51 protein-coding genes and 1 tRNA gene are annotated in these 46,102 nt (G+C 63.4%); 48 read left to right on the forward strand and 4 right to left on the reverse strand.

What is annotated here, in order from left to right; all coding sequences use genetic code 11:
• Positions 1-694, reverse strand: a 694-nt coding sequence (locus tag Q2941_RS33965) for an SDR family NAD(P)-dependent oxidoreductase (RefSeq protein WP_458195167.1), incomplete at its 3' end; no start/stop codon positions are given.
• A gap of 137 nt (positions 695-831) precedes the next feature.
• Here Q2941_RS33965 and Q2941_RS33970 point away from each other — a divergent pair.
• Together Q2941_RS33970 and Q2941_RS33975 are read left to right on the forward strand one after the other, a co-directional pair.
• On the forward strand, positions 832-1,530 hold the full coding sequence (locus tag Q2941_RS33970) for a histidine phosphatase family protein (protein WP_027520982.1): 699 nt from the start codon (positions 832-834) through the stop codon (positions 1,528-1,530).
• Positions 1,531-1,602: 72 nt separating this feature from the next.
• A complete protein-coding gene (locus Q2941_RS33975) occupies positions 1,603-2,370 on the forward strand; it encodes an SDR family NAD(P)-dependent oxidoreductase (protein WP_027520981.1) in 768 nt (255 codons plus the stop codon).
• Positions 2,371-2,545: 175 nt separating this feature from the next.
• On the opposite strand, the gene Q2941_RS33980 is transcribed toward Q2941_RS33975, so the two are convergent.
• Positions 2,546-3,769: a serine hydrolase domain-containing protein gene (locus Q2941_RS33980; RefSeq protein WP_458195168.1), complete on the reverse strand. Its 1,224-nt coding sequence runs from the start codon at positions 3,767-3,769 to the stop codon at positions 2,546-2,548.
• Positions 3,770-3,917: 148 nt separating this feature from the next.
• On the opposite strand from Q2941_RS33980, the gene Q2941_RS33985 reads away from it, so the two are divergent.
• Positions 3,918-3,993: transfer RNA gene (locus tag Q2941_RS33985), tRNA-Trp, on the forward strand.
• Positions 3,994-4,048: 55 nt separating this feature from the next.
• Here the strand turns inward: Q2941_RS33985 and Q2941_RS33990 are convergent.
• A complete protein-coding gene (locus tag Q2941_RS33990; RefSeq protein WP_458195169.1) occupies positions 4,049-4,435 on the reverse strand; it encodes a hypothetical protein in 387 nt (128 codons plus the stop codon).
• A gap of 345 nt (positions 4,436-4,780) precedes the next feature.
• Here Q2941_RS33990 and secE point away from each other — a divergent pair, with 345 nt between their 5' ends.
• The 11 genes from secE to Q2941_RS34045 all read left to right on the forward strand — a co-directional run bounded on the left by secE (position 4,781) and on the right by Q2941_RS34045 (position 22,883).
• Positions 4,781-4,972 carry a preprotein translocase subunit SecE gene (gene secE / locus Q2941_RS33995; RefSeq protein WP_027520978.1) on the forward strand — a complete coding sequence of 64 codons (192 nt, stop codon included), beginning with the start codon at positions 4,781-4,783 and terminating at the stop codon, positions 4,970-4,972.
• On the forward strand, positions 4,972-5,529 hold the full coding sequence (gene nusG, locus Q2941_RS34000) for a transcription termination/antitermination protein NusG (protein WP_027520977.1): 558 nt from the start codon (positions 4,972-4,974) through the stop codon (positions 5,527-5,529). Before secE ends, nusG begins: the two co-directional genes overlap by 1 nt.
• A 133-nt stretch (positions 5,530-5,662) precedes the next feature.
• Positions 5,663-6,091: a 50S ribosomal protein L11 gene (gene rplK / locus Q2941_RS34005; protein ID WP_011088164.1), complete on the forward strand. Its 429-nt coding sequence runs from the start codon at positions 5,663-5,665 to the stop codon at positions 6,089-6,091.
• 6 nt (positions 6,092-6,097) lie between these two features.
• Complete coding sequence (rplA, locus tag Q2941_RS34010) at positions 6,098-6,790, forward strand: 50S ribosomal protein L1 (protein ID WP_027520976.1); 693 nt, start codon at positions 6,098-6,100, stop codon at positions 6,788-6,790.
• Positions 6,791-6,881: 91 nt separating this feature from the next.
• Entirely contained in the window at positions 6,882-7,835 is a 954-nt protein-coding gene (locus Q2941_RS34015; protein ID WP_458195170.1) for a 2-hydroxyacid dehydrogenase, read from the forward strand.
• Positions 7,836-8,417: 582 nt separating this feature from the next.
• Entirely contained in the window at positions 8,418-8,936 is a 519-nt protein-coding gene (gene rplJ / locus Q2941_RS34020) for a 50S ribosomal protein L10 (RefSeq protein ID WP_027520974.1), read from the forward strand.
• Between the two features lie 54 nt (positions 8,937-8,990).
• Positions 8,991-9,368: a 50S ribosomal protein L7/L12 gene (gene rplL, locus Q2941_RS34025; RefSeq protein WP_027520973.1), complete on the forward strand. Its 378-nt coding sequence runs from the start codon at positions 8,991-8,993 to the stop codon at positions 9,366-9,368.
• Between the two features lie 492 nt (positions 9,369-9,860).
• On the forward strand, positions 9,861-13,979 hold the full coding sequence (rpoB, locus tag Q2941_RS34030) for a DNA-directed RNA polymerase subunit beta (RefSeq protein WP_027520972.1): 4,119 nt from the start codon (positions 9,861-9,863) through the stop codon (positions 13,977-13,979).
• 130 nt (positions 13,980-14,109) lie between these two features.
• On the forward strand, positions 14,110-18,306 hold the full coding sequence (rpoC, locus tag Q2941_RS34035) for a DNA-directed RNA polymerase subunit beta' (protein WP_027520971.1): 4,197 nt from the start codon (positions 14,110-14,112) through the stop codon (positions 18,304-18,306).
• 191 nt (positions 18,307-18,497) lie between these two features.
• On the forward strand, positions 18,498-20,552 hold the full coding sequence (locus Q2941_RS34040) for an FAD-dependent oxidoreductase (RefSeq protein WP_458195171.1): 2,055 nt from the start codon (positions 18,498-18,500) through the stop codon (positions 20,550-20,552).
• A 306-nt stretch (positions 20,553-20,858) separates the two neighbouring features.
• Entirely contained in the window at positions 20,859-22,883 is a 2,025-nt protein-coding gene (locus tag Q2941_RS34045) for an ABC transporter ATP-binding protein (protein ID WP_254113122.1), read from the forward strand.
• On the opposite strand, the gene Q2941_RS34050 is transcribed toward Q2941_RS34045, so the two are convergent.
• Positions 22,811-24,049, reverse strand: a complete 1,239-nt coding sequence (locus Q2941_RS34050; RefSeq protein ID WP_458195172.1) for an FAD-dependent monooxygenase — start codon at positions 24,047-24,049, stop codon at positions 22,811-22,813. The genes Q2941_RS34045 and Q2941_RS34050 overlap by 73 nt on opposite strands.
• A gap of 642 nt (positions 24,050-24,691) precedes the next feature.
• Here Q2941_RS34050 and rpsL point away from each other — a divergent pair.
• The 34 genes from rpsL (at position 24,692) to Q2941_RS34220 (ending at position 46,021) form a co-directional block, all read left to right on the forward strand.
• Positions 24,692-25,063 (forward strand): 30S ribosomal protein S12, encoded by a 372-nt coding sequence (gene rpsL / locus Q2941_RS34055; RefSeq protein ID WP_007603006.1) that lies wholly within the window; start codon positions 24,692-24,694, stop codon positions 25,061-25,063.
• Between the two features lie 15 nt (positions 25,064-25,078).
• Positions 25,079-25,549: a 30S ribosomal protein S7 gene (gene rpsG, locus Q2941_RS34060; RefSeq protein WP_035709569.1), complete on the forward strand. Its 471-nt coding sequence runs from the start codon at positions 25,079-25,081 to the stop codon at positions 25,547-25,549.
• 34 nt (positions 25,550-25,583) lie between these two features.
• Positions 25,584-27,656, forward strand: a complete 2,073-nt coding sequence (fusA, locus tag Q2941_RS34065) for an elongation factor G (RefSeq protein ID WP_027520966.1) — start codon at positions 25,584-25,586, stop codon at positions 27,654-27,656.
• Positions 27,657-27,696: 40 nt separating this feature from the next.
• A complete protein-coding gene (gene tuf, locus Q2941_RS34070) occupies positions 27,697-28,887 on the forward strand; it encodes an elongation factor Tu (protein WP_027520965.1) in 1,191 nt (396 codons plus the stop codon).
• 84 nt (positions 28,888-28,971) lie between these two features.
• Positions 28,972-29,280 (forward strand): 30S ribosomal protein S10, encoded by a 309-nt coding sequence (gene rpsJ / locus Q2941_RS34075; protein WP_002712302.1) that lies wholly within the window; start codon positions 28,972-28,974, stop codon positions 29,278-29,280.
• A gap of 52 nt (positions 29,281-29,332) precedes the next feature.
• A complete protein-coding gene (gene rplC, locus Q2941_RS34080; RefSeq protein ID WP_027520964.1) occupies positions 29,333-30,049 on the forward strand; it encodes a 50S ribosomal protein L3 in 717 nt (238 codons plus the stop codon).
• Between the two features lies 1 nt (position 30,050).
• Positions 30,051-30,671 carry a 50S ribosomal protein L4 gene (gene rplD / locus Q2941_RS34085; protein WP_027520963.1) on the forward strand — a complete coding sequence of 207 codons (621 nt, stop codon included), beginning with the start codon at positions 30,051-30,053 and terminating at the stop codon, positions 30,669-30,671.
• Complete coding sequence (locus Q2941_RS34090; RefSeq protein ID WP_027520962.1) at positions 30,668-30,970, forward strand: 50S ribosomal protein L23; 303 nt, start codon at positions 30,668-30,670, stop codon at positions 30,968-30,970. Before rplD ends, Q2941_RS34090 begins: the two co-directional genes overlap by 4 nt.
• Positions 30,971-30,982: 12 nt before the next feature.
• Positions 30,983-31,816 carry a 50S ribosomal protein L2 gene (gene rplB / locus Q2941_RS34095; RefSeq protein WP_027520961.1) on the forward strand — a complete coding sequence of 278 codons (834 nt, stop codon included), beginning with the start codon at positions 30,983-30,985 and terminating at the stop codon, positions 31,814-31,816.
• A 12-nt stretch (positions 31,817-31,828) separates the two neighbouring features.
• Positions 31,829-32,107: a 30S ribosomal protein S19 gene (rpsS, locus tag Q2941_RS34100; protein WP_008963465.1), complete on the forward strand. Its 279-nt coding sequence runs from the start codon at positions 31,829-31,831 to the stop codon at positions 32,105-32,107.
• Between the two features lie 10 nt (positions 32,108-32,117).
• Positions 32,118-32,504: a 50S ribosomal protein L22 gene (gene rplV / locus Q2941_RS34105; RefSeq protein WP_008549264.1), complete on the forward strand. Its 387-nt coding sequence runs from the start codon at positions 32,118-32,120 to the stop codon at positions 32,502-32,504.
• An 18-nt stretch (positions 32,505-32,522) separates the two neighbouring features.
• Positions 32,523-33,239, forward strand: a complete 717-nt coding sequence (rpsC, locus tag Q2941_RS34110; RefSeq protein WP_027520959.1) for a 30S ribosomal protein S3 — start codon at positions 32,523-32,525, stop codon at positions 33,237-33,239.
• 30 nt (positions 33,240-33,269) lie between these two features.
• The gene (rplP, locus tag Q2941_RS34115) at positions 33,270-33,683 is read left to right on the forward strand and encodes a 50S ribosomal protein L16 (RefSeq protein ID WP_027520958.1); all 414 of its coding nucleotides are present in this window, start codon (positions 33,270-33,272) and stop codon (positions 33,681-33,683) included.
• Positions 33,684-33,688: 5 nt separating this feature from the next.
• A complete protein-coding gene (gene rpmC, locus Q2941_RS34120; RefSeq protein ID WP_027520957.1) occupies positions 33,689-33,895 on the forward strand; it encodes a 50S ribosomal protein L29 in 207 nt (68 codons plus the stop codon).
• A 13-nt stretch (positions 33,896-33,908) separates the two neighbouring features.
• Positions 33,909-34,157, forward strand: a complete 249-nt coding sequence (gene rpsQ / locus Q2941_RS34125) for a 30S ribosomal protein S17 (protein ID WP_027520956.1) — start codon at positions 33,909-33,911, stop codon at positions 34,155-34,157.
• An 86-nt stretch (positions 34,158-34,243) separates the two neighbouring features.
• Entirely contained in the window at positions 34,244-34,612 is a 369-nt protein-coding gene (gene rplN / locus Q2941_RS34130; protein WP_027520955.1) for a 50S ribosomal protein L14, read from the forward strand.
• The gene (gene rplX, locus Q2941_RS34135; RefSeq protein WP_027520954.1) at positions 34,612-34,926 is read left to right on the forward strand and encodes a 50S ribosomal protein L24; all 315 of its coding nucleotides are present in this window, start codon (positions 34,612-34,614) and stop codon (positions 34,924-34,926) included. Before rplN ends, rplX begins: the two co-directional genes overlap by 1 nt.
• The gene (gene rplE, locus Q2941_RS34140) at positions 34,919-35,476 is read left to right on the forward strand and encodes a 50S ribosomal protein L5 (protein ID WP_035661041.1); all 558 of its coding nucleotides are present in this window, start codon (positions 34,919-34,921) and stop codon (positions 35,474-35,476) included. The genes rplX and rplE overlap by 8 nt, the downstream gene beginning before the upstream one ends.
• A gap of 46 nt (positions 35,477-35,522) precedes the next feature.
• Positions 35,523-35,828 carry a 30S ribosomal protein S14 gene (rpsN, locus tag Q2941_RS34145; RefSeq protein ID WP_027520952.1) on the forward strand — a complete coding sequence of 102 codons (306 nt, stop codon included), beginning with the start codon at positions 35,523-35,525 and terminating at the stop codon, positions 35,826-35,828.
• Between the two features lie 14 nt (positions 35,829-35,842).
• Complete coding sequence (gene rpsH, locus Q2941_RS34150; protein WP_027520951.1) at positions 35,843-36,241, forward strand: 30S ribosomal protein S8; 399 nt, start codon at positions 35,843-35,845, stop codon at positions 36,239-36,241.
• Positions 36,242-36,257: 16 nt separating this feature from the next.
• Complete coding sequence (gene rplF / locus Q2941_RS34155; RefSeq protein ID WP_027520950.1) at positions 36,258-36,791, forward strand: 50S ribosomal protein L6; 534 nt, start codon at positions 36,258-36,260, stop codon at positions 36,789-36,791.
• Positions 36,792-36,802: 11 nt separating this feature from the next.
• Positions 36,803-37,165, forward strand: a complete 363-nt coding sequence (rplR, locus tag Q2941_RS34160) for a 50S ribosomal protein L18 (RefSeq protein WP_027520949.1) — start codon at positions 36,803-36,805, stop codon at positions 37,163-37,165.
• A gap of 47 nt (positions 37,166-37,212) precedes the next feature.
• On the forward strand, positions 37,213-37,788 hold the full coding sequence (gene rpsE, locus Q2941_RS34165; RefSeq protein WP_027520948.1) for a 30S ribosomal protein S5: 576 nt from the start codon (positions 37,213-37,215) through the stop codon (positions 37,786-37,788).
• A 25-nt stretch (positions 37,789-37,813) separates the two neighbouring features.
• Positions 37,814-38,008: a 50S ribosomal protein L30 gene (gene rpmD, locus Q2941_RS34170; RefSeq protein ID WP_027520947.1), complete on the forward strand. Its 195-nt coding sequence runs from the start codon at positions 37,814-37,816 to the stop codon at positions 38,006-38,008.
• A 75-nt stretch (positions 38,009-38,083) separates the two neighbouring features.
• The gene (gene rplO, locus Q2941_RS34175; RefSeq protein WP_458195173.1) at positions 38,084-38,569 is read left to right on the forward strand and encodes a 50S ribosomal protein L15; all 486 of its coding nucleotides are present in this window, start codon (positions 38,084-38,086) and stop codon (positions 38,567-38,569) included.
• A 148-nt stretch (positions 38,570-38,717) separates the two neighbouring features.
• Positions 38,718-40,049: a preprotein translocase subunit SecY gene (gene secY / locus Q2941_RS34180; RefSeq protein ID WP_027520945.1), complete on the forward strand. Its 1,332-nt coding sequence runs from the start codon at positions 38,718-38,720 to the stop codon at positions 40,047-40,049.
• Positions 40,046-41,269, forward strand: coding sequence for a preprotein translocase subunit SecY (locus tag Q2941_RS34185; RefSeq protein WP_458195174.1), 1,224 nt, complete (start codon positions 40,046-40,048; stop codon positions 41,267-41,269). Before secY ends, Q2941_RS34185 begins: the two co-directional genes overlap by 4 nt.
• Positions 41,266-42,141 (forward strand): adenylate kinase, encoded by an 876-nt coding sequence (locus Q2941_RS34190; protein ID WP_458195175.1) that lies wholly within the window; start codon positions 41,266-41,268, stop codon positions 42,139-42,141. Before Q2941_RS34185 ends, Q2941_RS34190 begins: the two co-directional genes overlap by 4 nt.
• A gap of 187 nt (positions 42,142-42,328) precedes the next feature.
• A complete protein-coding gene (rpsM, locus tag Q2941_RS34195) occupies positions 42,329-42,697 on the forward strand; it encodes a 30S ribosomal protein S13 (RefSeq protein WP_458195176.1) in 369 nt (122 codons plus the stop codon).
• A gap of 122 nt (positions 42,698-42,819) precedes the next feature.
• Complete coding sequence (gene rpsK / locus Q2941_RS34200; RefSeq protein WP_007603045.1) at positions 42,820-43,209, forward strand: 30S ribosomal protein S11; 390 nt, start codon at positions 42,820-42,822, stop codon at positions 43,207-43,209.
• Between the two features lie 115 nt (positions 43,210-43,324).
• The gene (locus Q2941_RS34205) at positions 43,325-44,356 is read left to right on the forward strand and encodes a DNA-directed RNA polymerase subunit alpha (RefSeq protein ID WP_035661033.1); all 1,032 of its coding nucleotides are present in this window, start codon (positions 43,325-43,327) and stop codon (positions 44,354-44,356) included.
• Positions 44,357-44,480: 124 nt separating this feature from the next.
• On the forward strand, positions 44,481-44,897 hold the full coding sequence (gene rplQ / locus Q2941_RS34210) for a 50S ribosomal protein L17 (RefSeq protein WP_027520940.1): 417 nt from the start codon (positions 44,481-44,483) through the stop codon (positions 44,895-44,897).
• Positions 44,898-45,156: 259 nt separating this feature from the next.
• Positions 45,157-45,453: a DUF1330 domain-containing protein gene (locus Q2941_RS34215; RefSeq protein ID WP_027520939.1), complete on the forward strand. Its 297-nt coding sequence runs from the start codon at positions 45,157-45,159 to the stop codon at positions 45,451-45,453.
• A 61-nt stretch (positions 45,454-45,514) separates the two neighbouring features.
• Entirely contained in the window at positions 45,515-46,021 is a 507-nt protein-coding gene (locus Q2941_RS34220; RefSeq protein ID WP_254113116.1) for a hypothetical protein, read from the forward strand.
• The last annotated feature ends 81 nt before the right edge of the window (positions 46,022-46,102 follow it).

Below are 46,102 nucleotides of genomic sequence, written 5' to 3' on the forward strand. Positions count from 1 at the left end.
CCAGGAACAATCCCATTGCCGCGAGCTCGTGCGGCTGGCCGGGGCGCTTGAGCGGATTGAGCTGGCCGATCTTGTCGGCGGTGCCGCGCTCCTTGGCGCGATCGAAGATCGGCTTCGTCATGCCGGTTTCAATCAGCCCGGGGCACACCGCGTTGATGCGCACGCCGGTGCCGGAGAGCGAATAGGCTGTCGTCTGCACCAGGCTGATCACGCCAGCCTTGCTCGCGGCGTAGGGATGGCCGCTGGCACCAGCCTTGAGGCCCGCGACCGACGCCGTCAGCACGATCGCGCCGGATTGCTGCTGCACCATGTGCGGCATCGCGTACTTCACCGCGAGGAAGGGGCCGATCAGGTTGACGCGCAACACCTCCTGCCAATGCTCCACCGTCTGCTCGGCGAGCGGCACGAGCCCGCCGGAGACGCCGGCATTGGCCCAGATCACGTCGAGCCGGCCGTGCGTCTTCACCGCCTTGTCGATGACGGCCATGACGTCCTTCTCGGAACCCGCGTCAGCGATCATGGCCTCGGCGGTGCCGCCGGCGCGCTTGATCTCCTCGATTGTCTCCTTCACACCCTCGGTGCGATCGACCGCGATCAGTCTTGCGCCTTCTTTCGTGAACAGAAGCGATGCGGCGCGGCCGATGCCGCTGCCCGCGCCGGTGATGATGACGGATTTGCCTTGCAGGCGGCCCATGCGTTTCTCCCTGGTGGCTCTCGCGCGACGCTTGCCGCGCGACGGAATTTCAAACAGAATTTCAAACGGCAAAGTGTCTTGAGACACGTTCGCTACTCACGTACAGCGACATCAAACGGGATGGAAGGGTTTCGATGATGTCGAACCAGGACAAGCCAAAAGTCGTCACCACGCGGTGGTGGTGGGTCCGTCACGCGCCGGTGCGCAATGACGGCGGCAACATCTACGGTCAGAAGGATCTCGCCTGCGACACCAGCGACCTGGAGGTGTTCGAGGCGGTCGCAAAAATCCTGCCGCGAGATGCGGTCTGGTACTCGAGCAATCTGATGCGCACGCATCAGACGGCGGAGGCGATCTGGGCGGCCGGCTTTCCGAAGCCAGCCAGCATGACGTGGGAAGCGGATTTCGCCGAGCAGAATCTCGGCGAGTGGCAGGGCATGAATCGTGCTGCCTTCGTCGCGAGCCGCCCTGCGGGCAGTAGCTGGTTCGCCGACATCAACGAGCCCGCGCCAGGCGGCGAAAGTTTCATGGATCTTTACAACCGCACCTGCCGCACGATCGAACGGATCAATCGCGAGCAGGCGGGGCAGGACGTGATCGCGGTTACGCATGGCGGCACGATCAAGGCGGCGCTGGGGCTCGCGCTCGGCGGCGAGCCTGAGAAGGGACTCTCCTTCGACATCGATAATGTCTCGGTGACGCGGCTCGATCATTTCGCGACAGCAGAGCGCGTCGTCTGGCGCCTGCCGATGGTGAACCAGCAGCCGTGGATCGCGGACGACAGGCACAACGCGATGCATCAGCCCGCAGGGCCGGAAGTCAAGAAGCTCGCGTGAGCCGTCGCCGCTAGGCGCGGCCGCGGCTCGAGCTTGCGCTCAAATCAACGTCGTCAATTGTGGGAGAGAAACATGACCTTGTTCGACATGAAGGGAAAAGTCGCCGTCATCACGGGATCGACGCGCGGCATCGGGCTTGCGATCGCCGAGCGCATGGCCGAGCACGGGGCCAAGGTCGTGATCTCCTCGCGCAAGGCTGACGTCTGCGAGGAGGTGGCGAAGGGAATCAACGACAGGTTCAGCAAGGGCACCGCGGTCGCGATTGCCGCCAACATCTCCTCGAAGGAAAATCTGCAAAACCTCGTCGACGAGAGCAACCGCGCCTTCGGCAAGATCGACGTGCTGGTCTGCAACGCCGCTTCGAATCCGTATTACGGTCCGCTTGCCGGCATCTCCGATGATCAGTTCCGAAAAATCCTCGACAACAACATCGTCGCCAACAACTGGCTGATCTCGATGGTGGTGCCGCAGATGATCGAGCGCAAGGACGGCTCGGTCATCATCGTCTCCTCGATCGGCGGCCTCAAAGGCTCGACCATCCTCGGCGCCTACGCGATCTCCAAGGCCGCCGACATGCAGCTCGCGCGCAACCTCGCCTGCGAATACGGCAAGCACAACATCCGCGTGAACTGCATCGCGCCAGGCCTGATCAAGACCGATTTCGCGAAGGCGCTGTGGGACAATCCGGAGAACCTGAAGGCCTCGACCTCGCGCTCGCCGCTTTTGCGCATCGGCATCCCCGACGAGATCGCAGGCGCGGCGGTGTTCCTCGGCTCCAAGGCCGGCGACTTCATGACCGGCCAGACCATGGTCATCGACGGCGGCGCGACGATCAGTTGACGCGTTCGCGCGGGACAGGGCAAGCATACCGCCCCTACTCAGGCGTCATCGTCCGCGAAAGCGGACGATCCAGTACTCCGCGGCGGTGGTTGGGTAAACCAACTCCAGCCGCGGAGTACTGGATGCCCCGCCTTCGCGGGGCATGACAGCGGAGGGGCCGGATACAGCTCCCGCGTCACTCCACCGCCGCGTACACGAGATTCCGCACCAGCGTCCGCGTATAGTCGCGCTGTCCCGGGCCCTGGCTCATGAACACTGCGACCAAGTCCTCCTTCGGGTCGATCCAGAAGAAGGTGCCGGCGATGCCGCTCCAGAAGAACTGGCCGACGCTGCCGGGGAAGGGCGCGATGCCGGGCTCTCTGCGGACGGCGAAGCCGAGGCCGAAGCCGTGGCCAGGCGCGAGCAGCGTGCCGTTGATCTTCACGTTCGGGCCCAGGTGATCGGAGGCCATCAGCTCCAGCGTCTTGCGGCCGATGATGCGGGCACCATCGAGCGTGCCGCCATTGCGCAGCATCAGCGCCAAGCGGGCGTAGTCCATGGTGGTGGAGACCAGACCGCCGCCGCCGGACTCCATCACCGGAGCTTCCAGCATGTTGAAGAGGGCGATCTTGTCGCCGGTCCAGGGATCGGTGGGGAAGGGCTCGGCGAGGCGGGAGGCATTGGCCTCGCTGGTCGAGAAACCGGTCTCGGTCATCTGAAGGGGGGCGAGGACACGCTCGCTCAGGAAGGCGCCGAGTGACTTGCCGCTGACGACCTCGATGATGCGTCCAAGAAGGTCGGTCGAGCGGCTGTAATTGAATTCCGCGCCGGGCTGGCAGACCAGCGGGAAGCTCGCGACCAGGGCGGCGTGCTCGGCGTTGGTGATCTTGCGGCTGCGGACACGGGACTCCTGGTAGAGCTTGTGCACGGGGCCGTCGCCCTGGTGCTCGTAGGTGATGCCGGAGGTGTGGCGGAGCAGGTCCTGGACCGTGATCGGACGGTGGGCCGGAACCAGTTCGAGCTTGCCACCGCTGACGACGCCGACCTGTGGCTTGGCGAATTCGGGGATGTACTTGGCAATGGGATCGCTGAGCAGGACATGGCCGTCCTCGACCAGCGTCATGATGCCGACCGACACGATCGGCTTCGTCATCGAGAAGATGCGGAAGATCGAATCATGCGCCATCGGCACCGGAGCCGCCGGGCTCTGCCGGCCGAGCGCCTCGAACCAGCCGACCTGGCCGCGGCGGGCCACCAGCACGGTCACGCCGGGAACGGTTCCCTTGTCGATTTCGCGCTTGAAGGCATCCGACATCGCCTGGAGGCGGGAGCGCGACAGGCCCAGCGTTTCGGGTCTGGCCTCGGGCAAAGGCGGGGTCGGTGTCGCAATTTTCGGCTTCGAGGCGGTTTGAGCGCTCATTGTCACTCCCGGGTTGTTGTTCTGGTTCAGGATGAACTGTGGCCCGGAAGTCGCGGTGTGAACAAGCGCCTCGCCTGCGCTTCTCCCTTGCAAACCGGCCGCCCCCTGTGCTTGAAAGCGGCCCTGACCTGCGGCGACGCGGGTCTGTAGGAGTGTAGCTCAATTGGTAGAGCACCGGTCTCCAAAACCGGGGGTCGCAGGTTCGAGCCCTGCCACTCCTGCCAGCTAAGTCTGCCAGCCAAATCCAACAGAATCAGATGTGAAGCGGGGCAAGTCCAATCATTGCAAATTGGGCTTCTTGACCGTCGGCGTGCCCGAACCGCCGCCGCTGCCAGGATTGAGGTTGCCGGTGGAATCGTCGAACTGGCCGTTCGCGCTGAAGGTGACCGAGCCCCGTGAGGGACGCGGCGCGCCATGGGCGGGCGGGGCGGCGTAGGACGACGGGTAGCCATTGTATGTGCGGCCCGGCGCCAGTGTCGTGGTGTTCACACCGGTGGTGTGGATGCTGAGATTCGGCGACAGGCCGGCGGCATGGACAGCGGGCGCGGCCAGCGCGAGAAGGGCGGTCACGGCGGTAATCGCAGCGGCAATTGTCAGCGCGGTGGTGGCAATCAGGGTCGTCAACGCGGCAATGGGCTTCAGCAGGTCGCCTCCTAAAGGGTTCATGCCCACCCCTTGGTGTCGCCCTTGCGAGAGCCGGTTCGAAGCTCCGGCGGAGCTTCATCCCGGGCCGATAAGCCCTTGATCCTGATCGGCTCTCGTACGGCTGCCCGGGAATAGGGCCTGACGGGACGGGCTGCCCGCACCTTGACCTTTGGCCCCATCCGCAGTAGATACCCGCCACCTGCAGCCGGCCCGTTAGACGCGGATTTCCGGCGCGGCCTTGAAATCCCCGAACAATCGAGCCCGGTTTCCGGCTCATCCTTCAAGCGAAGAGGGTTGGGCAGACGGCGGCTGTTCGGATCCCTTTAAATCTTTTTCTCGTCTCACGTCGGACGTTGGACATCAACGATGGCAGTCAGCCCGTTCAAGTTCTTGCAGGAAGTGCGCTCGGAGACCGCGAAGGTCACCTGGCCGACCCGTCGCGAGACCACGATCACCACGATCATGGTGTTCGTCATGGTTGCCCTGGCGTCGATCTTCTTCTTCGCCGCCGACCAGATCATCCGTTACCTCGTCACCCTTCTTTTGGGCATTCACTGATGGCAACAGCCGCAGCAACTCAATCGTCCGACAAGCGCTGGTACATCGTCCACGCGTACTCGAACTTCGAGAAGAAAGTCGCCGAATCGATCCGCGAGCAGGCCAAACAGCGCAACCTCGAGGAACTCTTCGAGCAGGTGCTGGTGCCGACCGAGAAGGTCACGGAAGTGCGCCGCGGCCGCAAGATCGACGCCGAGCGCAAGTTCTTCCCGGGCTACGTGCTGGTGAAGATGAAGCTGACCGACGAGGCGTTTCATCTGATCAAGAACACCCCGAAGGTCACGGGCTTCCTGGGCGCGGAAAACAAGCCGATGCCGATCTCGGAAGCCGAGGCGATGCGCATCCTGCACCAGGTGCAGGAGGGCGTGGAGCGGCCGAAGGCGTCGGTGTCGTTTGAGATCGGCGAGAACGTGCGCGTGGCCGATGGCCCGTTCGCATCGTTCTCCGGTGTCGTCGAGGAAATCGACGAGGCGCGCTCGCGCGTGAAGGTCGCGGTGTCGATCTTCGGCCGCGCAACGCCGGTGGAACTGGAATTCGGTCAGGTCGAGAAGGTCTGACCGGGTACGCGTGAGGCCTTGGCCTCGCGCATTTGAGAGGCCGTGGGAGGAGAGTGGCGGTCGCCAGCCGCTAACGATCCCGACCACGAACCTGAAACCGCCAGCCTTCGGGCCGGCACAACAGGAGTGATACATGGCAAAGAAAGTGACCGGATACCTGAAGCTTCAGGTCCCGGCCGGTGCGGCGAATCCCTCGCCCCCGATCGGTCCCGCGCTTGGTCAGCGCGGTCTCAACATCATGGAGTTCTGCAAGGCGTTCAACGCCCAGACCCAGAAGGAAGAGAAGAACACCCCGATCCCGGTGATCATCACCATCTATGCGGACCGTTCCTTCACCTTCGAGATGAAGACGCCGCCGATGTCCTACTTCCTCAAGCAGGCTGCCAAGATCCAGTCTGGCTCGAAGGCGCCGGGCCGTGACAAGGCCGGCAAGGTGACCAAGGCGCAGGTGCGCGAGATCGCCGAGAAGAAGATGAAGGACCTGAATTGCGATACCATTGAATCGGCCATGAAGATGGTCGAGGGCTCCGCCCGTTCGATGGGTCTGGAAGTTGCGGGGTAACGGGCCATGGCAATCGGAAAGCGTTTGAGGAAGGCCCGCGAGGGCGTTGATCGCGAGAAGCTCTATCCGCTCGCGGACGCCATCAAGATGGTCAAGGAGCGCGCGAAGTCGAAGTTCGACGAGACGATCGAGATCGCGATCAATCTCGGCGTCGATCCCCGTCACGCCGACCAGATGGTCCGTGGCGTCGTGAACCTGCCGAACGGCACCGGCCGCACCCTGCGCGTCGGCGTGTTCGCGCGCGGCGCCAAGGCGGACGAAGCCAAGGCCGCGGGTGCCGACGTCGTCGGCGCCGAGGACCTGGTCGAGAAGGTGCAGAACGGCACCATCGACTTCGACCGTTGTATCGCGACCCCCGACATGATGCCGCTGGTCGGCCGTCTCGGTAAGGTGCTCGGCCCGCGCGGCCTGATGCCGAACCCGAAGATCGGCACCGTGACCATGGACGTCACCAGCGCCGTCAAGGGCGCCAAGGGCGGTTCGGTCGAGTTCCGCGTTGAGAAGGCCGGCATCGTGCAGGCCGGCGTCGGCAAGGCCTCGTTCTCCGAGGAGAAACTGGTCGAGAACGTCAAGGCGCTCGCGGATGCGGTCTCCAAGGCGAAGCCGGCAGGCTCCAAGGGCACCTACATCCAGCGCGTCGCGGTGTCCTCGACCATGGGCCCGGGCGTGAAGGTCGAGCCGGGCACGATCCTCGGCTAAGGCAATAGATCAACAGATGCGGACAGGGGCGGAATTGGGCAACCGATTCCGCCCCTTCCGTTTGTGAGGTCGTTCACGGGAAACAATAACAATGGCGGACAAGGTCCTGATCTACTCGCGCTTCCCGAAGACGATGATGGCGCGCTTCGCCGAGCGGTTTGAATTGCTCGACACCGCCGGCAAGCCGGCGCAGGAGGTGTTTTCAAGCGACAAGTTAGGTGACGTCCGCGCGCTGCTCACGGGCGGCGGCACACCACTCGGCGCAGGCGCAATGGATCTCTTCCCGAAGCTCGGGGCAATCGTCTGCTACGGCACCGGCTATGACGGCGTCGACCTGAAGACTGCCGCTGCGCGCAACATCGCGGTCGGCCATAGCCCGGGAGCCAATGCGGCCTCGGTCGCCGATATCGCGATGACCTTGATGCTCGCCGCCACCCGCCGGATCCTGGTTGCGGATCAATACGTCCGCAGCGGCGATTGGGCCGCGTCAAAACCTTCGCCGATGATGCGGCCGCAGGCGGGCATGCCCGGCCGCCGCATCGGCGTCTACGGCATGGGCGAGATCGGCCGCAAGATCGCCGCGCGCTGTGCGGCGTTCGAGAGCGAGGTCGGTTATTTCAGCCGCTCGCGCCACGACGTGCCCTATCAATATTTCCCCACGCTGGAGGCGCTCGCCGACTGGTGCAGCGTGCTCATGGTTGCGGTCCGCGCCGGCGCCGAGACCCATCACGCCGTCAACGCCGACATCCTCAAGCGGTTGGGCGAGGATGGATATGTCGTCAATATCTCGCGCGGCTCGGTGATCGACGAGAAGGCCCTCGTTGCAGCGCTGACCGACAAGGCGATCGCCGGCGCCGGCCTCGACGTCTATGCGACGGAGCCGCACGCGCCGGATGCGCTGACCGCGCTGCCCAACGTGGTCCTCGCCCCGCATATCGGCGGCCACACCCTGGAATCGCACGTCGCGATGCAGGACTGCGTGCTTGCGAACCTGACCGCGTTCTTTGCAGGGCGGCCGCTGCCTTATGCAGTCAAAACGTCCTGAGTCAGCCCTTTCGCCGTCGCGTCAAGGTTCCCGGGCAATCAATTGGAACTGGTGTGAATTTTGCTCTTGGCAAGGCCGTCAAGAGCGGTTAAAGAACCGCCTCCGGACGTGCTGGCCGTAGCGGGCGCGTCCGTGCACGCATTCCGAAAACCCGGCACGATAGGAGATCATTCCTTCTCAGGACGTCCGCGAGGATTTGCCCGAAAAGGAAAGAGACCTCATCACGTTGGTGGAATGCGGGCAGAGGTCAACCGGCATGCCGGCGGGCCTTGTCCTGTCCAAGACTGCAGGCGCCCGCGGGAAATCCCGATTTCCCAACGGCTTAATCGCATGGCCTGCATAGACGGGTGAAGACCGGATTTCACTTCGCAGCCACCCCTTGGGCGGCTCGGAATGGGTTTGGTTCGGACCTCGACACCCCGTGGGCCTCACAAGGGTTCCGGGAGGGCAGGCTTTGAATTGTCGTCTTGCCCGGCGTGTCCGAAGGGTTTTGACCCAGAGGTTCAGGTTTGGGTGGGACGATGGGTGCAACCCGGCGGTCCCGCCTTTCGCGCGACGACCGCCAACCGGAGAGAGCTTGCTGTGGAACGAGCGGCAAAAAAGGAAGCGGTCGAACAGCTCAATGAGGTCTTCAAGACCACGAGCGTCGCGGTCGTTGCTCAATATTCCGGCCTCACTGTCGCCCAGATGCAGAAGCTGCGCATGCAGATGAAGCAGGCTGGCGCCTCGGTGAAGGTCTCGAAGAACCGTCTCGCCAAAATTGCTCTTGAAGGCACTGACGTCGTTGCCATCGGCCCCATGCTGAAGGGGCCGACCGTGATCGCGACTTCGAACGATCCGGTAGCGGCGCCGAAGGTCGCCATCGACTTCGCCAAGGCGAACGAAAAGTTCGTCATCATCGGCGGCTCGATGGGCAAGACCGTCCTGAATGTCGACGGCGTGAAGGCGCTTGCCTCGCTGCCGTCGCTTGACGAACTGCGCGGCAAGATCGTCGGCCTCATCGTGGCTCCGGCGACCAAGCTCGCCCAGCTCGCGAATGCGCCGGCGGGCAAGCTCGCACGCGTCATTCAGGCTCATGCCTCAAAGGGCGAAGCGGCCTGACGCCCTTCGCAAAACTCAAACCCGAACCAGACTTACACTTAAGGAAACAGAACAATGGCTGACTTGCAGAAGATCGTTGACGACCTCTCGAGCCTCACCGTGCTCGAAGCCGCTGAGCTCGCCAAGCTCCTCGAAGAGAAGTGGGGCGTGTCCGCCGCTGCCGCCGTCGCGGTGGCCGGCCCGGCTGCCGGTGGCGCTGCCGCCGCTCCGGCCGAAGAGAAGACCGAGTTCACGGTCGTTCTCGCTGCTTCCGGCGACAAGAAGATCGAGGTCATCAAGGAAGTCCGCGCCATCACCGGCCTGGGCCTGAAGGAGGCGAAGGACCTCGTCGAGGGCGCGCCGAAGCCGGTCAAGGAAGGCGTGAACAAGGAAGAAGCCGACAAGATCAAGGCCCAGCTCGAAAAGGCGGGCGCGAAGGTCGAGCTCAAGTAAGCGCAGCTTGCTGGAGCGGGATCCCGGGCGAGCCCGGGATCTTGGCCCGCGAGGCCGATGGCCGGTTCCGGTCACGGCAGGCGGGTCGAATGCAAAAGGCGTGCGACGGGACATCCCGACGCAGGCCGAACACGAAAAAGTGTGGGGATTTGAGGGCTTACCCCTCGAATCTCCACTATTGTCGCCCCATATCGGGTCGACAGCACGAAAGCACGGTAGGCGTGGAAGGCGGAGTTTCCCGCAAGCCGTTGGGAGAGCAGGCTATTTCGGGCTTTTGCAGTCCGTGAAGACAATCGTTGTGACGGGCGGGTGCGCCTTTGCGCCCCGCGCGTCGTTTTGCGTTTTGAAGATCTGAAGAACAGTTCAGGACTTTGGCGGTCCGAGATTGGGTTTCCGATCCTCAAAACGGGTTCGAAAAATTCAACCCGGGGAGCGGTGGCAGCCGTGTCCCGGAAGGCGCGCCCAGAGCGGGCGCCGAAATGAGAGGCCACGATGGCGCAGCAGACATTCACCGGTCGCAAACGCGTTCGCAAGTTTTTCGGACACATCAAGGAAGTCGCCGAGATGCCGAACCTCATCGAGGTTCAGAAGGCGTCCTATGACCAGTTCCTGATGGTCGACGAACCCACGGGCGGGCGGCCGGATGAGGGCTTGCAGGCGGTGTTCCGCTCGGTGTTCCCGATCTCGGACTTCTCCGGCACCTCGATGCTCGAATTCGTTCGCTACGAGTTCGAGCCGCCGAAATACGACGTCGACGAGTGCCGCCAGCGCGGCATGACCTTCGCTGCGCCCCTCAAGGTGACGCTGCGCCTCATCGTGTTCGATATCGACGAGGAAACCGGTGCGAAGTCGGTCAAGGACATCAAGGAGCAGGACGTCTACATGGGCGACATCCCGCTCATGACGATGAACGGCACCTTCATCGTCAACGGCACTGAGCGCGTCATCGTCTCCCAGATGCACCGTTCGCCCGGCGTGTTCTTCGACCACGACAAGGGCAAGACCCACTCCTCGGGCAAGCTGCTGTTCGCCGCTCGCGTGATCCCGTATCGCGGCTCCTGGCTCGACATCGAGTTCGACGCCAAGGACATCGTCTATGCGCGTATCGATCGTCGCCGCAAGATTCCGGTGACGTCGCTGATGTTCGCGCTCGGACTCGACGGCGAGGAGATCCTCAACACCTTCTACAAGCGCATCCTCTACAAGCGGACCAAGGAAGGCTGGCGCGTTCCGTTCGACGCCAACCGTTTCCGCGGCTATTCCACGACCTCGGACCTGATCGACGCCGACACCGGCAAGGTCGTGCTCGAGGCGGGCAAGAAGCTCACCGTGCGCGCCGCCCGCCAGCTCCAGGAGAAGGGGCTGAAGGCGCTGCGCATGGCCGATGAGGAGCTGGTCGGCAACTACGTCGCCGAGGACCTCGTCAATCCGAAGACCGGCGAGATCCATGCGGAGGCCGGTGAGGAAATCACCGACAAGCTGATGAAGGCCCTCAACGAGCACGGCTACAAGGAGCTGCCGCTGCTCGACATCGACCACGTCAATGTCGGCGCCTACATCCGCAACACGCTCTCGGCCGACAAGAACATGACGCGCGAGGACGCGCTGTTCGACATCTACCGCGTGATGCGTCCGGGCGAGCCGCCGACGCTGGAATCGGCGCAGGCCATGTTCCAGTCGCTGTTCTTCGACGCCGAGCGTTACGACCTCTCGGCGGTCGGCCGCGTCAAGATGAACATGCGCCTCGACCTCGATGCGCCCGACACCCAGCGCACGCTGCGCAAGGAAGACATCCTCTCCGTCATCAAGACGCTGGTGGACCTGCGCGACGGCAAGGGCGAGATCGACGACATCGACCACCTCGGCAATCGCCGTGTGCGCTCGGTCGGCGAGCTCATGGAGAACCAGTACCGCATCGGTCTGCTCCGCATGGAGCGTGCGATCAAGGAGCGCATGTCCTCGGTCGACATCGACACGGTCATGCCGCAGGACCTGATTAACGCCAAGCCGGCGGCCGCCGCCGTGCGCGAGTTCTTCGGCTCCTCGCAGCTCTCGCAGTTCATGGACCAGACCAACCCGCTGTCGGAGATCACCCACAAGCGCCGTCTCTCGGCGCTTGGACCGGGCGGTCTGACCCGCGAGCGCGCCGGCTTCGAGGTGCGCGACGTGCATCCGACGCATTACGGCCGCATCTGCCCGATCGAGACGCCGGAAGGTCCGAACATCGGCCTGATCAACTCGCTCGCGACCTTCGCGCGCGTGAACAAGTACGGCTTCGTCGAGACGCCTTATCGCAAGGTGAAGGACGGCCGTGTCACCGACGAGGTGGTATACCTCTCGGCGATGGAGGAGGGTCGCTACACCGTCGCGCAGGCCAACGTGCCGCTCGACGCCAAGGGCCGCTTCACCGAGGACCTCGTGGTCTGCCGTCACGCCGGCGAAGTTCTGCCGGTGACGCCGGACAAGGTCGACTACATGGACGTGTCGCCGAAGCAGCTCGTTTCGGTCGCCGCTGCCCTGATCCCGTTCCTCGAGAACGACGACGCCAACCGCGCGCTGATGGGCTCGAACATGCAGCGCCAGGCGGTGCCGCTGGTTCGTGCCGAGGCGCCGTTCGTCGGCACCGGCATGGAAGGCGTGGTTGCGCGTGACTCGGGTGCTGCGATCGCGGCGCGCCGCTCGGGCGTGATTGACCAGATCGACGCGACCCGCGTCGTCATCCGCGCGACGGAAGATCTCGATCCGACCAAGTCGGGCGTCGATATCTACCGTCTGATGAAGTACCAGCGCTCCAACCAGTCGACCTGCATCAACCAGCGTCCGCTGGTGAAGGTCGGCGACATCGTCAAGAAGGGCGACATCATCGCCGACGGTCCGTCGACCGATCTCGGCGAGCTCGCGCTGGGCCGCAACGTGCTGGTCGCGTTCATGCCGTGGAACGGCTACAACTTCGAAGACTCGATCCTGCTCTCCGAGCGGATCGTGAAGGACGACGTCTTCACCTCGATCCACATCGAGGAGTTCGAGGTGATGGCCCGCGACACCAAGCTCGGACCTGAGGAAATCACCCGCGACATTCCGAACGTCTCGGAAGAAGCGCTGAAGAACCTCGACGAAGCCGGTATCGTCTACATCGGCGCGGAAGTGCGCGCCGGCGACATCCTGGTCGGCAAGATCACTCCGAAGGGCGAGAGCCCGATGACGCCGGAAGAAAAGCTTCTGCGCGCCATCTTCGGCGAGAAGGCCTCCGACGTTCGCGATACCTCGCTCCGCGTGCCCCCTGGCGTGCAGGGCACGATCGTGGAAGTGCGCGTGTTCAACCGCCACGGCGTCGACAAGGACGAGCGTGCGCTGGCGATCGAGCGGGAAGAGATCGAGCGTCTCGCCAAGGACCGTGACGACGAGCAGGCGATCCTCGACCGCAACGTCTACAGCCGTCTCGCCGACCTTCTCGAAGGACGGCAGGGCATCGCGGGCCCCAAGGGCTTCAAGAAGGACACCAAGATCACCCGTGCGGTGCTCGAGGAGTATCCGAAGTCGCAGTGGTGGCTGTTCGCCTCGCCCAACGACAAGCTGATGGCCGAGATCGAGGCCATGCGGAAGCAGTACGACGAGTCGAAGAAGGGGCTTGAACAGCGCTTCCTCGACAAGGTCGAGAAGCTGCAGCGCGGCGACGAGCTGCCGCCCGGCGTGATGAAGATGGTCAAGGTCTTCGTCGCGGTGAAGCGCAAGATCCAGCCCGGCGACAAGATGGCCGGCCGCCACGGCAACAAGGGCGTGGTGTCGAAGATCGTGCCGATCGAGGACATGCCGTTCCTCGAGGACGGCACCCATGCCGACATCGTGCTCAATCCGCTCGGCGTGCCCTCGCGCATGAACGTCGGGCAGATCCTCGAGACGCATCTCGGCTGGGCTTGCGCCGGCCTCGGCAAGCGCATTGGCCAGACGGTCGATGCCTATCTGTCGAAGCAGGACATGAAGCCGCTGAAGGAGACGCTGAAGAAGATCTACGGCGAGGACGAGACGATCAAGACGCTCAACGACAATGAGCTGATCGAACTCGGCCGCAACCTGAGCCACGGCGTGCCGATCGCGACGCCGGTGTTCGACGGTGCCAAGGAAGCCGACATCGAGGAGATGCTTAAGCTCGCCGGTCTGGACGCTTCGGGCCAGTCGACCGTCTATGACGGCCGTACCGGCGATCCCTTCGATCGCAAGGTGACGGTGGGCTACATTTACATGCTCAAGCTGCACCACCTCGTCGACGACAAGATCCACGCGCGTTCGATCGGTCCGTACTCGCTCGTCACCCAGCAGCCGCTGGGCGGCAAGGCGCAGTTCGGCGGCCAGCGTTTCGGCGAAATGGAGGTTTGGGCGCTCGAAGCTTACGGCGCGGCCTACACGCTCCAGGAAATGCTGACCGTGAAATCGGACGACGTCGCCGGCCGCACCAAGGTGTACGAGGCGATCGTGCGCGGCGACGACACGTTCGAGGCCGGTATTCCGGAGTCCTTCAACGTCCTGGTCAAGGAAATGCGCTCGCTCGGCCTCAACGTCGACCTGCACAATTCCAAGATGGGACCGGCGCCGACCTCCGAGGCGGCCGAGTAACGCGACTCTTCATGCCCGGCCGAAAAGGCCGGGCATCGGCGTCTTGTCCCGCGCGGTGAGGGCAGGGCGCTCCGCGAATTGAGATTTTCGAATTTGCTGCCGGCCTCGACCGGCACGCGAGGAGAAGACGATGAACCAAGAGATTATGAATCTTTTTAACCCGACGACGCCGGCTCAGGTCTTCGACCAGATCCGGATCTCGATCGCGTCTCCAGAGAAGATTCTGTCCTGGTCCTACGGCGAGATCAAGAAGCCGGAGACCATCAACTACCGGACCTTCAAGCCCGAGCGCGACGGCCTGTTCTGCGCGCGCATCTTCGGGCCGATCAAGGATTACGAGTGCTTGTGCGGCAAGTACAAGCGCATGAAGTACAAGGGCATCATCTGCGAGAAGTGCTCGGTCGAGGTCACGCTGTCGCGCGTCCGGCGCGAGCGCATGGGCCACATCGAGCTCGCCGCGCCCGTCGCCCACATCTGGTTCCTGAAGTCGCTGCCCTCGCGCATCGGCCTCCTGCTCGACATGACGCTGAAGGATCTCGAGCGGATCCTCTACTTCGAATATTACGTCGTGCTGGAACCCGGCCTCACCGCCCTGAAGGACCGTCAGCTGCTGTCGGAAGACGAGTATCTGAAGGCGCAGGACGAGTACGGCCAGGACTCCTTCACCGCCATGATCGGCGCCGAGGCGATCCGCGAGCTGCTCAAGGGGATGGAGCTCGAGAAGCTCGAGGTCAGCTTGCGTGCCGAGATGGCCGAGACCGACTCCGACATCAAGCACAAGAAGCTCGCCAAGCGCCTGAAGATCGTCGAAGCGTTCCGTCACTCCGGCAACAAGCCGGAATGGATGATCCTCACGGTCGTTCCGGTGATCCCACCGGACCTGCGCCCGCTGGTGCCGCTCGACGGCGGCCGCTTCGCGACCTCGGACCTCAACGACCTCTACCGCCGCGTCATCAACCGCAACAACCGCCTGAAGCGGCTGATGGAGCTGCGCGCGCCTGACATCATCATCCGCAACGAAAAGCGCATGCTTCAGGAGGCCGTCGACGCGCTGTTCGACAACGGCCGCCGCGGCCGCGTCATCACCGGCGCCAACAAGCGTCCGCTGAAGTCGCTCGCCGACATGCTCAAGGGCAAGCAGGGCCGCTTCCGCCAGAACCTGCTCGGCAAGCGCGTCGACTATTCGGGCCGTTCGGTGATCGTGGTCGGTCCCGAGCTGCGCCTGCATCAGTGCGGTCTGCCGAAGAAGATGGCGCTCGAGCTGTTCAAGCCGTTCATCTATTCGCGGCTTGACGCCAAGGGCCTGTCCACCACCGTCAAGCAGGCGAAGAAGCTGGTCGAGAAGGAGCGGCCCGAGGTCTGGGACATCCTGGACGAGGTGATCCGCGAGCATCCGGTGCTGCTCAACCGCGCGCCGACGCTGCACCGCCTCGGCATTCAGGCGTTCGAGCCCGTGCTGATCGAGGGTAAGGCGATCCAGCTCCACCCGCTGGTCTGCGCCGCGTTCAACGCCGACTTCGACGGCGACCAGATGGCCGTGCACGTTCCGCTGTCGCTGGAAGCGCAGCTCGAAGCGCGCGTCCTGATGATGTCGACCAACAACATCCTGCATCCGGCGAACGGCCAGCCGATCATCGTGCCGTCGCAGGATATCGTGCTCGGTCTCTATTACCTCTCGATCCTGCGCGAAGGCATGCCCGGCGAGGGCAAGGTGTTCGGCGAGATGGCCGAGCTCGAGCACGCGCTGCATTCGAAGGTCATCCACCTCCACACCAAGATCAAGTACCGGTGGGAAGGCATCGGCGAGGACGGCAAGCCGGCCCGCCGCTGGATCGAGACCACGCCCGGCCGCATCATGCTCGGCAACGTGCTGCCGAAGAGCTCGAAGATCTCGTACGACATCATCAACAAGCTGATGACCAAGCGCGAGATCTCCGGCGTCATCGACCAGGTCTATCGCCACTGCGGCCAGAAGGAGACGGTGATCTTCTGCGACCGCATCATGGCGCTCGGCTTCTACAACGCGTTCAAGGCCGGCATCTCGTTCGGCAAGGACGACATGGTCGTGCCGCACGGCAAGTGGAAGATCGTCGACACCACCCGTACGCTGGCGAAGGATTTCGAGCAGCAGTACAATGACGGTCTGATCACCCATGGCGAGAAGTATAACAAGGTCGTCGATGCCTGGTCGAAGGCGACCGAAGAAATCGCCAAGGCGATGATGAAGGAGATCTCCGCGACCAAGAAGACGGCCAGCGGAGCGGATGCCGACATCAACTCGATCTACATGATGGCCCACTCCGGCGCGCGTGGTTCGCCGGCCCAGATGCGCCAGCTCGCCGGCATGCGCGGCCTGATGGCCAAGCCGTCGGGCGAGATCATCGAGACGCCGATCATCTCGAACTTCAAGGAAGGCCTCTCGGTGCTCGAGTACTTCAACTCGACCCACGGCGCCCGCAAGGGCCTCGCGGACACCGCGTTGAAGACCGCGAACTCCGGCTACCTGACCCGCCGTCTGGTCGACGTCGCGCAGGACTGCATCATCACGCAGGACGACTGCGGCACCAAGCTCGGCATCAAGATGCGCGCCATCGTCGACGCCGGCACGGTGGTGGCTTCGCTCGGCTCGCGCATCCTGGGCCGCGTGGCCTGCGAAGACGTGCGTGACGGCTCGGGCAAGGTGATCATCAAGCGCGGTACGCTGATGGAAGAGAGCCATCTGGATGCCATCCAGCAGGGTGGTGTGCAGGAGGTGAAGATCCGCTCGGCATTGACCTGCGAACTCGTCAACGGCATCTGCGGCAAGTGCTACGGCCGCGACCTCGCCCGCGGCACGCCGGTCAACCACGGTGAAGCGGTCGGCGTCATCGCGGCGCAGTCGATCGGTGAGCCGGGCACCCAGCTTACCATGCGCACCTTCCACATCGGTGGTGCGGCGCAGCTCAACGAGCAGTCGTTCGTCGAATCCAACTTCGACGGCAAGATCGTGATCAGGAACAAGGCCATCGCCCGCAACAGCGAAGGTCACCTGATCGCAATGGTCCGCAACATGGTGGTGGCGATCGTCGATGCCGACGGCACCGAGCGTGCGACGCACCGTATTCAGTACGGCTCGCGTCTGCACGTCGACGAGGGCGACAACGTCAAGCGCGGCCAGCGCATCGTCGAGTGGGATCCCTACACCCGTCCGCTCCTCACCGAGGTGGAAGGCACCATCGGCTTCGAGGATCTGGTCGAGGGTCAGTCGATCTCGGAAACGCTGGACGAGGCCACCGGTATCGCCAAGCGTGTGGTCATCGACTGGCGCTCGACGCGCGGCGGTTCGGACCTGCGTCCGGCCATCGTGATCAAGGGCAAGGACGGCAAGGTGCTCAAGCTCGCCCGTGGCGGCGATGCCCGCTACATGCTGTCGGTCGACGCCATTCTCTCGGTCGATATCGGAGCCAAGGTTGCGCCGGGCGACATCCTCGCCCGTGTCTCGACCGAAAGTGCCAAGACGCGTGACATCACCGGCGGTCTGCCGCGGGTGGCGGAACTGTTCGAGGCACGGCGTCCGAAGGATGCGGCGATCATCGCCGAAATCGCGGGCACCATTCGGTTCGGTCGCGACTACAAAAACAAGCGTCGCATCTCGATCGAGCCGATGGACAAGACCGACGAGCCGCGCGAGTACCTGATCCCGAAGGGCAAGCACATCCACCTTCAGGACGGTGACGTCGTCGAAAAGGGCGACTTCATCGTGGAAGGCAACCCGGCGCCGCACGACATCCTGGCGGTCAAGGGCATCGAGGAGCTCGCGGCCTATCTGGTCAACGAGATCCAGGAGGTCTACCGGCTCCAGGGCGTGCTCATCAACGACAAGCACATCGAGGTGATTGTCCGTCAGATGCTCCAGAAGGTGGAAGTCACCGATCAGGGCGAGACCGACATGATCTCCGGCGAGCAGGTCGACAAGATCGAGTTCGACGCGCTCAACGAGAAGGCCAAGGAAGAGGGCAAGAAGCCCGCCACGGGAACGCCTGTTCTGCTCGGCATCACCAAGGCGAGCCTCCAGACCCGCTCGTTCTTCTCGGCGGCCTCGTTCCAGGAGACCACCCGCGTCCTCACGGAGGCGGCGGTCAACGGCAAGGTCGACCCGCTCGAGGGTCTCAAGGAGAACGTCATCGTCGGCCGGCTGATCCCGGCGGGCACCGGCGCCTCCATGGCCAAGATCCGCGAAGTCGCCATGAAGCGCGACAAGCTGATCCTCGACGAGCGCGAGAAGCAGACCTCGGTCGTCTCGCCGGCGCCGGAAGCGGAGCCGGTGGCGCTGCCCCCTGCGGAATGATGGTTCATCCGTACGATTACTGGTGACAATGAAAAGGCCGGCTTTTGCCGGCCTTTTTGCTGCTTTGTTTCCTTGCTGCGGTGCAGGGACGACGTTTGTTCATCTTTCCTTCAGCCAAAAAAGCGCTTCTGTTAAGAGAGCTTAGACCGGTGGTCCCGACACGGGGGGCGGCCGGAGACCACGGAACTGACATGCTTGACCTCGCAATCGTAGGCGGCGGCCCCGGCGGGCTGATGAGCGCCTGGTATCTGAAGCGCAAACTCGGCGATCTCTGCCGCATCACCATCTATGAGGCCTCCGATCGGCTCGGCGGCAAGATCGTCACGCGCAAATTCGATTCGGCGCCTGCGATGTACGAGGCGGGCGTTGCCGAGATCTACGATTACTCGATGACCGGCCCGGATCCATTGCGGGAACTGATCCAGCATTTCGGGCTTCAGACCATTCCGATGGACGCCGAGCAGGTCCAGTTCGGCGGCGAACTCCTGAACGACGTGACCGGCATGCGCCGCAAGTACGGCGCCAAGACCGCGGCCGCAATCGAGGCGTTCCGCGAGCGCTGCGCAGAGGCGATGTCGCCGATCGAGTATTACGAAGGCGTCGGCGCGCACGACAACGAGAACCCCTGGGCCTACAAGACCGCCGAACAGGTACTCGACGAGGAGGTCGAGGACGAAACGGCAAAACGCTTCTTCAAGGTGATGGCGCGCTCCGACATCGCGACCGAGAGCCACAACACCAACGGCCTCAACGCACTCAAGAATTACCTGATGGATATCGACGGCTATATCGGCCTCTATTCCATCCAGAACGGCAACGAGCAGCTCGTCGAGTGTCTCCAGTCGGAGGTCAACGCCGACATCCAGCTCAATCATCGCGTGCTCGCCGTCGGCAAGGCGCCGACCGGGCGCTACCAACTCAAGATGATGAACGGCAAGGGGCCGGAGACGCGCGACTTCGACCTCGTGCTGGTCTGCCTGCCGCATTCCTGGCTCGCCACGCTCGGCTGGGAAGGCGAGCAGCTCCGCAAGTCGATGGTCAAGCACGTCTCCTATTTCGACCGTCCCGCGCATTACCTGCGCGTCTCGATCCTGTTCGATACCCCGTTCTGGGGCGACAAGATCCCCGGCGCCTGGTTCATGTCCGAAGCCTTCGGCGGCTGCTGCGTCTACAATGAGGGCGCCCGCCACGACGTCGGCAAGCACGGCGTGTTGAACTGGCTCATTCCGGGCTCCGATGCGCTGGCCTTTGCCAATCTCTCCGATCAGGAGTTGATCGACGCCGCGCTGAAATCGCTGCCGGCTGCGCTCGGCGATGCGCGTGCGCATTTCATGGAGGGCAAGATCCACCGCTGGCTGTCTTCGGTGAACGCGTTGCCGGGCGGTTTGCCCGTGCGCGACGTCATGACCAATCACCGGCCGGAACCGAAGGAGCATCCCGGCATCGTCGTGGTCGGCGACTATCTGTTCGATTCGACGCTGAACGGTCTGCTCGACTCCTCGGACGCTGCGACCGACATCATCCTGACCGAGATGATGCGCCTGCGCCGCGCGCGCAGCCAGAGCGAGACACCGCTGTCCGACAAGATCGACCGCGACTATTTCGACAATTATCGCGGTCAGGGCCCCTATGGCGAAGCGTGGCGCCAGTTCACCGACCCAGACTATCTGACGAAGCTCATCGGCATCGTCTGGGGCAAGGCGAAGGGCGCCAAGCTGCTGGTGGCCGGCTCTGCCAGCGGCGAACTCGTCGGCGCGCTGCGCGAGCGCGGGATCGACGCCTTCGGCATCGAGAACAACCGCACCATCCACGCCAGGACGCCGAAGGCGCTCAAGAAGTACAACAAGCTCGGATCGATCGCGGACCTGCCGTTCAAGGACGGCGCGTTCGATTTCGTGTTCGAGACCAGCCTCTGCCACGTCTCCGAGAAGCAGGTCGTCCGCGCGATCAGGGAATTGAACCGCGTGGTCAAGACGGGCCTCGTGTTCGGCTCGATCACCTCCGACATGGCGCCTGGCCTGATCGACCGCTACGACCTCCTGCGCGGGGTCAAGAAGCTCGGTACCTGGTGGGAATGGTCGGAATTGTTCTTCGGCAACGGGTTCGACCTGTCGATGCATCGCAACGACTGCACCGATGCGCTGTGGGCGACGACGCTCGCCGCCAACAAGGGGCCGGGGCAGTGGTACGCTGACGCCGACAGCTTGCGCTATTCCTTCTTCGACAAGGTCGAGGACGACGACTAGTCTTGTTGTGTTACAGGCCCCTCATGGTGAGGAGCGCGGAACGCGCATCTCCGGACGATGCTGCGCATCGCCGGGCGAACCATGAAGGCCCGTATCTCGCCCGTAACCATCCTTCGAGACGCCCGCTGCGCGGGCTCCTCCGGATGAGGGAGGGAGTGCTTGTGACGCGGAAGAACCAGGACAGACGAATTCGCCAATTGTTTTGCCGAATTCATTCTGATCGCATAGAATCGACGGCATAGCGGGTCCCCGCTATTCCCCTCGATTTTTCTGCGGTCATGCCGGCCGTCAGCATCGGTTGGTTTCATGGCGCAAAGGCCTCTCTCGTCGGACAAACCCAAGCTCGCGACCGCCGGTGACGTGGGTGAGCTGAAGGACAAGCTCGCGCCTGCCGGCAAGTCGGACGCGGCTGTCGATGAAGACGACGAGGAGGGCGAGGACGAACTGCTCGACCTCGACGATGACGATGAGGACGAGGATCTCGTTGTCTTTACCGCGCGCGAAGCCGCCGGCGCGCTCGCGACCATCTTGGGCTTCGTCAAGCCCTACCTCTCCAACTACAAGCGGATCCTGGCCTTCGTGTCGTTCGGCGTCCTGATCGAGACGCTGTTCAACGTCATCATGCCGCTCAGCCTGAAATTCCTGATCGACGACGCGCTCGGCGAGGAGGATTTTCAGGCGCTCTACAAAATCCTCGGCGTGCTCGCGGTCGCCGGCATCTTCACCTCGATCGTCGCGGTCTGGTACGAGCGCTGGGACGCGCGGCTCGCGGCCTGCATCATCTCCGACGTGCGCAAGCGGCTGTTCGAGCATGTGCAGGACCTGCCGGCCGCCTATTTCGGCCGCACCAAGCGCGGCGAGATCCTGTCGCGCTTCTCCGTCGACCTCTCGGCCTTCGAAGGCTCGGTCAAGACATTCGTCAACAGCGCCGCACTGCCGTTCATGGAGCTGATCGCCGGCATCATCCTGTTGCTGTTCCTGAACTGGCAGCTCGCCGTGGTTGCGCTCCTGGTGTTTCCGATCACGCTGATCGGGCCGCGCATCCTCACCCCGAAGGCGGTGCAGGCGAATTACGAGCAGAAGCTCAACGAAAGCGGGCTGCTCGGCATGGTGCAGGAGAACGTGGCGGCGCAGGCCGTGATCAAGGCGTTCAGCCTCCAGCGCAAGATGTTCGGCTTCTTCGCCTTCCGCAACGACGAGACCCGCAACCGGATCGCCTCGGCCGCATTCCTCTCGACCATGGTGGAACGAACGGTCACGATCTCGGTCCTGCTGCTGCACCTCGTGGTGCTCGCAATCGGCGCCTATCTTGCGACCAAGGGGCAGATCACCATCGGCACCTTCGTCACCTTCGAGAGCGCGTTCTGGGAGGTCTCCTACAACATCGCCCATGTGATGCACTTCATTCCGGTGTCGATCTCCTCGGCCGCCGCCGTGCGCCATATCCAGGAACTGCTGGATGAGCCGACGCGGGGCGCCGATCGTCCCGGCGCGCCGGATCTGCCGCGCATTACCAACGACATCACCTTCGATCATGTCACCTTCCAGTACGAAGGCAGCCAGACGCCGGTGCTGGACAATCTCAGCCTCAAGCTCAAGGTCGGCAAGAGCATCGCGATCGTCGGGCCCAGCGGCTCGGGCAAGAGCACGCTGCTCAATCTGATCCTGCGCCTCTACGTGCCCGACGAAGGCCGCGTCACCATCGACGGCGTCGATGTGCGGAAAGTGACGCTGGATTCGCTGCGCCGGAGCATGGCGGTGGTGTTCCAGGAGAACATGCTGTTCAACATGTCGATCCGCGAGAACATCCGGCTCGGCAAGGAGGGCGCGACCGACGAGGAGGTGGCCGAGGCTGCGAAGAAGGCCGAGATCCACCGCTACATCATGAGCCTGCCGCAGAAATACGACACGCCGGTCGGCGAGCGCGGCGATACGCTGTCGGGCGGCCAGCGCCAGCGCCTCGCGATCGCGCGCGCGATCATCCGCAATCCATCCGTGCTGCTCTTGGACGAAGCGACCTCGGCGCTCGACCAGACGACCGAGGCTGCGATCAACCGCACGCTGCTGAAGGTCGCCAAGGGCCGCACCATGATCTGGTCGACTCACCGTCTGACCTCGGTCGTCGAGATGGACGAGATCATCGTGATTTCAGGCGGCCGCGCCATCGAGCGCGGCTCGCACGCCGAGTTGCTCGCCAGGAACGGCACCTATCGCAAGCTGTGGGACGACCAGATCCACCAGCCGCATGGCGGCGCGGCTCAGGTCGATGACGACGACAGCGACGACGATGATGATGACGAGGACGACGAGGAGGATGGCGACGAGGAGTGACCGAGGAAGTTCGGCTCGAGGTCAATCAGTCGCGTTGCCCGCCGGACCGCACCTTGGGCAAACCAGGCCACGAAGCGCGCCCAGCGCTGCGCCGTCCAGTAGGGGCTCGTTGCGAGCGACACTTCACGGAAGTCGAATGCCTTGGCCGCCGACCAGGCATCGCAGGCCCGCTTGATCGGGTCGTCGTAGAAGGCGGCTATCTTGTCCTCATCCATGCCCTCGGTCGCAAGCCAGGCCGGGATGTGCACCCCGCAGAGCCGTTCGACGTCGGTGAACACCTTGTCGGCGCCGGTGCCAGCGACGGGGCAGGAGGTCGCGAAGGCATCGCCAACCAGCACGATGCCGGCCTGGCGGCAGGCCCGGTGCACATAAAGATCAACGGGACGAATCCTGATCTCGCTTGCGATGTCGAAAGTGCCGGTGATGCGCGACAGGCGCGGCAGGGCGGCGTTCAGGGTCGCGATCGGCGCTTGCCGCAGATCGCGCAGCCAGGGATCGTCGAAGGCGCGGTACACGAACAGGTTTGCCCTCATCCGCGTGCCGATCGGAAACAGTGAGATGTAGGGGACGCGGTCGCTCGGCCGCTCGGAGAAATACGTCATCGCCGGAAAATCGAACGAGGTGCGCCCGACCGGCACGATGTCGAATCCGACCGAGATCGAATGGCAGGCGCTGACGATCTCGCGTTCGATGCCGAGCTGGTGGCGCAGGCCGACGTTCAAGCCATTGGCGAGGACGACGAGGCGGGCGGAGACGACCTCGTCATTGGAGAGCGTGATCCTGTGCCGGTCGGGGCTCGTCGCGATCGACAGCGCCTTGGCGCAGACCTGCTCGATCGTTTCGGGGATTTCCGCGCGGATCGCGTTGACGAAGGACTCGTAGCGGAAGCCGAACTGCCGGCTCGGCGCCTTGTCGAGCAGGTGGCCGAATCGCGCGATCCAGTTCTCACCGCAAAACGTGGCACGGCGCAGCACTGATTCTGCGATTCCGGTCCGCCAGAATCGCTCGAGCTGGGCGTCACCGCTGATTTTCTCGACCCGGAAGTCGGGCGGATACTCGGTGTGGGGGTCGATGAGGACGGCCTGGACGCCGGCGCGACCCAGCATTGCGGCGGCGGCGGAGCCGGCCATCCCCCCGCCGATGATCGCAATATCGATATACCGCATCGGTATTTCTCCGCTCCGGTGCGGCACCCTGCCGCACGAACAGGAAAGAAAACCTTAGCGGGCGCCATAAAAGTATATTTTGCCCGGGTATAAATTAGCTTTGGGGCTGGCGGAACGAGGTGCGGGAACCTAATCAGCGAAGCGGCGAGGGCGCCGAACGAGCTAATTCTTTAAGCGCGAGAAGCCCTTCGCTTGCTGTGGTTTCGCCTTGACTCAGGTGATTCCCACTTATAGAAAGCGCGTCACTTAACGACAGGCGGTGAGCATCGCCAACGTCGGAACGGGCCACCCGCCTGATCCTTTTGGGATCATAAAGCGGGCACCAACCTCGACGAATGCCGCTCAAACGCTGTCGATCATAGCTAGGCAATGCCAGTGCGATTTTAGTTCTCTAGAGCTCGTTCTCTTGAGATCAAACTCGGATGCATGACCTCGGTACGCGGCCTTCGGCTCAACGCTGATCGGTCCTAAGACTGCGGTCCTCTGTGGCGTCGAAGCGCTTTCCGCTCGGTAATGGAGCGGTTGGCGCAATTTCGCTTTGCGCGGGTTCTTCCGCGCCAGGCGGCCCCATCGGGCGGGTAGTCCGGAAGAAGAATTTGCGGGCCCGAAAGGGACCGCGGCAGAACAAAGGGTAAGGCCAGGATGCCGACGATCAACCAGCTGATCGCTCAACCGCGTGAAGTGCAGAAGTCGCGCAAGAAGGTGCCGGCGCTGCAGCAGTCGCCGCAGAAGCGTGGGGTTTGCACCCGCGTCTACACGACGACCCCGAAGAAGCCGAACTCGGCGCTTCGTAAGGTTGCCAAGGTGCGCCTGACCAATGGCTTCGAGGTGATCGGCTACATCCCCGGCGAGGGCCATAACCTCCAGGAGCACTCGGTGGTCATGATCCGCGGCGGCCGCGTCAAGGACTTGCCCGGCGTGCGCTACCACATCCTCCGCGGCGTGCTGGATACCCAGGGCGTCAAGAACCGTAAGCAGCGTCGTTCGAAGTACGGCGCCAAGCGTCCGAAGTAAGCGGGAACCTCGTCCATGTCTCGTCGCCACTCTGCTGAAAAGCGCGAAGTCCTTCCCGATCCGAAGTTCGGGAACATCATCGTCACCAAGTTCATGAACTCGGTGATGTACGCCGGCAAGAAGTCGGTCGCGGAAGGCATCGTCTACGGTGCGTTCGGCATCATCGAAACCAAGACCAAGCAGAACCCGCTCGGCGTGTTCGAGCAGGCGCTCGAGAACGTGATGCCGACGATCGAGGTGCGCTCCCGCCGCGTCGGCGGCGCGACCTATCAGGTCCCGGTCGAGGTCCGCTCGACCCGCCGGCAGGCACTGGGCATTCGCTGGCTGATCGCCGCTGCCCGCGAGCGCAACGAGAAGACGATGACCGAGCGGCTCTCGGCGGAGCTCTTGGACGCATCGAATAACCGGGGGAACGCCGTCAAGAAGCGCGAAGACGTGCACCGGATGGCCGAAGCCAACCGCGCCTTCTCGCATTATCGCTGGTAACGGCGACACCTAACGGACTCGCAAGGAACGACCCATGCCCCGCCAACATGCCATCGAGGACTACCGTAACTTCGGTATCATGGCGCATATCGACGCCGGCAAGACCACGACGACCGAGCGCATCCTCTATTACACCGGCAAGAGCCACAAGATCGGCGAAGTGCACGAAGGTGCCGCGACGATGGACTGGATGGAGCAGGAGCAGGAGCGTGGCATCACGATCACCTCCGCTGCGACCACCGCGTTCTGGGCCGGCAAGCGCCTGAACATCATCGACACGCCCGGCCACGTCGACTTCACCATCGAGGTCGAGCGTTCGCTCCGCGTGCTCGACGGCGCCGTCTGCGTGCTCGACTCGAACCAGGGCGTCGAGCCCCAGACCGAGACGGTCTGGCGCCAGGGCGACAAGTACAAGGTTCCGCGCATCGTCTTCGCCAACAAGATGGACAAGATCGGTGCGGACTTCTTCAAGTGTCTGTCCGACATCGTCGATCGCCTCGGCGCCAAGCCCGTCGCGATCCAGCTTCCGATCGGCGCCGAGAACAACTTCAAGGGTCTCGTCGACCTCGTGAAGATGAAGGGCGTCATCTGGAACGATGAAGCTCTCGGCGCGAAGTTCGACTATGTCGACATTCCGGAAGACCTCGTCGACCAGGCCAAGGAATACCGCGAGAAGATGGTGGAAGCCGCCGTCGAACTCGACGACGACGCCATGGCCGCCTATCTCGACGGCAAGGAGCCGGACGAGGCGACGCTGAAGAGGCTGATCCGCAAGGCCGTGCTTACCGGCGCGTTCTATCCCGTGCTGTGCGGCTCGGCCTTCAAGAACAAGGGCGTGCAGCCGCTGCTCGACGCCGTCGTCGACTACCTGCCATCGCCCCTCGACGTGCCCGCGATCAAGGGCACCGACGACAAGGGCAACGAAGTCGTGCGCAAGGCGGACGACAAGGAGCCGCTCGCGCTGCTCGCGTTCAAGATCATGGACGACCCGTTCGTCGGCACCATCACCTTCTGCCGCATCTATTCGGGCATTCTCTCGTCGGGCACCGGCGTCGTGAACTCGACCCGCGAGAAGAAGGAGCGGATCGGGCGCATGCTGCTGATGCATGCGAACAACCGCGAGGACATCAAGGAAGCCTATGCCGGCGACATCGTTGCGCTGGCCGGCCTGAAGGAAGCGCGCACCGGCGACACGCTGTGCGATCCCGACAAGCAGGTGATCCTCGAGAAGATGGAATTCCCCGAGCCGGTCATCGAGATCGCGATCGAGCCGAAGTCGAAGGCCGACCAGGAGAAGCTGGGCGTGGCGCTCGCCAAGCTCGCCGCGGAGGATCCGTCCTTCCGCGTGTCGACCGACCACGAGTCCGGCCAGACCATTCTCAAGGGCATGGGCGAACTCCATCTCGACATCAAGGTCGATATCCTCAAGCGCACCTACAAGGTCGACGCCAACATCGGCGCGCCGCAGGTGGCGTTCCGTGAGCGCATCACCAAGAAGGTGGAGCACAGCTACACCCACAAGAAGCAGACCGGCGGTACCGGCCAGTTCGCGGCCGTGTCGTTCATCGTCGAGCCGAACGAAGCCGGCAAGGGCTTCGAGTTCGAATCGAAGATCGTCGGCGGCGCGGTGCCGAAGGAGTACATCCCCGGCGTCGAGAAGGGCCTCGAGAGCGTGCTCTCCTCCGGCGTGGTCGCGGGCTTCCCCGTGGTCGACGTCAAGGTGCAGCTCGTCGACGGTAAGTACCACGACGTCGACTCGTCGGCGCTCGCCTTCGAAATCGCTTCGCGCGCCTGCTTCCGTGAAGCGCTGCAGATGGGCAAGTCCGTTCTGCTCGAGCCGATCATGAAGGTCGAGGTGGTGACGCCGGAAGACTACACCGGCTCGGTCATCGGCGACCTGAATTCTCGGCGCGGTCAGATCCAGGGTCAGGACATGCGCGGCAACGCCAACGTCATCAACGCGATGGTGCCGCTCATGAACATGTTCGGTTACGTGAACAACCTGCGCTCGATGAGCCAGGGGCGCGCGACCTTCACAATGCAGTTCGACCACTACGCAGAAGCGCCGGCTAACGTGTCGGCAGAAGTCCAGAAGAAGTTTGCCTGATTGTCGTCGGTCTCGAGCTGACGATTGAACGGAGAGTCAAATGGCCAAAGCAAAGTTTGAACGTAACAAGCCCCACTGCAACATCGGCACCATCGGTCACGTCGACCATGGCAAGACGTCGCTGACCGCGGCGATCACCAAGATCCTCGCTGAAACCGGTGGTGCGACGTTCACGGCGTACGACCAGATCGACAAGGCGCCGGAAGAGAAGGCGCGCGGCATCACCATCTCGACGGCGCACGTCGAGTACGAGACCAAGAACCGCCACTACGCGCACGTCGACTGCCCCGGCCACGCCGACTACGTGAAGAACATGATCACCGGCGCTGCCCAGATGGACGGCGCGATCCTGGTCGTGTCGGCCGCTGACGGCCCGATGCCGCAGACCCGCGAGCACATCCTGCTCGCCCGCCAGGTCGGCGTGCCCGCGCTCGTCGTGTTCCTCAACAAGTGCGACATGGTCGACGATCCGGAGCTGCTCGAGCTCGTCGAGCTCGAAGTCCGCGAGTTGCTCTCGAAGTATGAATTCCCCGGCGACAAGATCCCGATCATCAAGGGCTCGGCGCTGGCCGCTCTCGAAGACTCCGACAAGAAGCTCGGCCACGACGCCATCCTCGAGCTGATGCGCAACGTCGACGAGTACATCCCGCAGCCGGAGCGTCCGATCGACCAGCCGTTCCTGATGCCGGTCGAAGACGTGTTCTCGATCTCGGGCCGCGGCACCGTGGTGACCGGCCGTGTCGAGCGCGGCATCGTCAAGGTCGGCGACGAAATCGAGATCGTCGGTCTGCGTGCGACGACCAAGACCACCGTCACCGGCGTCGAAATGTTCCGCAAGCTGCTCGACCAGGGCCAGGCCGGCGACAACATCGGCGCGCTGCTCCGCGGCACCAAGCGCGAGGAAGTCGAGCGCGGCCAGGTGCTCTGCAAGCCCGGTTCGGTCAAGCCGCACACCAAGTTCAAGGCTGAGGCCTACATCCTCACCAAGGACGAGGGCGGCCGCCACACCCCGTTCTTCACCAACTACCGTCCGCAGTTCTACTTCCGCACCACCGACGTGACCGGTGTCGTGCACCTGCCGGAAGGCACCGAGATGGTGATGCCGGGCGACAACATCGCGATGGAAGTGCACCTGATCGTGCCGATCGCGATGGAAGAGAAGCTCCGCTTCGCGATCCGCGAAGGCGGCCGTACCGTCGGCGCCGGCGTCGTCGCCTCGATCATCGAGTAATTACGAGACTAGAGATTGGCGAGTAGCGGATGGCAGCATTCGCTATTCGCTATTCGCCACTCTGTTTGAAGAAAGACCACGGCAATGAACGGCCAAAATATTCGCATCCGTCTCAAGGCGTTCGACCATCGTATCCTCGATACGTCGACGCGTGAGATCGTGAATACGGCGAAGCGCACCGGCGCGCAGGTTCGCGGACCCATTCCGCTGCCGACCCGCATCGAGAAGTTCACCGTCAACCGTTCGCCGCACGTCGACAAGAAGAGCCGCGAACAGTTCGAGATGCGCACCCACAAGCGTCTGCTCGACATCGTCGATCCGACCCCGCAGACCGTCGATGCTTTGATGAAGCTCGACCTGGCCGCCGGTGTCGACGTCGAGATCAAGCTCTAAGATTTTTGGATCCCGTTCGCGAAAGCGGACAGAAAGAACAGGAAGCAAGCCGATGCGCTCCGGAGTGATCGCACAAAAGGTCGGGATGACGCGGGTCTTCACGGAGACCGGTGAACATATCCCCGTGACCGTGCTGAAGCTCGGCAATTGCCAGGTCGTAGGCCACCGCACCGAAGAGAAGAACGGTTATGTCGCGCTCCAGCTTGGCGCCGGCACCCGTAAGACCGTGTACATGCCCAAGGCTGAGCGCGGCCAGTTCGCAGTCGCCAAGGTCGAGCCGAAGCGGCAGGTCGAGGAATTCCGCGTCTCCGCGGATGCCATGATCCCGGTCGGCGCCGAGATCCTGGCCGATCACTTCGTCGTCGGCCAGTTCGTCGACGTCACCGGCACCTCGGTCGGTAAGGGCTTTGCCGGCGGTATGAAGCGCTGGAACTTCGGCGGTCTGCGCGCCACGCACGGTGTGTCGATCTCGCACCGATCGATCGGTTCGACCGGCGGCCGTCAGGATCCCGGCAAGACCTGGAAGAACAAGAAGATGCCCGGCCACATGGGTGTCGACCGCATCACCACGCTCAATCTTCGCGTCGTCCAGACCGATGTCGAGCGCGGCCTGATCCTGGTCGAAGGCGCCGTTCCCGGCTCCAAGGGCGGCTGGATCCGCGTGCGCGACGCCGTCAAGAAGCCGCTGCCGAAGGAAGCTCCGAAGCCCGGCAAGTTCAAGGTTGCCGGCGGCGAAGCCGAGGCTGCGGCCCAGCAGGAGGGTGCGTGAGATGGAACTGAAAGTCACGACCCTTGAGGGCAAGGAAGCCGGCTCCGTCCAGCTCTCCGACGCCATTTTCGGCCTCGAGCCGCGCGAGGACATCATCGCGCGCTGCGTGAAGTGGCAGCTCGACAAGCGTCAGGCTGGCACCCACAAGGCCAAGGGTCGCGCCGAGATCTGGCGCACCGGCAAGAAGATGTACAAGCAGAAGGGCACCGGCGGTGCTCGTCACGGCTCGGCCCGCGTGCCGCAGTTCCGTGGCGGCGGCCGTGCCTTCGGCCCGGTGGTGCGTTCGCACGCCTCCGACCTGCCGAAGAAGGTCCGCGCGCTCGCGCTGAAGCATGCGCTGTCGGCCAAGGCCAAGGACGGTGATCTCGTCGTGATCGAGAAGGCCGCGCTCGAGGCCGCCAAGACCAAGGCGCTGCTCGGCCACTTCTCGGGGCTGGGCCTGACGAACGCGCTGATCATCGACGGCGCCGAGCTGAACCAGGGCTTTGCCGCGGCGGCCCGCAACATCCCGAACATGGATGTGCTGCCGATCCAGGGCATCAACGTCTACGACATCCTGCGCCGTCAGAAGCTCGTTCTGACCAAGGCCGCCATCGATGCGCTGGAGGCGCGCTTCAAATGACGAAGAACATCGAGGCTCGCCACTACGACGTGATCCTGTCGCCGGTCGTGACCGAAAAGGCGACGATCGCCTCGGAGCACAACAAGGTTCTGTTCAAGGTGGCCGCGAAGGCGACCAAGCCGCAGATCAAGGAAGCGATCGAGAAGCTGTTCGACGTCAAGGTCAAGAGCGTCAACACGCTGGTCCGCAAGGGCAAGGTCAAGGCCTTCCGCGGCAATCTCGGCTCGCAGTCGAACACCAAGCGCGCGATCGTGACCCTCGAAGAGGGTCATCGGATCGACGTGACCACCGGTCTGTAAGGTCCTACGACGATGGCACTGAAGACATTCAACCCCACGACGCCGGGCCAGCGCCAGCTGGTCATGGTCGATCGTTCGGCCCTCTACAAGGGCAAGCCGGTCAAGGCGCTCACCGAAGGCAAGAAGTCCTCGGGCGGTCGCAACAACACCGGTCGCATCACCGTGCGCTTCCGCGGCGGCGGTCACAAGCAGACGCTGCGCACCGTCGACTTCAAGCGAGAGAAGATCGACGTCCCCGCCACCGTCGAGCGGCTGGAGTATGACCCGAACCGCACCGGCTTCATCGCGCTGATCAAGTACCAGGACGGCGAGCAGGCCTACATCCTGGCGCCGCAGCGCCTGGCGGTGGGTGACACCATCATCGCCGGCAACTATGTCGACGTGAAGCCGGGCAACGTCATGCCGCTGGGCAACATGCCGGTCGGCACGATCATCCACAACATCGAGACCAAGATCGGCAAGGGTGGCCAGCTCGCGCGTTCGGCCGGCACCTACGCCCAGCTCGTCGGTCGCGACCAGGACTACGTGATCATCCGCCTGAACTCGGGCGAGCAGCGCCTGGTGCACGGCCGTTGCCGCGGCACGATCGGCGCGGTGTCGAACCCGGATCACATGAACACCTCGATCGGCAAGGCCGGTCGCAAGCGCTGGATGGGCCGTCGCCCGCACAACCGCGGTGTTGCCATGAACCCGATCGACCATCCGCACGGCGGTGGTGAAGGTCGTACCTCGGGCGGTCGCCACCCGGTCACCCCGTGGGGCAAGCCGACCAAGGGCAAGAAGACCCGCACCAACAAGTCGACCAACAAATTCATTCTCCTAAGCCGCCACAAGCGGAAGAAGTAAGGAACGCCGGACATGGTTCGTTCAGTCTGGAAAGGCCCGTTCGTCGAAGCGTCGCTGCTCAAGAAGGCAGATGCGGCGCGTGCGTCCGGCCGTCACGACGTCATCAAGATCTGGAGCCGTCGCTCGACCATCCTGCCGCAGTTCGTCGGCCTGACCTTCGGCGTCTACAACGGTCAGAAGCACGTGCCGGTGGCGGTCAACGAGGAAATGGTCGGTCACAAGTTCGGTGAGTTCTCGCCGACCCGGACCTTCCATGGCCACTCCGGCGACAAGAAAGCCAAGAAGGCTTGAGGATTAAGTCATGAGCAAACCTAAGCGCGAACGGAGCCTCGCCGACAACGAGGCCAAGGCGGTCGCCCGGATGCTGCGGGTGAGCCCGCAGAAGCTCAACCTGGTGGCCCAGCTTATTCGCGGCCGCAAGGCGTCTGCTGCGCTCGCCGATTTGCAGTTTTCGCGCAAGCGGATCGCGGTGGACGTGAAGAAGTGCCTGGAATCGGCTATCGCCAACGCCGAGAACAATCACGACCTCGACGTCGACGATCTCGTCGTGGCGCAGGCCTTCGTCGGCAACGGGCTGGTGATGAAGCGCTTTGCCGCCCGCGGCCGTGGTCGCTCGGGCCGTGTCTACAAACCATTTTCGCAGCTGACGATCATCGTTCGTCAGGTCGAAGCCGAAGCAGCCGCTTAAGGGGCGCAGGAGAACACGATGGGTCAAAAGATCAATCCGATCGGTCTGCGTCTCGGCATCAACCGGACCTGGGATTCCCGCTGGTTCGCCGGCAAGCAGGAATACGGCAAGCTGCTGCATGAGGACGTCAAGATCCGCGAGATCCTGCACAAGGAGCTCAAGCAGGCGGCCGTCGCCCGCATCGTGATCGAGCGTCCGCACAAGAAGTGCCGCGTCACCATCCACTCGGCCCGTCCGGGCGTGGTGATCGGCAAGAAGGGCGCCGACATCGACAAGCTGCGCAAGAAGGTGGCCGACATCACCTCGTCGGACGTCGTGATCAACATCGTCGAGATCCGCAAGCCGGAGCTCGATGCGACGCTGGTCGCCGAATCGATCGCGCAGCAGCTCGAGCGCCGCGTTGCGTTCCGCCGCGCCATGAAGCGCGCCGTGCAGTCGGCGATGCGTCTCGGCGCGGAAGGCATCCGCATCAACTGCTCGGGTCGTCTGGGCGGTGCGGAAATCGCGCGCATGGAGTGGTACCGCGAAGGTCGCGTGCCGCTGCACACGCTGCGCGCCGACATTGACTACGGCGTCGCGACCGCGTTCACGACCTTCGGCACCTGCGGTGTCAAGGTCTGGATCTTCAAGGGCGAGATCCTCGAGCACGATCCGATGGCCCAGGACAAGAGAATGGCCGAAGGCGAGGGTGGTGGCAGCGGTGGCGGCCGGCAGCGTCGCGACGCTGCGGCCTGAGCCAGCACAGGAATTTGAGGGCTTAAAGCCATGATGCAACCTAAGAAAACGAAGTTCCGGAAGGCGCATAAGGGCCGCATCCACGGCGTTGCGTCTTCGGGCGCGACGTTGGCGTTCGGCCAGTTCGGCCTGAAAGCGACCGAGCCTGAGCGCGTCACCGCGCGCCAGATCGAGGCCGCCCGCCGCGCGCTGACCCGCCACATGAAGCGCGCCGGCCGCGTCTGGATCCGCGTATTCCCCGACGTTCCGGTGTCGAAGAAGCCGGCCGAAGTCCGCATGGGCTCCGGCAAGGGCTCGCCGGAATTGTGGGTCGTGCGCGTCAAGCCGGGCCGGGTGCTGTTCGAGATCGACGGCGTCAACAACCAGACTGCGCGCGAGGCGCTGACCTTGGCTGCTGCCAAGCTGCCGATCAAGACGCGCTTCGTCGAGCGCATTGCGGAGTAATGGCCATGGCCCAGATGAAGATCGAAGACATCCGCGCGATGAGCCCCGACCAGCAGGACGACGCCGTCCTGAACCTGAAGAAGGAGCGCTTCAATCTGCGCTTCCAGCGTGCCACCGGGCAGCTCGAGAACACCTCGCGCTTGCGCGAGGCCCGCCGTGACATCGCCCGGATCAAGACCGTCGCCGCGCAGCAGCGCGCGAAGAAGAAGTAAGAGGCTTACGAAGATGCCGAAACGTACTTTGCAGGGCGTGGTCGTCAGCGACAAGCAAGCCAAGACCATCGTGGTGCGCGTCGATCGCCGCTTCACGCACCCGATCTACAAGAAGACGATCCGCCGTTCGAAGAACTATCACGCGCACGACGAGAACAACCAGTTCAAGCCGGGCGACGTGGTGTGGATCGAGGAATCGAAGCCGATTTCGAAGTTGAAGCGCTGGGTCGTGATCCGGGGCGAACACAAGAAAAGCGCCTGAGTTGTCGGCACTTAGCCGACTGACTTCAGGGAAATGTTGAGCGCTGGCCAGGCTGGCGCAAAAGAGAAAGAGGACGAGGTGCATCAATGATTCAGATGCAGACCAACCTCGACGTGGCCGACAATTCTGGCGCACGCCGTGTCATGTGTATCAAGGTGCTCGGAGGCTCCAAGCGCCGCTACGCCACCATCGGCGACATCATCGTCGTGTCGATCAAGGAAGCGATTCCGCGTGGCAAGGTGAAGAAGGGCGACGTGATGAAGGCCGTCGTGGTGCGTGTCCGCAAGGACATCCGCCGCCCCGACGGTTCGGTCATCCGCTTCGACCGCAACGCCGCGGTCCTGATCAACAACCAGGCCGAGCCGGTCGGTACCCGTATCTTCGGGCCCGTGCCGCGCGAGCTGCGCGCCAAGAACCACATGAAGATCATTTCGCTCGCGCCGGAGGTGCTGTGATGGCTGCGAAGATCCGCAAGGGCGACAAGGTCGTCGTGCTGACCGGCCGCGACAAGGGCCGCACCGGCGAGGTGTTCGAGGTGCGCCCGGACGCCGGCACGGCTCTGGTGCGTGGCATCAACATGGTGAAGCGCCACCAGAAGCAGACCCAGAACCAGGAGGGCGGCATCATCTCGAAAGAGGCGCCGATCCAACTGTCCAATATCGCGTATCTCGGCAAGGACGGAAAGCCGACGCGCATCGGATTCAAGATTCAGGCGGACGGCAAGAAGGTCCGCATCGCCAAGAGCTCGGGAGCTGAGATCGATGGCTGACACAGCTTACGTGCCGCGCCTGCGCGCGGAATACGACGCGAAGATCCGCGTCGCGATGACCGAGAAGTTCGGTTACGAGAACGTCATGCAGGTTCCGCGGCTGGACAAGGTCGTGCTGAACATGGGCGTTGGCGATTCCGTGAACGATCGCAAGAAGGCTGAGAATGCCGCTGCCGAACTGACGCAGATCGCCGGCCAGAAGGCGATCGTGACCTATTCGCGCATCGCGATCGCGACCTTCAAGCTGCGTGAGAACCAGCCGATCGGCTGCAAGGTCACGCTGCGCAAGGCCCGCATGTACGAGTTCATCGATCGCCTGGTGACGGTCGCGCTGCCGCGCGTCCGCGACTTCCGCGGCCTGAACCCGAAGAGCTTCGACGGCCGTGGCAACTACTCGCTCGGCATCAAGGAGCACATCATTTTCCCCGAGATCGACTTCGACAAGGTCACGGAAGCCCGCGGTATGGATATCACCGTCTGCACCACGGCCAAGACCGACGAAGAGGCGAGGGCCTTGTTGACCGCTTTCAATTTCCCGTTCCGGCAGTGAGACGCTGACGTAAAGCCTCTCAAACGCGGATACCCAGGAGCCAAGCATGGCAAAGAAGAGTTCAATCGAGAAGAACAACCGGCGCAAGCGGATGGTGAAGAACGCCGCCGCCAAGCGCGAGCGGTTGAAGGCGATCATCGCCGACAAGAAGCTGCCGATGGAGGAGCGCTTCGCTGCGACGTTGAAGTTGGCGGAAATGCCGCGCAACTCGTCGGCGACCCGCATCCGTCTGCGTTGCGAGCTGTCGGGCCGCCCGCGCTCGAACTATCGCAAGAACAAGCTGTCCCGTATCGCGCTTCGTGAACTTGGCTCCAAGGGTATGGTCCCGGGCCTCGTGAAGTCGAGCTGGTAAGGAGGATCGTTTTGATGTCTACGCACGATCCAATCAGCGATCTGATCACCCGCATCCGCAACGCGCAGATGCGCTCCAAGACCAAGGTCTCCACGCCTGGCTCGAAGATGCGCGAGAACGTGCTCGAGGTGCTGAAGAGCGAGGGCTATATCCGTGGTTACGCCACGGTCGAGCACTCCTCGGGCCGCAGCGAGATCGAGATCGAGCTGAAGTATTTCGACGGCGAGCCCGTCATCCGCGAGATCGAGCGGGTCTCCAAGCCCGGACGTCGCGTCTACGCCTCGGTGAAGGCTCTGCCGCGCGTCAACAATGGGCTCGGTATTTCGGTGTTGTCGACGCCGAAGGGGATCATGGCCGACCACAGCGCGCGCGACGCGAATGTGGGCGGTGAAGTCCTCTTCACGGTGTTCTGAGAAGGATTTTTGATCCATGTCACGTGTTGGCAAAAAGCCTGTGACGGTGCCGTCGGGCGTTACCGCGACCGTCGATGGGCAGACCGTCAAGATGAAGGGGCCGAAGGGCCAGCTTCAGTTTATCGTCCATGACGACGTCGAGGTGAAGCTCGAGAACGGCCAGGTCAAGGTCAAGCCGCGGGCCGAGACCAACCGCGCGCGGGCGCTGTACGGCACCGCTCGCGCCCAGGTCGCGAATCTGGTGGAAGGCGTCACCAAGGGCTTCGAGAAGAAGCTCGAGATCACCGGCGTCGGTTACCGCGCCGCGATGCAGGGCAAGAACCTGCAGCTCGCGCTCGGCTACAGCCACGACGTGATCTATCCGATCCCGGAAGGGATCACGATCGCCGTGCCGAAGCCGACCGAAATTACGGTGACGGGCAGCGACATCCAGCGCGTCGGCCAGGTCGCAGCCGAAATTCGCGCCTATCGCCCGCCGGAGCCCTACAAGGGCAAGGGCGTGAAGTATGTTGGCGAATTCATCTTCCGCAAGGAAGGCAAGAAGAAGTAACGGAGCCGGTCATGTCGAAAGCCAAGGTTACGAATGCCCGGCGCAAGCGGAGTGTGCGGCTCAAGCTGCGCCGCTCCGGTGGCGGCCGTCCGCGCCTGTCGGTGTTCCGCTCGTCCAAGCACATCTACGCCCAGGTCATCGACGACCTGAAGGGCGAGACGCTGGCGTCTGCCTCCTCGCTCGAGAAGTCGATGCGCGACGGCGGCAAGACCGGCGCCGACATCGATGCGGCGAAGGCGGTCGGCAAGCTGCTGGCCGAGCGCGCCGCAGAGAAGGGCGTCAAGGAAGTCGTGTTCGATCGCGGCAGCTATCTCTATCACGGGCGCGTCAAGGCTCTTGCCGACGCTGCGCGTGAGAGCGGGCTGAACTTCTAACAGAATTTGAGGATTGAGGCGTAAGCCTCTGAAGGATTGGAAAAACCATGGCAGGTGAACGCGAACACCGCGGCGGACGTGAACGCAAGGAGCGCGAGGAGCGCGACAGCGAGTTCGTCGACAAGCTCGTCCACATCAACCGCGTCGCCAAGGTGGTCAAGGGCGGCAAGCGCTTCGGCTTCGCAGCGCTGGTCGTGATTGGCGACCAGAAGGGCCGTGCCGGCTTCGGTCACGGCAAGGCGCGCGAAGTGCCTGAGGCGATCCGGAAGGCGACCGAATCCGCCAAGCGCAACCTGACCCGCGTGTCGCTGCGCGAGGGCCGCACGCTCCATCACGACATCGCCGGCCGTCACGGTGCAGGCCGTGTCTACCTGCGTGCCGCCCCGGCCGGTACCGGCATCATCGCCGGCGGTCCGATGCGCGCCGTGTTCGAGACGCTCGGCGTCCAGGACGTGGTGGCCAAGTCGATCGGCTCGTCCAACCCCTACAACATGGTGCGCGCGACCTTCGACGCGCTGAAGCACCAGGATTCGCCGCGCTCGGTCGCGGCCCGCCGCAACATCAAGGTGTCCACCCTGCAGTCCCGTCGTATCGGCGGCGATGCCGAGGCGGCTGCCGACTAACGGAAGCTTTTCGGAGTTTTAAAAAATGGCCAAGGCCGCCAAGACGATCAAGATCGAGCAGATCGGCAGCGCGATCCGCCGCCATCACTCGCAGCGCTCGACGCTGATCGGGCTCAAGCTCAACAAGATCGGCCGCGTCGCCGAACTGCCGGACACCCCGGCGGTTCGCGGCATGATCGAGAAGGTTCACCATCTCGTCCGCATCGTCGACGGGAAGTAAGCAAGGGCGCATGATCCCGGAAGCTGGATACCGGTTTTCGGGCTAGATCATGCGCAAGAAACAAGGAGAAGGGCGATGAAGCTCAGCGATATCGCCGACAACCCCGGCTCGCGCAAGAAGCGCATGCGCGTCGGTCGCGGCATCGGTTCGGGCAAGGGCAAGCAGTCCGGCCGCGGCGGCAAGGGCCAGACCGCGCGTTCGGGCGTGCGCATCAAGGGTTTTGAAGGCGGCCAGATGCCGATGCATCGCCGTCTGCCCAAGCGCGGCTTCAACAACATCTTCCGCGTCGAGTTCGCCGAGATTAATCTCGACCGGCTCCAGGACGCCGTCGATGCCAAGAAGCTCGACACGGGCAGCGTCGTGAACGCCGAAGCGCTGGTGAAGGCCGGCGTGCTGCGTCGTTCCAAGGCCGGCGTCCGGCTGCTCGGCGGCGGCGAGCTCAAGGCCAAGCTCAACGTCGAAGTGCACGGCGCCTCGAAGTCCGCCATTGCGGCGGTCGAGAAGGCCGGCGGCTCGGTGAAGATCCTCGCGCCTGCCCCCGAAGAAGGCGAGGCGGCGTAACATCTGCGTCATTGGCCCGCGGCTCGCGGGCCTTTACGCGTGCTGGACGATGGACTTATCGAAGCCGTGCACCAGATAATGTCCGGCGTCCGCCCAGTAGCCCGGCCGCGGGCATGACGGCGCAGTAGGCGGCGGGAGAAAGCCCAACATGGTCTCAGCAGCGGAACAACTGGCAGCCAATCTCAATTTCGGCGCGCTTGCCAAGGCCGACGAACTGAAAAAGCGCATCTGGTTCACCCTGGGTGCGCTGCTCGTTTATCGGCTCGGCACCTACATCCCGCTGCCCGGCATCGATCCCAACATCTGGGAGCAGGTGTTCCGCTCGCAGGCGGGCGGCATCCTCGGCATGTTCAACATGTTCGCCGGCGGCGGCATCCACCGCATGGCGATCTTCGCGCTGAACATCATGCCGTACATCTCGGCATCGATCATCATCCAGCTCCTCACCACCGTCTCGCCGCAGCTCGAGGCGCTGAAGAAGGAAGGCGAGGCGGGCCGCAAGACGCTGAACCAGTACACCCGCTACCTCACCGTGATCTTGGCCGCGTTCCAGTCCTACGGCATTGCGGTAGGCCTGGAAGGCGCCGGCAACGTCGTCAGCGATCCCGGCCTGTTCTTCCGTCTCTCCACCGCCATCACGCTCACCGGCGGCACCATGTTCCTGATGTGGCTGGGCGAGCAGGTGACCTCGCGCGGCATCGGCAACGGTATCTCGCTGATCATTCTCTCCGGCATCGTCGCCGAGCTGCCCTCCGCGCTCGCCAACATGCTAGAGCTCGGCCGCCAGGGCGCGATGTCCACCGGGCTGATCCTGATCGTCATCATCATGGCGGTCGCCGTGATCGCCTTCATCGTGTTCATGGAACGCGCGCAGCGCCGGCTTCTGATCCAGTATCCGAAGCGCCAGGTCGGCAACAAGATGTTCGAGGGCCAGTCCTCGCATCTGCCGCTCAAGCTCAACACCTCGGGCGTCATCCCGCCGATCTTCGCGTCCTCGCTGCTCCTGCTGCCGACGACGGTTGCGAACTTCAACGCGGGCAAGGGACCGGAATGGTTCCAGTGGCTGACGACGCAGCTCGGTCACGGCCGGCCGCTGTTCCTGATCATGTATCTCGCGCTGATCGTGTTCTTCGCGTTCTTCTACACCGCGATCGTGTTCAACCCGACCGAGACCGCGGACAACCTGAAGAAGCACGGCGGCTTCATCCCGGGCATCCGTCCCGGCGAGCGCACCGCCGAATACATCGACTACGTGCTGTCGCGCATCACGGTGATCGGCGCGATTTACCTCGCGATTGTCTGTTTGATCCCGGAAATTCTGATTTCCTACGCCTCGGTGCCCTTCTACTTTGGCGGCACGTCGCTGTTGATCGTGGTCAGTGTCACCATGGACACGGTAGCGCAGGTTCAGGGTTATCTGCTCGCCCATCAGTATGAAGGGCTGATCAGGAAGTCGAAGCTGAGGGGCCGCCGTAGATGACCAAGGAGCTCGCGCGCCGGATCGCTTTCACGATTGGCGCGCTGCTCCTTTTCAGGCTCGGCGCTCACATTCTGCTTCCGGGGCTTCGCCCGGGCGATTGGCTGACGGGCGGTCCATTGGCGGTTGACGCGATAGCCCGCCTGTCCATCGTTGCCCTCCATCTCGTTCCCTATCTGAGCGCAGCGATCATCGTCCAACTGGTCGCGATGGTATGGGGACGGCTGAGCTCGCTTGAGAGGTCGGGCGAGCGTGGCCGGCGCAGGATCGCCCGTTACACCCTGACCCTGACGCTGGTGATCGCGTCTTTCCAGGCCTGGGGCATCGCTTCGACGCTGACGACGATCCCCAACATCGTGCCCGATCCCGGCGACTGGTTCGTAGTGTCGGCGACCGCGTCAATGGTCGGCGGCGTGTTCTTGCTTGTCTGGCTGAGCGAGCAGATCACCCGCCATGGAATCGGCAATGGTCTTGCACTGGTGCTGAGCGTTGGCATTCTCGTCCACGTTCCGGGGGACGTTGCAGGTATCCTCGACCTCGTCCAGAGCGGCCAAATATCCGTCAATCTTGCGCTGACCCATGCCGTCTTCTGGATCGTGCTCGTCGCCCTGATCGTCTTCGTCGAAAGCGCGCGACGCAATGTCCGCGTCGACTTTGCCGAACGCAAGATCGGGGAACGCGTGATGCCCGCTCGATCGGCGGTTCTGCCGATCAAGGTCAACAGCGCCGGCTATCTAGTGCCGACCACCGTGGCGCCCTGGTTCTTGTTTCTGCCGCTGGCTTTCCTGACTTACGTCTTTGGTGCCGATGCGCCGTGGATCGCCGCCGCCTACAAGCAGCTTCAGCTTGGTGCGCCGGGTCACCTGATCCTCGGATCCGTCGCGGTATTCGTGCTCGCCTTCATCTACACAGCCTACGTCGTCGATCCCGAGCACGTCGCCGATTCTCTTGTGAAGCAGGGCGGCGCGATTCCCGGCGTTGCGGCGGGCGAGCCCACAGCGGATTACCTTGATCGCGTGGTGTCATTGACGACGGTGGCCGGAGCCGTCTACCTGACGGCGTTGCAGTTGATTCCGGAGATCTTCGAGCCTTACGGGATCGGGCTGCCTTATAGTATGATTATCAATGGTGGTGCGGCGCTGATTGTGGTTTGCACTATTCTCGATCTTCAAACACAGGTGCGCGAGCTATCGCTCACCGATCCGGGGGGCGAACGCCGATGAGAATTATCCTTCTGGGACCGCCGGGGTCAGGCAAGGGGACCCAGGCCCAACGGCTGATCGAGCGCTATGGCATCGTGCAGCTCTCAACCGGTGAGATGCTTCGCGCTGCGGTTGCAGCGGGAACACCGATCGGCCTGAGGGCGAAGGAGATCATGGCGAGCGGCGGCCTCGTGCCCGACGATGTCGTGGTGGGAATCATCGCCGACCGGATCGAGCAGCCCGATGCCAAGAAGGGTTTCATCCTCGATGGCTTCCCGCGCACGGTCCCGCAGGCCGAGGCGCTGGACGAGCTATTGAAGCACAGGCACCTCAAGCTCGATGGCGTGATCGAGCTCAGGGTCAATGAGAGCGCGCTGCTCGATCGCGTGGAGACCCGCGTCGCCCAGATGCGCGAACGCGGCGAAGAGGTCCGGGTCGACGACACCCCGGAGGTCCTGACCAAGCGGCTCGCCAGCTACCGCAGCCAGACGGAACCGCTGATTCACTACTATTCCGAGCGGCGCAAGCTCTCGACCGTCGATGGCATGATGACCATCGAGGAGGTCACCCGCGCCATCCATCGCCTTCTCCTCGCGCTGGGGGCGATCGAGCCCAAAACCCACGCCAAGGCAGCCCAGGCCAAGACCTCGACTAAGCCCGCGGCCAAGGCGGCTCCAGCCAGGCGAGCTGGCGAAAAGGCACCCAAAAAGGCCAAGAAACCCGCGAAAGCGGCCAAAAAGGCCAGCAAGTCCGCCAAGAAGGCCCTAAAAGGCACCAAGAAAGCCGCAAAAAAGACCGCCAAGAGGACCGTTAAAAAGACCGCTAAAAAGACCGCCAAAAAAGGTCCGAAGAAGGCCCCAAAAAAGGTCACGAAAAAGCGAGCTAAGCGCTAGCAGCGGTTGACGAAACCCCCGGGAATCCCTTAATAAGCCCCGCATCCAAGTCGGATAGTTTCAGACGATGCCGGGCCCCAGGAAGACCGGGGGTGGGCGTCGTGTTCGCGTTTGTGAACACCTGCCCGAGAACGCAAGCACTTAAAGCCCGATTCCTGACGAGGGATCGGCAACAGGAGAGAAAGCCGTGGCCCGTATTGCCGGCGTAAACATTCCCACCAACAAGCGCGTGCTGATCGCGCTGCAGTACATCCATGGCATCGGCCCCAAGATCGCCGGTGACATCATGGAGAAGGTGAAGATCCCCGAGGATCGTCGCGTCAATCAGCTGACCGACCAGGAAGTGCTCCAGATCCGCGAAGTGATCGACCGCGACTTTCTCGTCGAGGGCGATCTGCGTCGCGAGGTCGGCATGAACATCAAGCGTCTGATGGACCTCGGCTGCTATCGCGGCCTGCGTCATCGTCGTGGTCTGCCGGTGCGCGGTCAGCGTACCCACACCAATGCGCGCACGCGCAAGGGTCCGGCCAAGGCGATCGCCGGCAAGAAGAAGTAAGTTCTGCAATTCAAATATGGCGTGTGGCGAAGAGGGATCCTCGGTTCGCCACGCGCTTTTCGTTCCACAGGTGTAGCCGCTGGCATTACGGCGGCGTTTGAGATCTCCAGGAAAGGTATTCAATGGGCAAGGAAGCCACCCGCGTTCGCCGTCGTGAGCGCAAGAACATCGCCTCCGGCGTCGCGCACGTGAACTCGTCGTTCAACAACACGACGATCACCATCACCGATGCACAGGGCAACACGATTGCCTGGTCGTCGGCGGGCACCATGGGTTTCAAGGGATCGCGCAAGTCGACCCCGTATGCAGCGCAGGTCGCTGCGGAGGACGTTTCCAAGAAGGCGCAGGAGCACGGCATGCGCACGCTGGAAGTCGAGGTCGCCGGTCCCGGTTCGGGCCGCGAGTCGGCGCTCCGCGCGTTGCAGGCTGCGGGCTTCACCGTCACCTCGATCCGCGACGTGACCACGATCCCGCACAATGGTTGCCGCCCGCGCAAGCGTCGGCGCGTTTGATACGAGGTCGCGGGCGCCGTCGTCGTCCGCGATGACTTTGTTTTGCGAAGCCGCAAGCGCGACTTGCGGCCTTTCTCCAACGCCAGTGTCCGCAATGGCAGACTGACTGGCCTGTATGGGTGAAACAGTGACGATCCAGAAAAATTGGCAAGAACTGATTCGGCCGAACAAGCTCCAGGTAACCCCGGGTAGCGATCCGGCCCGCTTTGCGACCATCGTCGCCGAGCCGCTCGAGCGTGGCTTCGGCCAGACGCTCGGCAACGCACTGCGCCGCATCCTGTTGTCTTCGCTTCAGGGCGCTGCCGTGCAGTCGGTGCACATCGACGGCGTGCTGCACGAGTTCTCCTCGATCGCGGGCGTCCGTGAGGACGTCACCGACATCGTGCTGAACATCAAGGACATCTCGATCAAGATGCAGGGCGAAGGCCCCAAGCGCATGGTCGTGAAGAAGCAGGGCCCGGGCGTCGTCACCGCCGGCGACATCCAGACCGTGGGCGACGTCACCGTGCTCAACCCGGACCTGCAGATCTGCACCCTCGACGAGGGCGCCGAGATCCGCATGGAGTTCACGGTTTCGACCGGCAAGGGCTACGTGCCCGCCGAGCGCAACCGTCCCGAGGACGCGCCGATCGGCCTGATCCCGGTCGACAGCCTCTACTCGCCGGTCCGCAAGGTCTCCTACAAGGTCGAGAACACCCGCGAGGGCCAGATCCTCGACTACGACAAGCTGACCATGACGATCGAGACCAACGGCGCGATCACGCCGGATGACTCGGTGGCCTACGCTGCGCGCATCCTTCAGGACCAGCTCAACGTGTTCGTCAACTTCGAAGAGCCGCGCAAGGAAGTCGCCCAGGAGATCATCCCGGACCTCGCCTTCAACCCGGCTTTCCTCAAGAAGGTGGACGAGCTCGAGCTGTCGGTGCGTTCGGCCAACTGCCTGAAGAACGACAACATCGTCTACATCGGCGACCTCGTGCAGAAGAGCGAAGCAGAAATGCTCCGCACCCCGAACTTCGGCCGCAAGTCGCTGAACGAGATCAAGGAAGTGCTGGCCCAGATGGGTCTGCACCTCGGCATGGAAGTGCCGGGCTGGCCGCCGGAGAACATCGACGAGCTCGCCAAGCGCTTCGAGGATCACTACTGATCCATTTCACCGTCGTGGCCGGAGACTTCCGGCCACGATTTTTTAATGGGCGAACGCAGGAAGCCCACCTGAGCAACATGTCCGACGAACCGTCGCGGCAGTTCAATACGTAAGGAACAAACACATGCGTCATGGCAAGGTTCATCGGAAGCTCAACCGCACGGCCGAGCATCGCAAGGCGATGTTCGCCAACATGGCGGCTTCGCTCATCAAGCACGAGCAGATCGTCACCACGCTGCCCAAGGCCAAGGAGCTCCGTCCGATCGTCGAGAAGCTCGTCACCCTCGGCAAGAAGGGCGGCCTCTCGCTCCGTCGTCAGGCGATCGCGGAGCTGCGCGACGTCGACATGGTCAAGAAGCTCTTCGACACGCTCGCGACCCGCTACAAGGACCGTCAGGGCGGCTACACCCGCATCATCAAGGCCGGCTTCCGTTACGGCGACAACGCCGCGATGGCCGTGATCGAATTCGTCGATCGCGACGTCGACGCCAAGGGCCAGGACTCCGGTCCGTCCCAGGCGAAGGAAGCCGAAGCGGCGTAAGCCGGCCGGCATTTTAGAGATTGAGAAAGCGGCGCCCTCGGGCGCCGCTTTTGTTTTGAATTGTAGGGTGGGCAAAGCGAAGCGTGCCCACCGCTTCGCGTGCCACAAGAGAAGTGGTGGGCACGGCGCAAGAGCGCCTTTGCCCACCCTACGAAGCTATGTGGGGCATGCCCTTCTCACGCGTGAGTGAGCGCCAATTGCGGTGCCATTAATCGCGCCTGATATCTCCGGTCATCAAGACCAGCGGATGAGGTTCTGCATGGCCGCCTATGTCATCTCCGAGGTCGAGGTCCGCGATGCCGCCTCGATGGAAGCCTATCGCACACTCGCCGCACAAACGATCGCGCAGTATGGCGGCCGCTACCTCGCGCGTGGCGGCGCCGCGGACGTGGTGGAGGGCGGTCCACCGGCCGAGACCATCATCATCGTCGAATTTCCGTCGATGGCGCGTGCGCGCGAATGGTACGCCTCGGCCGAATATGCCGAAGCGCTGAAGTTGCGGAGGACCGCGCTGGAGCGGCGGCTGATATTTGTCGAGGGCGTGCTGCCTGTGTGAGGCCTTTCTGGCGCAACGAAGGGTTGCTATGCTCGCCCGGTAGCCCAATCGGGAGAAGAGAATGTTTCAGTCACGATTCAAGATTCTTTGTTTCTTCGTTGCCCTAGTGATCCTGTGGCCGCTTTCGCCGTCACGCGCCGACCAGCCATTTCAGCGGCTGCTGCCGCTCCTGGTCGACCTTGCCGGATGGGACGGCAAGAAGCCGGACGGCATGTCGATGCAGATGTCCGACACGAGCATGACCACGGCAACGCGCGAATACACGCGCGGCTCGGCGCGTCTGCAAGCTGCGGTCATGGTCGGGCAGGCGGCCACCGGAGCCATGGCGCCGATCCAGAGCGGAATGAACATTCAGACGCCCGACGGCCACGTCATGTCCGCAACCATGCATGGCATGCAGGTGCTCAAGAACTACAACAACCCGCAGAAATCAGGCACGCTCATCGTGGCGCTGGGCAAGGACGCGCTGTTCAACCTTTCCTTTGACGGCCTCACCGAGGAGGAAGGGCTTGCGCTCGCCGAAAAATTCGACTGGAAGGCGCTCCAGACGGCCGCCCAAGCGAAGTAGAGGCGTAGGGTGGGTTAGTACTACTGAGTCAGTTGGTCGCGGCGGCTTAGGTGTGAGAATCAAGTATCTGTAGGGATTCAG

Source organism: Bradyrhizobium sp. UFLA05-153 (assembly GCF_054185185.1).

Coding starts and splice junctions, on each gene's coding strand:
- Q2941_RS33970 (WP_027520982.1), top strand. CDS start 832: ATGTCGAACCAGGACAAGCCAAAAGTCGTCACCACGCGGTGGTGGTGG.
- Q2941_RS33975 (WP_027520981.1), top strand. CDS start 1,603: ATGACCTTGTTCGACATGAAGGGAAAAGTCGCCGTCATCACGGGATCG.
- Q2941_RS33980 (WP_458195168.1), bottom strand. CDS start 3,769: ATGAGCGCTCAAACCGCCTCGAAGCCGAAAATTGCGACACCGACCCCG.
- Q2941_RS33990 (WP_458195169.1), bottom strand. CDS start 4,435: ATGAACCCTTTAGGAGGCGACCTGCTGAAGCCCATTGCCGCGTTGACG.
- secE (WP_027520978.1), top strand. CDS start 4,781: ATGGCAGTCAGCCCGTTCAAGTTCTTGCAGGAAGTGCGCTCGGAGACC.
- nusG (WP_027520977.1), top strand. CDS start 4,972: ATGGCAACAGCCGCAGCAACTCAATCGTCCGACAAGCGCTGGTACATC.
- rplK (WP_011088164.1), top strand. CDS start 5,663: ATGGCAAAGAAAGTGACCGGATACCTGAAGCTTCAGGTCCCGGCCGGT.
- rplA (WP_027520976.1), top strand. CDS start 6,098: ATGGCAATCGGAAAGCGTTTGAGGAAGGCCCGCGAGGGCGTTGATCGC.
- Q2941_RS34015 (WP_458195170.1), top strand. CDS start 6,882: ATGGCGGACAAGGTCCTGATCTACTCGCGCTTCCCGAAGACGATGATG.
- rplL (WP_027520973.1), top strand. CDS start 8,991: ATGGCTGACTTGCAGAAGATCGTTGACGACCTCTCGAGCCTCACCGTG.
- rpoB (WP_027520972.1), top strand. CDS start 9,861: ATGGCGCAGCAGACATTCACCGGTCGCAAACGCGTTCGCAAGTTTTTC.
- rpoC (WP_027520971.1), top strand. CDS start 14,110: ATGAACCAAGAGATTATGAATCTTTTTAACCCGACGACGCCGGCTCAG.
- Q2941_RS34040 (WP_458195171.1), top strand. CDS start 18,498: ATGCTTGACCTCGCAATCGTAGGCGGCGGCCCCGGCGGGCTGATGAGC.
- Q2941_RS34045 (WP_254113122.1), top strand. CDS start 20,859: ATGGCGCAAAGGCCTCTCTCGTCGGACAAACCCAAGCTCGCGACCGCC.
- Q2941_RS34050 (WP_458195172.1), bottom strand. CDS start 24,049: ATGCGGTATATCGATATTGCGATCATCGGCGGGGGGATGGCCGGCTCC.
- rpsL (WP_007603006.1), top strand. CDS start 24,692: ATGCCGACGATCAACCAGCTGATCGCTCAACCGCGTGAAGTGCAGAAG.
- rpsG (WP_035709569.1), top strand. CDS start 25,079: ATGTCTCGTCGCCACTCTGCTGAAAAGCGCGAAGTCCTTCCCGATCCG.
- fusA (WP_027520966.1), top strand. CDS start 25,584: ATGCCCCGCCAACATGCCATCGAGGACTACCGTAACTTCGGTATCATG.
- tuf (WP_027520965.1), top strand. CDS start 27,697: ATGGCCAAAGCAAAGTTTGAACGTAACAAGCCCCACTGCAACATCGGC.
- rpsJ (WP_002712302.1), top strand. CDS start 28,972: ATGAACGGCCAAAATATTCGCATCCGTCTCAAGGCGTTCGACCATCGT.
- rplC (WP_027520964.1), top strand. CDS start 29,333: ATGCGCTCCGGAGTGATCGCACAAAAGGTCGGGATGACGCGGGTCTTC.
- rplD (WP_027520963.1), top strand. CDS start 30,051: ATGGAACTGAAAGTCACGACCCTTGAGGGCAAGGAAGCCGGCTCCGTC.
- Q2941_RS34090 (WP_027520962.1), top strand. CDS start 30,668: ATGACGAAGAACATCGAGGCTCGCCACTACGACGTGATCCTGTCGCCG.
- rplB (WP_027520961.1), top strand. CDS start 30,983: ATGGCACTGAAGACATTCAACCCCACGACGCCGGGCCAGCGCCAGCTG.
- rpsS (WP_008963465.1), top strand. CDS start 31,829: ATGGTTCGTTCAGTCTGGAAAGGCCCGTTCGTCGAAGCGTCGCTGCTC.
- rplV (WP_008549264.1), top strand. CDS start 32,118: ATGAGCAAACCTAAGCGCGAACGGAGCCTCGCCGACAACGAGGCCAAG.
- rpsC (WP_027520959.1), top strand. CDS start 32,523: ATGGGTCAAAAGATCAATCCGATCGGTCTGCGTCTCGGCATCAACCGG.
- rplP (WP_027520958.1), top strand. CDS start 33,270: ATGATGCAACCTAAGAAAACGAAGTTCCGGAAGGCGCATAAGGGCCGC.
- rpmC (WP_027520957.1), top strand. CDS start 33,689: ATGGCCCAGATGAAGATCGAAGACATCCGCGCGATGAGCCCCGACCAG.
- rpsQ (WP_027520956.1), top strand. CDS start 33,909: ATGCCGAAACGTACTTTGCAGGGCGTGGTCGTCAGCGACAAGCAAGCC.
- rplN (WP_027520955.1), top strand. CDS start 34,244: ATGATTCAGATGCAGACCAACCTCGACGTGGCCGACAATTCTGGCGCA.
- rplX (WP_027520954.1), top strand. CDS start 34,612: ATGGCTGCGAAGATCCGCAAGGGCGACAAGGTCGTCGTGCTGACCGGC.
- rplE (WP_035661041.1), top strand. CDS start 34,919: ATGGCTGACACAGCTTACGTGCCGCGCCTGCGCGCGGAATACGACGCG.
- rpsN (WP_027520952.1), top strand. CDS start 35,523: ATGGCAAAGAAGAGTTCAATCGAGAAGAACAACCGGCGCAAGCGGATG.
- rpsH (WP_027520951.1), top strand. CDS start 35,843: ATGTCTACGCACGATCCAATCAGCGATCTGATCACCCGCATCCGCAAC.
- rplF (WP_027520950.1), top strand. CDS start 36,258: ATGTCACGTGTTGGCAAAAAGCCTGTGACGGTGCCGTCGGGCGTTACC.
- rplR (WP_027520949.1), top strand. CDS start 36,803: ATGTCGAAAGCCAAGGTTACGAATGCCCGGCGCAAGCGGAGTGTGCGG.
- rpsE (WP_027520948.1), top strand. CDS start 37,213: ATGGCAGGTGAACGCGAACACCGCGGCGGACGTGAACGCAAGGAGCGC.
- rpmD (WP_027520947.1), top strand. CDS start 37,814: ATGGCCAAGGCCGCCAAGACGATCAAGATCGAGCAGATCGGCAGCGCG.
- rplO (WP_458195173.1), top strand. CDS start 38,084: ATGAAGCTCAGCGATATCGCCGACAACCCCGGCTCGCGCAAGAAGCGC.
- secY (WP_027520945.1), top strand. CDS start 38,718: ATGGTCTCAGCAGCGGAACAACTGGCAGCCAATCTCAATTTCGGCGCG.
- Q2941_RS34185 (WP_458195174.1), top strand. CDS start 40,046: ATGACCAAGGAGCTCGCGCGCCGGATCGCTTTCACGATTGGCGCGCTG.
- Q2941_RS34190 (WP_458195175.1), top strand. CDS start 41,266: ATGAGAATTATCCTTCTGGGACCGCCGGGGTCAGGCAAGGGGACCCAG.
- rpsK (WP_007603045.1), top strand. CDS start 42,820: ATGGGCAAGGAAGCCACCCGCGTTCGCCGTCGTGAGCGCAAGAACATC.
- Q2941_RS34205 (WP_035661033.1), top strand. CDS start 43,325: ATGGGTGAAACAGTGACGATCCAGAAAAATTGGCAAGAACTGATTCGG.
- rplQ (WP_027520940.1), top strand. CDS start 44,481: ATGCGTCATGGCAAGGTTCATCGGAAGCTCAACCGCACGGCCGAGCAT.
- Q2941_RS34215 (WP_027520939.1), top strand. CDS start 45,157: ATGGCCGCCTATGTCATCTCCGAGGTCGAGGTCCGCGATGCCGCCTCG.
- Q2941_RS34220 (WP_254113116.1), top strand. CDS start 45,515: ATGTTTCAGTCACGATTCAAGATTCTTTGTTTCTTCGTTGCCCTAGTG.